We start from the raw sequence: 47008 nt of genomic DNA on the forward strand, positions 1-47008 counted from the left end.
TACAGAAGGAGCGGTATCTGTAGGAGATGCATCGAAAGGTGTATACCGTCAGATAACCGGGGTTGCCGCGGGTACGGCTGATACTGATGCAGTCAATGTGGCTCAGCTTAAGGGTGTGAATAATCAGGTTAGCATGATAAATGAATATGTTAACCAGATGAATGACAACATTCATCATGTTGAGCGTCGTGCCTATTCCGGTACGGCACTGGCCATGGCTCTGTCCGGTGCTTATCTGCCCTCCCTGAATGGTGGTGAACAGACCGTTGGTGTTGGTGTCGGTGCATATCGTGGCTATGGTGCTGTCGGCCTTAACTTTAAGGCAGCAAGTAAGAACGGCAAAGTGACATGGGGTGCAGGTGTTTCTACTACGGGCAAAGAGACAGCTGTTAATTCAGTACTTGGCTTTAAATGGTAAGAAAACCTGATTAAAAGCAGACTTCCGGGTTTTTCCTGTGAAGTCTGTAAATCTTATTTATTGATCACTAATTGTATTTTTACTAAGAATACGGATTAACATGCGTATCGGTATTTCTGTTATTACTCATGCCAATCAGAATATCTGGGAAAATGGCATGAGTCAGAATATTATATTTTTGGTTCAGAGCCTGAAGGCTATTCCGTTTGTTAAAGCAGTTGATCTGATTAATGTGGGCGGGCAGCCGGGAATGGCAGAGCAAATTGATTTAAGTCTGTTTGATTTGCATCTGATGTCGGAACAGGAAGCTGAGGATGCTTTTGATGTCATTATTGAACTGGCCGGCGCGTTAAGTCCGCACTGGCTGGCGTTGCAGCGGGCACGCGGGAAAAAAGTGGTATTTTATTGTGTTGGTCAGCCTTATGTTGGTCTGGCAGAATACAATGTCTTTGAAAAACCGACCAGTTTTCCGCCGGTAGACCGTTCTGATGAAGTATGGGTTTTGCCTAAAGATAAGGGCTATATTCCGATGCTGCGGACAATGTACCGTTGTCCGGTACATGTTACGCCCTATTTGTGGGATCCGATGTTTGTATCCAGACGTAAGCAGGAAATTTCTGAGCATGGTTTCTATTTTGGCTGGCGCGATAATCTTCAGGATGGTGTTAAAACGCCGTTGAATGTGGCTATTTTCGAGCCTAATATTTCAGTGGTGAAGACTTCATCCATTCCGATGCTGGCCTGTGATGAAGCCTATCGGGCAGAGCCGCAGTCAATAGGTATGATGCATGTGCTCAATACGCTGCATATGAAAGATCATCTGACAATGCTGTATCTGGCCAATTCACTGAATCTGGTAAAAGATCATAAAGCGTGTTTTTACGGCCGCCATGATATTGCCGGTTTTATGGCACAGCATGCCAATGCGGTGGTTTCGCATCAATGGTGCAATGACCAGAATTATTTGTATCTGGATGCACTGTATGGTGATTATCCACTGATTCATAATTCACCCTGGTTAAAAGAGTTTGGTGCCGGCTATTATTATCCGGATTTTAATGCTGCAGAGGCAGGCAGACTGCTTATTCATGCCTGGCAGCATCATGAGGAAAATCTGGGCAGTCAGCGGCAGGCTTCTCAGGCTTTGTTTAAGGCCACTTCACCTCTGACAGAAGCCAATATCGCTGCTCATGCACAATTATTAACTAATCTGTGTGCTGATCGTCCGGAATTATTAAGGAATTAACTCATGTCGTCGGTGTCTTCACTTCGTATCGGTGTTTCAATTTATGTGCGTAAAGGAGCACAGTCGCTGTGGGAAAACGGTATTTTTCAGAATTGTCTGTTTCTGGCGATGCTGTTACAAAAATCACCGGTTGTCAGTAGTACTGTGTTGGTTGCCGGTTCCGGTGACGGTGACATGCAGGACGCAATGAATTTTCTGAAGGATTCACCAGTACCAGTAATTGACATGGCCAGTGCTCTGAACGAGCTGGATGTCATGATTGAAATGAGTGCTCAGCTATCCAAAGAGTGGATGATAAGTTTCAAGGCTCAGGGTGGTAAAGTAGTCAGTATGCGGGTAGGTAATGATTATGTGATTGATATTGAACGCATGCTGTTCAATAAACCTTCTGCATTGCTGATTACAGGTGCGCCATATGATGAGGTATGGACATTACCTGAGTATGAGAAAAGCTGTATGCCCTATTTTGCCAGTACTTTTCGTACTCCGGTCAGAATTATGCCGCATTTGTGGAGTCCGGTTATTCTGAATAAGGCTTGTGAAAGACTGCCGGAAAATGAGAAGTTCGGATATCGGCCTGGCCGCAGACGCTGGCGTATTGGTATGTTTGAGCCGAATATGTGTATGGTAAAAACCAGTTATATACCTATGCTGGTCTGTGAAAATGCGCATCGTCTGAATCCGGATTTTATTGAACATATCTATGTTTGTAATACTCTGAATCTGAAAGAGCAGAGTGCTTTTAATCTATTTGCCCATAGTCTGAATATTATTCGTCATGGTCTGGCATCGTTTGAAGGCCGTTACCCGATCTGGCAGGTTGTATCACGCTACTGTGAAGCTATTGTTTGTCATCAGTGGGAAAATGCGCAGAATTATCTTTATTATGAAGCTTTATATGGCGGTTATCCGCTGATTCATAATTCGCATCTGATTGGTGATTGCGGGTATCGCTACCATGATTTTGATTGCGAAGAAGGCGGGCAGAAACTGGCAGATGCGTATAAGATGCACGATGAAAATCTTGCCGGTTATCGTGAAAAAGCAACAGCTTTTCTGGCAACTCTGGATCCGGAGGCAGAAAGTAATGTGCGCTGTTATACTAAAGCACTGAAATCTCTGTTTAAAGTATAGATTATCTTAAATTGATCGATATTTTAGTCTAATGTGTTCCTGCATAAAAGCTGCTGCTGATAAAACATATAAAACCGGTTGTTGGTAAAATATTTCCATAAAAAAATATGAATTTATCTAATACATCAAATTTGAATTCCGGCCATGTTCAGGATACCGGAGCCGCGCGCCTGCGTATAGGAATTACTATTGGTCTGAGTCACCCTGAAGAAACGCTGTGGAATAATGGTATTAAACAGAATGCTGTTTTTCTTGCTGAAGCATTGAAAAACTGTCCTAATGTAGATTCTGTGGTTCTGGCTAATACAACAGATGTGCCGGTTACTTCACGCTTACCATGGGATTTGGAGAGATGGCCGACCAAAAGTTTTATTGAGGTCAAGGATCAGATAGATGTATTGATTGAACTGGGCGGGCAGATTAGTGCTGAACAAACGGCTTATATTAAAGACCGGGGTGTACACCTGATTTCTTACTGCTGCGGTTTTGAATATATCCATATGATGGAGTCGGTTTTGTTTGCCCGCAATATGGGCGGGGCCAACCTGTTTATTAATCAGCGTTATGATGATATCTGGATGATTCCGCAGGTAGCCAATTGCAGTCGGGCTTATTTTGAAATATTCCGCCGCCACGAAGCACGTGTCGTGCCATTTGTGTGGAGTCCGGTCTTCCTGAATCAGAAGACCGCAGCTATGCCTTTTCAGGGTTTATGGCAGGTTCCGGTATCCGGTAAAGGCTGGCGTTTGTCGGTTATGGAGCCGAATATCGATGTGGTTAAATTCTGCCTGTATCCGATTCTGATTGCTGAAATAGTCTATCGTGATAAACCGGAATCTATTGATATTCTGCAGGTTTGTAATGCTTTGCCGATGGCGCAGAAATCCATGGAATTCATTGCGCTGATGAATCAGCTGGATATTGTGAAAAAGCACAAATCAGTATTTCTGGGGCGTTATGATACACCGACATTTCTGGCAACCAATACAGATGCGGTAATATCTCATCAATGGGAAAATCCGCTTAATTACTTCTATCTGGAAGTGTGCTGGCAGGGATATCCTTTGATTCATAATGCTGAACTGATTTCTGATCTTGGCTATTATTATCAGGGTAATGATGTGCAAGCGGGTGCTAAACAGTTGCTATCCGCGATGAATGAGCATGCCGATAACTCAGCTCATTATATAGATGAGCAGCGGCGGCAGATTGCCCGCTTTCTGCCGGATAATACTGATTTAGTGGCCAGCTATTCTGCCTTGCTGACAGAACTGAAAGCCAGACCACTACGCTAATTGCTATTTATTTTCCTGCATAAAGGTATTGATATTATCCTCCAGCATGCTACAGATACGCTGTATGGCTTCTTCGCTGCCCCATGCTATATGCGGGGTAATAATCAGGTTAGGCAGGTGAGCACGTAGTAACGGATTGCCATGTACCGGTGGTTCTTCGCTAAGTACATCTACGCCTGCTCCGCCTAACTGACCATATTTCAAAGCCGCAACCAGTGGCTGTTCTGCAACCAGACCACCTCGTCCGACATTAATCAGTACGGCTTGCGGCTTCATCATTTTTAATTCCGCTTCATCAATCATATTGCGGGTTTGTTCATTCAGCGGGCAATGCAGGGAAACCACATCAGCTTGTTGTAATAGCCGGGTAAATGGGGTATAGCCATCCCGGCAACTGCTGGCGTTTTTGTGTTCTCCCCAGAGAACATGCATTCCGAATGCCTGCGCCCGTGCAGCTAAAGCTTGTCCGATACCGCCCTTCCCGAAAATTCCCAGTGTTTTGCCGTTCAAATCATGGATAGGTGCACCGAAATGGCAGAAAAAAGGGCTGTTTTCCCATAAGCCGGCAGCGACATCGCGCTGATAAGCTGGTAACTGGCGCATCAGTGCCAGAATCAGCATCATGGCATGTTCAGCAACCGTATCGTTTCCATAACCGCGAACATTACGAATACCGACATTGTGTTGTTGTGCTGTCTGCCGGTCAATGTGATCCAGACCGGTAGCCGGCACCGCAATTAATTGTAATTGCGGACTATTGCGAATAGCTTCAGCATTAATTCGTACTTTATTGGATATAACAATATTTGCCTGAGCAATCCGGCCGGCTACTTCATCCGGGCTGGTATGGCTATAGCTGGTAATGTGATGAGGAAATTTGAAGTTAAACGGATATTCAGGCAGAGTTGCACGGTCCAGAAAAACGATTTCGCTGGTAGTCATATTATCTCCTGTTAATTGAAAAGTCTGCTATGGACAATAACATGCATGGGTTGAATGTCTGTGTTACAGTGTACGCTAATTTATTAATCAAGGATGAATGAATATGGATCTGGTGATTGAAGATTTGCAGCAGGGTACGGGTACGGAAGCTCAAAAGGGTAAGGAAATTACGGTACATTACACTGGTATGCTGGAAGACGGTACGGTGTTTGATTCCAGTGTTACCCGTCAGCAGCCGTTAACATTTACTCTGGGTGCAGGTATGGTTATTGCCGGCTGGGATGAAGGATTTAATGGTATGAAGGTGGGCGGTAAACGCAAGCTGACTATTCCGCCGCATATGGCTTATGGCAGCCGGGGTGCGGGTGGTGTGATTCCGCCTGATGCCACACTGATTTTTGATGTGGAATTGTTGCAGGTTGATGATTAAGCTGTTGCACGCTGATTTTGCTCAGGCAGCTGTTTCAGGCTGCCTGAACTGTTTTAATAAGCAGGGATTCTGATGATGGAAACTAATCCGACTATTGCTGCTATTGCGACTGCTCCGGGACGTGGTGGTGTAGGCGTAGTACGTTTATCCGGTAAAAATCTGTTGTCTCTGGCACAAAAATTAAGTGGTGGAAAAACACCGGTGCCGCGCAAAGTGATGTATACCGATTTTGTTGATGAGCAGGATGCGGTTATTGATAATGGTTTGTTGTTGTATTTTGCAGAGCCGGCCAGCTTTACTGGTGAAGATGTAATTGAGTTGCAGGGGCATGGCGGACCAGTGGTGTTGCAGATGCTATTGCAGCGCTGTCTGCAACTGGGTGCACGGCTGGCAGAACCGGGTGAATTTACTAAACGTGCCTTTTTAAATAATAAGCTGGATCTGGCACAGGCTGAAAGTGTGGCTGATCTGATTGATGCTTCCAGTCAGTCGGCCGCACGGATGGCGGTACGCAGTTTGAAGGGTGCTTTTTCTGAAGAAATTCATCGGCTGGTTGATGATCTGATTACTTTGCGTATGCTGGTGGAGGCAACTCTGGATTTTCCGGAGGAGGACATCGATTTTCTTCAGGCCGCAGATGCAAGCGGCAAGCTTAAGCAGTTACGTGACCGTCTGGATAAGGTATTACAGCATGCACAGCAGGGCGCGCTGCTGCGTGAAGGAATGAATGTGGTGCTGGTAGGCGCGCCTAATGTGGGTAAATCAAGTTTGCTTAATGCACTGGCTGGCGACGATATAGCCATTGTTACTGATATTGCCGGTACAACAAGAGATACAGTAAGGGAACAGATTACTCTGGACGGGGTACCTGTCCATATTATTGATACAGCAGGTCTGCGTGAAACAGAAGATGTGGTTGAACGTATTGGTATTGAGCGCAGTCAGCAGGCTGTACAGCAGGCAGATGTAGCGCTGATACTGATTGACCAGCGTGAAGGACTCAATGCCACTACTGCGGCAATTCTGGCGCAGTTACCGGCCAGTTTGCACAAAATCGAAGTACACAACAAGATTGATTTAACAGGAGAAGCAGCCAGCTGTGTTTCACGTGAAACGGGAAAATTGCGGGCATTCACGGATGCCGGTCAGGTCATTGCTTTGTCGGCCAGAACAGGTGAAGGGCTGGATTTATTGCGTCAGGCTTTATTGCAGCAGGTAGGCTGGCAGGGTGAAAGTGAAGGGCTTTTTCTGGCACGAACACGCCACATTCAGGCGCTTGAACAGGCCAAAGAGGAGCTGTTAAATGCCAGTATGTGTCAGGAAAATCAGATTGAATTGTTTGCAGAGCATTTGCGTCTGGCGCAGAATGCATTAAATGAGATTACTGGTGAATTCAGTGCCGATGATTTGCTGGGCGTTATATTCAGCCGTTTTTGTATTGGTAAATAAATTTTACACAGTTATTATTACTAAATGAAAGCACTAACTATCAATTTTAACGGATAGTTAGTGCTTTTTTGTTTTAGTGGTTAAAGAGGCTGTATTAAAGCAAATCTCGGCAGTAGTTGTCCGTTAACACTTATGGTTTCATTAAACATACTTTTGGGACGCACCCAGGTTGAATAATCACCGTACAGGCACTGGTAAATAACCAGTTCTTCTTCGGTTTCACTGTGGCGTGCTGTACCGGTAACCTGATAAAGCCTGCCTTTATAGTGCTGATAAATGCCTCGTTGCATAGGTATTTCCTGCATAGTCAGATACAGCCGGAGAGCGCCGGCTGTCAGAGGTGTTATAACTAAAATCTCTTTAATTACAACTCGGTATTCTTTTGGCTGAAAGCCGATTAATTATACAATGGTTTGAATGAATTATAACAAGATGCCATATTAAGGAATACTGTAAATGAATAATGACCCGCGAGCCAGAATGCCAGATGCACCATTGGCCGATAATGAACGGCTGAAAGGTGAAAGTAATTATTTATACGGGCATATTGCTGCCGATTTACATGACGGGATTACCGGCGGGTTTAATGGTGATGATTTTCAGCTGATTCGTTTTCATGGTATGTATGAGCAGGATGACCGTGATGTCCGTGCTCAGCGACAGGCAGCCAGACTGGAACCGTTGAAAAATGTAATGATGCGTTGCCGTCTGCCCGGCGGAATTATTACCCCGAAACAATGGCTGGGAATCGATGAATTTGCTACTGCACATACACTTTATGGCAGTATTCGTCTGACTACACGCCAGACCTTTCAGTTTCATGGCGTGCTGAAACCGGATATTAAACCGATGCATCAGTGGCTGCATCAGCTCGGTCTGGATTCAATCGCTACCGCCGGTGATATTAATCGTAATGTGCTGTGCACCAGTAACCCGATTGAAAGCAGTTTGCATCGTGAAGCCTATGAGTGGGCGTGTAAGATTTCTGAGCATTTACTGCCGCGAACACATGCTTATGCTGATATCTGGCTGGATGGTGAAAAGGTGCTTAGTTCAGAACCGGCTGCACCATTGTCAGATGGTGTGAGTAATGATGTGGTCGAACCGATCAACGGTAAGACTTATTTGCCACGTAAATTTAAAACTGCACTGGTTATTCCCCCACTGAATGATGTGGATTTACATGCTAATGATTTGAATTTTGTCGCTATTGGTGAGGGCGGTCATCTTGTTGGTTTTAATGTACTGGTAGGCGGCGGGCTGTCTATTGATCATGGTAATCAGCGTACGTTCCCGAATACTGCTAAGGATTTTGGTTTTATTCCGGTAGAGCAGGCAGTGCGGTGTGCTGAGGCTGTGGTTACTACCCAGCGCGACTGGGGTAATCGCAGTGATCGCAAAAATGCACGTACACGTTACACTTTGCAGCGTGTAGGCGCAGAAGTATTTAAAGAGGAGGTTGAGCGCCGGCAGGGTTTTAAATTTGCTGCCAGCCGCCCTTATGAACTCACTGAACGCGGTGATCGCATTGGCTGGGTACAAGGGGAAGACGAACGCTGGCATCTGACCTTATTTATTGAAAACGGCCGTTTACTTGACTATCCTGACCGGCCGCTGAAAACCGGTATGCGTGAATTAGCCAGAATTCATAAAGGTGATTTCCGCCTGACAGCCAATCAGAATGTGATTATTGCCGGTGTGCATGCTGAAGATAAGGATGAAATTGAACGGATTGCCCGTAAATATAAACTCATTGACGATGAAATCACGGAACAGCGTAAAAACAGTATGGCCTGTGTGGCTTTTCCAACCTGTCCGCTGGCGATGGCTGAATCTGAACGGTTTTTATCCGGTTTCATTGATCAGGTCGATGCGCTTATGGCGCAATATGGTTTGTCTAAGGAGCATATTATTCTGCGGGTAACCGGTTGTCCGAATAACTGCGGTCGTGCGTTACTGGCTGAAATCGGGCTGATAGGTAAAGCAGTCGGCCGTTATAATCTGTACGTTGGCGGTAACCGGGCTGGCACGCGTATTCCGCGTTTGTTCAGCGAGAATATTACAGTTGATGAAGTGCTGGCTATCTTGCAGGATTGGATTGCGCGCTGGGCACAGGAGCGTAATAATGCTGAGGATTTTGGTGATTTTGCTATTCGTACCGGTATTGTTAAACCAGTGGTAGATGCCGCAGTAGATTTCTGGGATGCAGATAAAGTTTCAGTGTAAATGATTAATCAGAAAAGAGAAATTTCTGTGATTTAAGTAAATAGTCCGGATACTTGATAACAGGTCCGGACTATTTTATATCTATGGTGTCAGATTACGGCTGCTGATTGGCATAAATCTGATCAAATATACCGCCATCGCTGAAAAAGCGTTGTTGAGCTTCTTTCCAGCCACCAAATTCTTTATCAATGGTCACCAGTTGCAGGCTGGGAAACTGGTGCCGGTATTCTGCCATGATTTTTTGATTTACCGGTCTGAAATAACTTTGTGCTATCAGACGCTGGGCACTGTCGCTATACAAATATTGCAGATAGGCAGTGGCCAGCCGGCGTTTATCCGGGGTAAGAACATTACCGTCAACAACGGCTACCGGTGGTTCACATAAAATTGAAAGTGACGGTGTGACGATTTCAAATTCGTCAGGAGACTGTTTAAGTGCCAGTCTGGCTTCATTTTCCCATGCCAGTAATACATCGCCGAGCTGTCGGTGGGTAAAGGAGATGGTAGCGGCACGTGCTCCGGTATCCATCATGGGTACATGCCGGAGTAACGCTTGCAGATATGCCTGAGCACTGGCATCACTACCGTTTGGCTGATGCTTCGCCCAAGCCCATGCAGCGAGAAAATTCCAGCGTGCACCACCGGATGTTTTAGGATTAGGTGTGATAATCTGAACATTGTTATGAATCAGATCTCCCCAGTCACGGATATGTTTGGGATTGCCCTTACGCACCAGAAAAACAATGGTAGAGGTATAGGGGGTACTGTTATGGGGTAAACGCTGCTGCCAGTCCGGTTGCAGTAATGTTTTTTTGCCACGGTTCAGAGCATTGATGTCTCCGGCCAGCGCCAGTGTCACCACATCGGCTTTAAGACCATTTTGCACGGCAATGGCTTGTTTGCCAGAACCTCCGTTGGACTGGCGGATGTGCACTTTCTGACCGGTTTGCTGATACCAGTAGTTTTCAAAATCAGTATTGTAGTGCTGATACAATTCACGTGTAGCATCGTAAGAAGCGTTCAGCAGAGTTGCTCTGCTGCCGGAGTTGTTATCGCAAGATGTCAGACCTGCAATTATTGCTGCCAGCAGACCGTAGCGCCAGAATATATTCATGCCGGAAAATAGGTTTTAGACGATGTTTTAATGTAGCAATGCTGGTGCGGGTACGGAAATACTGTTTTTTTGTTTCTTTATAACCAAAAGCAAGATAGCAGTCTGATAATCAGATGGAATGGAAGTAGTAAGGGCTGTGAATTTGAAAAAGTTGGCTTAGGCTGTTATAAACCGCTTTTAATTTTTTTATCTGTTTAATTGAGAAAGTTACATGAAGAGCCGGAATGCAGATGTTGCAGCTGAACAAAAGCTGTTAACACGGGAAGATGTGCGTACGCTGATGCTGTCATCCTTTGGCGGGGCACTGGAATTTTATGATTTTGTTATCTATGTTTTTTATGCCAAAGTGCTGTCTGAACTGTTTTTTCCGGCAGGTTTAAATCCATTCTGGGCGCTGCTGAATACTTACGGAATTTTTGCTGCCGGTTATCTGTTTCGTCCGCTGGGCGGTATTGTGATGGCGCATTTTGGTGATTTATTCGGACGCAAACGTTTGTTTGCGTTGTCTATTATGATGATGGCTTTACCTACGTTGTGTCTGGGGCTGATGCCTACTTTTGCTAATATCGGCTATGCAGCTCCTATACTGCTATTAGTATTACGCATGATACAGGGTGTGGCTATTGGCGGAGAAATTCCAGCAGCCTGGACTTTTGTGTCTGAACATGTACCTGAAAAACGTATTGGTATGGCAAATGGTTTTCTCACAGGCGGGTTGTCGCTGGGAATATTACTGGGCTCTCTGATTGCGCTGGGTATGGCAAAACTTTTCAGTAGTGAAGCTATTCTGAACGGAGCATGGCGCATACCTTTTATTATTGGCGGGCTGTTTGGGCTGCTGACTCTGTATTTACGCAGCTATCTGCATGAAACGCCGGTTTTCAAAGCAATGCAGCAACGCAAAGAGCTGGTAACGGAAATGCCGGTTAAAGTTCTGGTTTCTAAACATAAAACTGCTGTATCTGTCGGCATGCTGCTTACCTGGTTTCTGACTGGCTGTATTGTGGTGATTTTGCTGGCTATGCCGCAGTTATTAACCGGCAGTTTCGGATTTTCCAGTACGCAGGCATTTGAAATGCAGAGTATGGCTATTGTGATGCAAATGCTTGGCTGTGTGATTTATGGTTTGCTAGCTGATCGGCTGGGTACCGGACGGGTACTAATAGGCGGAATTGTGTTTACAGGTGTAATGACAGCGTTATTTTATCCGGCATTGGGCAAATACAGTGATAGCCTGATTTTTGTTCTGTATTTATTGCTGGGGCTGGCGGCTGGTGTGGCCGGTATTGTTTCAGCTGCCATGATACGAATGTTTCCGCCGGCTATACGGTTTACAGGGATTTCTTTTTCCTACAATGTGGCTTACGCTATTGTCGGCGGTTTAACCTTACCTCTGGTGCAGTGGTTAAGTCGTTTTAGTCCGATTGGTGCAATGTATTATATTCTGCCTTTATGTGTAGTAGGTATACTGGCTGCCGGAGTATTTCAAAGTCGTTACCGGTGATGCTGTAGCTGCATCGTAACAGATATAAAAAAGCTGCTTTATCCGCAAGTATATATTGCATCGGGATAAAGCAGCTTTTTGTCTATAATTCTATATCAGGCATTGCCGGCGTTAGCCTGTTCAGCCTGATACATAGCTTCGAAATTGATCGGAGCCAGCATTACCGGTGGGAAGCCGGAACGTGTAATGGTATTAGATACAGTTTCACGTGCATAAGGGAACAGAATATTCGGAGCAGCTACAGCCAGCAGCAGTTCTACATCCTCATCCGGGATGTTGGCAATGCGGAAGATACCGCTTTGTGCCACTTCATTCAGAAACAATACACGTTCTTCAGTCATTTTTGCAGTAACAGTAACAGTTACTGTTACATTATAAAATTCATCTTCCAGTTTTTCAGAAGCAGAAGTAACACGCATTTCAATTTGAGGTTCTCCGCTTTCCAGAAAGATCTGTGGCGCATGCGGTACTTCCAGTGATAAATCTTTCAGATAAATTTTTTCAATACTGAATACCGGTTGTTGTGAGGTTTGTTCTGGTGTTTTTTCTTTTTTGCTCATGCTTTTCTTTCAACAAGGGAATAAAATTAATATTGCGGATTTCATCTGGTTGTACCGGATGAAAAGTGAAAAAAGATAGTACGTGCTTAACCTGCGAGCAGAGCGTCTAGTTTACCTGCTTGATTCAAAGCATTCAAATCATCAAAGCCGCCGACATGTACCTCACCGATATAAATCTGCGGAACAGTCCGGCGGCCGGTACGCTGCATCATCTGCTCTCGGATTTGCGCATCCGTATCAATCCGGATCTCATTGATATCGGTTACACCTTTTTGTTTGAGTAATGCTTTGGCCATCTGGCAATAAGGGCATACCCCGGTGGTATACATGGTAATCGGTTGCATTGCAGTTTCCTTATTTACGGACAGGTATAAGCATACCGCGAACTTGCGATACTGGATAGGTGCAGGCTTTCTTTGAGCGTATGCTGCGGTATAATCGAACAATACTTATATAACAAACGGACATATAAAGATGATTCGTTTTGAACAGGTTTCGAAAACGTATCCGGGCGGTTTTACTGCGCTGAAAAACTTAAGTTTTTCTATCAACAAAGGTGAAATGATTTTTATTGCAGGCCATTCCGGTGCAGGTAAGTCAACAATTCTTAAACTGATAAGCGGTATTGTTAAACCTACTAAGGGCAAGGTCTGGCTGAATAATCAGGATTTGGGGCGGCTAAATGATAACCAGCTCGGTTATTTGCGTCAGCATATCGGTATCGTTTTTCAGGATCATAAATTATTATTTGACCGCAATGTGTTGCAAAATGTGATGTTACCTCTGCGTATCACCGGTTATGAACGTAAACAGGCTGAACGGAGGGCGCGGATAGCGATTGAAAAAGTTGGTCTGAGCGGGCGCGAACTGGCCGATCCGATTACTTTGTCCGGCGGAGAGCAGCAGCGGTTGTGTATTGCGCGGGCTGTGGTACATCAGCCGGGACTGCTGATTGCAGATGAACCGTCTGCCAATCTGGACAGAGCCTATGCACTGGATATTATGGAGCTGTTTAAAACATTTCATGAGGCCGGTACGACAGTTATGGTAGCAGCACATGATGAAACACTAATGGCAGACTACGGGCATCGTATTATCCGTTTGCAGGAAGGCAGGTTATACGCATGAACCAGTTTATTTCACTGCATAAAGAAGCGGCAGGTAAGGCCTTACGCCAGCTATTGCGTCAGCCAGTGGCTACCCTGCTGATTTTATGCATGCTGGCCATTGCCATGACTTTACCGCTGGCTCTGTATCTAGGAGTACAGAGCGGTCAGCAGGTACTGGGACAGATGAATGAAGTGCCTACCATGACACTTTATATGCAGATTAATGCCACTGCCAGTGATAATCACACCGTTGAAGAAGCCTTAAAGGCCAATAAACAACTTCAAAAAGTAGTATTTGTGAGTAAACAGCAAGGGCTGGAAGAGTTGCAGCGCAGCATGGGTAATCAGGATTTGGTTTCAATGCTTGACAGTAACCCTCTGCCGGATGCATTTACGGTTACGCCACAGGCAGATTCGCCGGACGAGCTGGCTGCATTACAGACTCAGTTTGAACAATTACCCATGGTTGAAAGCGTGAAAATGGACGCTGAGTGGATGCAGACGCTGTATCAGATTAATCAGTTTGTCCATAAATTGTTGTGGTTTCTGGCTATTACACTGGGGCTGGCTTTCGCCCTGGTTGCTTACAATACTATCCGGTTACAGATTCTCAGTCATCGGGAAGAAATCGAAATTACCAAACTGCTGGGCGCTCCGGCATCATTTATCCGCCGGCCGTTCCTGTATCTGGCTATCTGGCAGAGTCTGCTGGCTGCGGCAATCAGCATTGGTTTGTGTTATTGGCTTAACTATCAGACTCAGCCTTTACTCAGTGCGATTTTACAGCCATATGGTGTGCATGTTGTCTGGCGTTTTTTCAACCTATGGGAAGTGCTGGCTATTTTGCTAATGGTCTGCGGATTGGGTATGCTGGGCGCATGGCTGGCTACACGTCAGCATTTACTTAGCTTTAAATCAGTACGGTAAAAATTATCCCCGCAAATAGCGGGGATAATTTTAAGGTATCATATATTAGTGTCGATACTGTTTACTTTTGCTGACGTGCCTGTGCAGCCTGTGCCAGTAAGGCAAGCATAGTTTCTGTTTCTTCCCAGCCAATACAGGCATCGGTAATACTCTGACCGTAATTTTCCGGGTTATCCTGTCGTCCGGCCATCAAATTACTTTCTACCATTACACCCATAATGTGCTGTTCACCTGCCTGAATCTGTGCGGCAATATCCTGTGCTACTTCCATTTGCCGGCGGTAATCCTTGCGGCTGTTGGCATGGCTGCAATCGATCATCAGATTAGGAGTAACCTGATTTTTGTTCAGTTCATTTACCGCTGCCTGTACATATTCATGGCTGTAATTAGGTTCTTTACCACCACGCAGAATGATGTGGCAGTCAGGATTACCGCTGGTGCGTACAATGGCCGAATGGCCAGCCTTGGTTACTGAAAGAAAATGATGCGGATGGCTGGAAGCACCAATGGCATCAATAGCAATTTTCAGATTGCCGTCAGTACCATTTTTGAAACCTACCGGACAGCTTAAACCTGAGGCCAGCTCGCGGTGTACCTGACTTTCGGTTGTACGGGCACCGATTGCTCCCCATGAAATCAGGTCGGCAAAATACTGCGGAGTAATCATGTCCAGAAATTCGGTGGCTGCCGGCATCCCCATATTGTTTAATTCCAGCAGCAGTTTACGTGCCAGACGCAAACCATAGTTAATATCATAGGAACCATCAATATGCGGATCGTTAATAAATCCTTTCCAGCCTACCGTAGTACGCGGTTTTTCAAAGTAAACCCGCATAACAATCAATAATTCTTGTGCATATTTTTCACGTAATACATTCAGACGCTTAGCGTATTCAATAGCAGCTGCCGGATCATGGATAGAACACGGACCGATAATCACCAGTAGACGTTTATCCTTGCCATGTACCAGATCCGCAATAGCATGGCGTGTATTGTGTACTACCTCAGAGGCCTGCTCTGTAATGGGCAATTCGTATAAATGAGCAATGGGTGGCAACAGTTCCTTAATTTCTTTAATTCTGACATCATCAATTGGGCGGGATGCTACCTGATTCATAGTAATTCCTGTCTGACTCTATTATTTTAAATTTTTCGTGATTTATCCATCAGGCTATAATGAATATGCTTAAAAAGCAAGGACAAAACTTTGGCAAAGATATATTCTTGCTTAAATTCGGATTTAAATAACATTTAATTATTTTTTATGATGATTTTTTATAAATTCTCGGAATAATATACTAATAATAACCATTATATTGTCTTTACGGAATAGAGAGGATTTTACTGATATAGTTTTGATTTCAGACAAATTTCAGGTACAATCGCCCACCCTGTGGTTCGTAAACCTCCCACATAAAAAAACTAGGAAATCAAATATATGCGTGCGCAAAATAATCTGGGCACGGTGAGCCTGCTGGGTAATCAGCATACGGAATACCGTAGTGATTATGCCCCGGAGCTGCTGGAAGCCTTCGACAATCAACACCCTGATAACGATTATTTCGTTAAATTTATCTGTCCTGAATTCACCAGTCTGTGCCCGAAAACCGGCCAGCCGGACTTTGCTACCATTTATATCAATTATTTACCGCGTTTGCGTATGGTAGAAAGCAAATCATTAAAACTGTATCTGTTCAGTTTCCGCAATCATGGTGATTTTCATGAAGATTGTGTCAATATCATCATGAAAGACCTGATTGCCCTGATGCAGCCCAAATACATTGAGGTATATGGTGAATTTACACCGCGTGGCGGTATCGCCATCCATCCGTATGCCAATTATGGTGAGCCTGATACACGTTATAGCGATATGGCTGCACAGCGATTACTTCAGTTTCAGGTGAAATAAGTCTTCTTAAAATGACACAAGTATCTCAGGCTGCCGGTTTACATCATCCGGGCAGTTTTACTGCCTGGCGCAGTTACCGATACAACTGATAGGAATAAATATGTATGAATTTTCTGATGCGCAACGCTATAAGGCATTGCGCTGGCTGACGTTCTGGCACATGCTGGTAATCGTAGCCAGTAATTATCTGGTACAGTTTCCCTTTACTTTATTTGGATTACACAATACCTGGGGTGCTTTTACCTTTCCGTTTATTTTTCTTACCACTGATTTAACGGTAAGAATTTTTGGTTCAGGTCTGGCGCGCCGAATCATTTTCTGGGTAATGCTGCCATCATTACTGTTTTCTTATGCCATTTCTGTCCTGTTTCAGGACGGGCACTGGATGGGCTGGGCGGCATTAAGCCATTTTGATTTATTTGTTGCCCGCATTGCCCTGGCCAGTTTTACAGCCTATGTGGTCGGTCAACTGATGGATATTCTGGTATTTAACCGGCTGCGGCAGTGCCGGCGCTGGTGGCCTGCTCCCAGTGCTTCTGCTGTTTTAGGCAGTGCTGTAGATACATTGCTGTTTTTTGCTGTTGCGTTTTACCATTCGCCGGATGCATTTATGGCCGAGAACTGGTTACAGATTTCCCTGACCGATTATGCGTTCAAAATCAGCGTTGCCGCTCTGTTTTTCCTGCCTACTTATGGCATCGTACTGCGCTATTTATTATACAAACTAACTGCTTTGGCACCACGTACCGTAAACGGGTAAAAAGAATTATCAATCAACATCTGATTACAATTTATTCTTTATCATCAGGCCGCTTAAAAGCGGCCTGATTGACACACCGGCTTCTGTTATAATACGCGCCTATTTTCAAATACATGGCTAAGAGAACATCATGGAAGCGGAGCAGATTAATCAATTAAATAATATTCTGGATGATATGGCATCCCGTAGTCACGATTTACGGAGGTATCTTTGACTACGCTGGCAAAAAAGACCGCCTCGAAGAAGTAATTGGTCTGTCAGAAGATCCTGAGTTGTGGAACGATCCGAAAAAAGCTCAGGAAGTCGGTAAAGAACGCAAAGTGCTGGAGGGCATCGTACTCACACTGGATCATCTGCACAGCGGTATCGAAGATAACCGGATGCTGCTGCAGATGGCTGTGGAGGAAAATGATACAGACGGTTTTGAAGCCGTTCAGGCAGATATTACCGCTTTACAGGATGAACTGGCACAGCTGGAATTTAAACGTATGTTTAATCAGCCTGCCGATGTCAATAACTGCTTCATAGATATTGTTGCCGGTGCCGGCGGTACAGAGGCGGAAGACTGGGCTGGGATGCTGTTGCGCATGTACGTGCGTTATGGTGAACGCAAAGGCTTTAAAGTAGAAATACTTGAAGAAGATGAAGGCGAAATTGCCGGTGTGAATCGTGCTACCATTAAACTGGACGGAGAGTACGCCTACGGATTGCTGCGTACTGAAACCGGTATTCACCGTCTGGTACGGTATTCACCTTTTGATTCAAATAACAAACGGCATACTTCATTTGCATCGGTATTTGTCTATCCTGAAGTCGATGACAGCTTTGAAATTGAAATCAATCCGGCTGATTTGCGTATTGATACCTATCGTGCTTCTGGAGCAGGTGGTCAGCACATTAATAAAACTGACTCAGCTGTACGTATTACCCATGAACCGACCGGTATTGTGGTGCAGTGCCAGAATGACCGTTCTCAGCACCGTAACCGCGAAGAAGCAATGAATATGCTTAAGGCAAAATTGTTTGAGCTGGAAATGCGCCGGCGTAATGAAGAAAAGCAGAATCTGGAAGCCAGTAAAGATGATGTGGGCTGGGGGCATCAGATACGCTCTTATGTATTCGATTCATCGCGCATTAAAGATTTGCGTACCGGCTATGAAGTCGGCAATATCAAGGCAGTTATGGATGGCGACCTTGATGGTTTTATTGAAGCCAGTCTGAAACAGGGTGTTTAAGTAAAAGTCACGCGGCTGTCTGATGCATTCAGACAGCCTTGGTTTTTTAAGGTGTGTAGCAGCATGAATTGTATTGATGTCATTATTCCCTGCTACAACGCAGAAAATACACTGGGACGGGCTGTAGAAAGTGTGCTGGTGCAGCCGGAGCTCGGTTGTCTGTGGCTGGTTGATGATGCTTCCACCGATAATACCGTCACCTTTATCCAACAGTGGCAACAGCGTTATCCGCAAAAAATTCGTGCAGAATATCTGGCTTCTAACCGCGGACCTGCGCTGGCGCGCAACTGGGGAGCATTACTGTCTGTCAGCAGTCACATTGCTTTTCTGGATGCCGATGACGCCTATCAGCCTTATGCCTTACAGGCAGCATGTGCTGTATTTCACTTTCGCCCGAACAGCGGTTTATTGCGCCTGCCGGTAACCGGATACAATATTCCGGAAAAATACTGTAAGCATGAACAGTTTAATCTGGCCTGGCGCACATTTGAAATGATTACCGCTACCAATACTGTTTTTAACCGTGCCTATTTTCTTGCCTGTGGTGGTTTTCCGGCTGACTCGCTGTTTCGGCAGCTGGGCGGGGAAGATGGTGCACTTGGTCTGGCGACAATAGAAAGCTGCATGGTCGCTACCCTTTTTGATAAAGCCGGCATGACCGACATCGGTGTCAATTTTTATGGTCATGACAGTATGTATGTATGTAAACTGCTGGATTCGATGCTGTTCGGACAGACTCATTCTGACTGTGATGAGTCTGCGTTGCAGCAAGCCAATGCTGTTACTCAGACTATTGTGCACCGTTTGCATGATTTGCGTCAGATACTGAATCATCCGAAACCGGGAAAGCAGGCACTACAGTTTTTTACTGATGAACCGGTTAATACCGAAACTTTGGATTAACTGAAAATTGTCTTTTGATAACTCTGGAAGTAGAAGAAACATGATAAATCCGTTATATGCGCTGTCTCCGCTGGATGGGCGCTATGCATCGTCTGTGGCTGATTTGCGCCCGATTTTTTCTGAATATGGTCTGATGCATGCTCGCGTACAGGTTGAGCTTGGCTGGCTGAAAGCACTGGCAGCCGAAGCTGGAATCAGTGAAGTTCCGCCATTCAGTCCGGCCACCATTGCAGAAATTGATCGTGTTATTGCTGAATTTTCAATAGCAGATGCCGAAGCAGTTAAAGCTATAGAAGCCACAACCAATCATGATGTGAAAGCTATTGAATACTGGCTGAAACAGCGTTTTGCCAATGTACCTGAAGTTATGGCAGTCAGTGAATTCATTCATTTTTCCTGTACCAGTGAGGATATCAATAATCTTTCACATGCTCTGATGCTGAAACAGGCTCGTGATGAAGTACTGCTGCCTAAGCTTAATGAACTAATAACTGTATTGCGCAATCTGGCGCATACTCATGCTGCTTTGCCTATGATGTGCCGTACCCATGGGCAGCCGGCTACTCCCAGTACACTGGGTAAAGAAATCGCCAATGTCGTGGCTCGTCTGCAAAGACAAATGGAATCAGTTCGGCAACAGCAGTTTCTGGGTAAAATCAATGGTGCTGTAGGTAATTACAACGCGCATCTGGTTGCCTATCCCGATATAGACTGGGAAGGACATTGCCGCCGTTTTGTCGAATATAATCTGGGGCTGACCTTTAACCCCTATACTATTCAGATTGAACCACATGATTATATGGCAGAATTTTTCCAGACGATTAGCCGTATAAACACCATTCTGATCGATTTTAACCGTGATATCTGGGGTTATATCTCTATTGGTTATTTCAGACAAAAAGTTAAAGCCGGAGAAGTTGGTTCTTCTACCATGCCACATAAAGTCAATCCGATTGATTTTGAAAATTCAGAAGGTAATCTGGGTATGGCCAATGCTGTGCTGGGATTCCTTGCTGAAAAACTGCCGGTATCCCGCTGGCAGCGCGATTTAACTGATAGTACTGTATTGCGTAATATGGGGACGGGCTTCGGTTACACTATATTGGGACTGACAGCGCATTTGCGTGGTCTGAATAAGCTGGAAATCAATTCTGCTGCATTTGCCGCAGATCTGGATGCAACATGGGAGCTGCTGGCTGAGCCGATTCAGACAGTAATGCGCCGCTATGGGATAGCCAACCCGTATGAGCAGCTTAAAGAACTTACCCGTGGTAAGCATGGAATTACCCCTGAAAGTTTGCAGACATTTATAAATCAGCTGGCTATTCCAGACACGGCAAAAGCACAGTTACTGGCGCTTACTCCTGCATTATATGTAGGCAAGGCTCAGGAGCTGGCAGAACGAATCTGAATATAATGATTAACAGGGGAAAGCAGTGAAATTCTTTCCCCTTATCTTAAAGTAATTCAATAAACTGACTTTTAAATATTATTGTAAAAATGCAAGATATATTATGGCATAGCTCAAAAAATATAATCACAGACAGCTTAGCCCGCTCAGTCAGATTAATGCAAATAACTTTTAACGAATAGAATTATAATTTCTTGGATATTATAATAATTTAAGATTGCTTTGTATTTAGAAATTGAGCTTATTCTAGGTAGAATATATTATTAAGTAGACAATCGCATTGCACGTTAGTTATTACATTTTGATTTGTTTGATTAGAGTAAATAAATTTCAAAAATTGTAGTTAGTTTAATTCAGCTTTTGCTCAAGGTATTTAACAGTTGTTATAGTGGATTGTTAGTATTTAGTAAAATTTTTAACTATAAACATATAAACTAAGTAATTGAACATATTATTGAATAATTATTAAACAGTATAAAAAAGCCTAAATCTAAAGATTTAGGCTTTTTTATACTAAGCGTACATAATTAATACCCAAGTAACAGCTTTGCCACGATAGGGTGGAAATGTATTACCTACGGCAATAGGAGCGGTTGTTGATGGTTCTTCTTGGACTTTCCAAACACCACTTTCAGGACATTTTTCACCCGTCTTACAAGTCGTTCCTAAAGGTTTTTTTTGCATATAAAATCTCCAAATATAGAAATAAACATCGAATTGATGCAATAATAATATATGAATAGATTTTACAATTGCAATACCATATATAAAATATTTTATAAAAATTTTATATGAATTAATATAATAAAATTTGGAAAATATATGTTTAGATATTATTTAAATTTATTTATTATGATTAACTTATTTATTTTAAGCAATAAATAATCATTAGGTATTTAGTTATCATGTTCGAATGTTTTTGTTAGTAATAAATTATCCGGGTAAATTTATTGATTTGAATAATTCGATAATTCAATCAGATTATTATCCGGATCACGAATATAAATCGAAGTAATTTTTCCACAAGCTCCGGTACGAGAAGTTGGCTCTAGTTCTAATGGAATATTATGCTGATGTAAAACAGCCATTACTTCATCCAGAGTCTGCTCTACAATAAAGCACAAGTCAGCAGAACCGGGAGTAGGGTGTTTCGCTTTAGGTTCAAATTCATGTCCTTGCTGATGTAAATTAATCTTCATCTGACCAAAATGCAAAGCAGTACGATTATCTGCAAATGTACTTACCTGCATGCCAAGTACATCAGCATAAAAAGCGCAGGAGGCTTGAATATCTTTAACAGTTAATACCAGATGATCCAGTCTTTTAATCTGCATTATTAACTCCTTACTATAAAATTGGAATAGCAGTGTATTCATAATTCAGTATAAGCCCAGCTTACCAGAGTGTGTCAAAAGAGAAAAATGACACTTACAAATAATTGTTTAAATTTACGTTTAGTATTGTAGTCTGAAAACATTCAGCATATAAAAATACAAAATATTTTTAGGTTTTTTATTAGAAAATTGCTTATTTTTATGATATTTGATTTAAATTATTATCGTATTATTATTAGAGTTTGTATTTTCAATCATCTGGGTTCAGCTTAAACACAGATTCCAGAAATAGATTAAAATCTGCATGAAATAGTTAGTCACACAACATAAATAAAAATGCCAATGCTATTGAAGCATTGGCACGTGTGAATAAAATCTTTATTCCATACGCAGTTCAGCAGACCTTGCGTGTGCAGTCAGGCCTTCACCATGTGCCAGAATGCTGGCAATTTGTCCTAACTGTCGGGCACCCTCAGCAGAAACCTGAATCAGACTGCTGCGTTTTTGAAAATCGTATACACCCAGCGGGGAAGCAAACCGAGCAGTACGGCTGGTTGGTAATACGTGATTAGGGCCGGCACAATAATCTCCCAGACTCTCACTGGTATATTGCCCCATAAAAATAGCACCGGCATGCCGGATTTTCGGTGCCCATTTTTGTGGTTCAGCTACAGAAAGCTCCAGATGCTCAGGGGCCAGATAATTGGCAATATCACATGCTTCATCCAGATTCTGAGCCTGAATAATGGCTCCGCGATTAGTCAGTGAAGCTTCAATGATATCCTTGCGTGGCATCTGTGCCAGTAACTCCTTCATCTGAGCTTCTACTTCCTGAGCATAATCTGCATTGGTTGTAATCAGTATAGCCTGTGCAATTTCATCATGCTCTGCCTGACTGAATAGATCCATAGCCACCCATTTGGCCGGAGTAGTACCATCAGCAATCACCAGAATCTCACTGGGGCCGGCAACCATATCAATACCAACAACACCAAATACCCGCCTTTTGGCTGCAGCAACATAAGCATTGCCGGGTCCGGTAATTTTATCAACCTGAGCAATACTTTGTGTTCCATAAGCTAAAGCTGCTATGGCCTGAGCGCCACCTATAGTAAAGACTTGAGTTACTCCGGCTACATAAGCTGCTGCCAGAACAATATCATTTCTCTCTCCATATGGCATCGGCACAACCATCACAATTTCAGCGACACCGGCTACATGTGCCGGCATAGCATTCATCATCACTGAGCTTGGATAAGCCGCTTTACCGCCAGGTACATAAATACCTACTCTGTCCAGAGCAGTAATTTGCTGCCCCAGTAAAGTACCATTTTCATCTTCATATTGCCATGATTGCTGTTTCTGGTGCTGATGATAGCTTTCAATCCGTTTAGCAGCAGTTTGTAAAGCTGTCTGCACATCTGCCGGCAGACGGGCAAATGCTGCAGCCAGATCTGTCTGACTTAATGTCAGATCAGCCATAGACTGAGCCTGTGTGTGATCAAAACGATTAGTATATTCAATTACAGCTGCATCACCGCGTTGCTGCACATCTGTACAAATAGCGGCTACAGCTACATCCACTTGCGGATCCTGTGCAGTTTCGAATGCCTGTAATGCAGTTAGCTGGGCTTTAAAATCAGCATCCAGCGTGGAAATATATTTCATGCCTATGTATATCGGGCAGCCTGAGCTGCCCGATCCTGATATCATTAATTAAAAATTGTTGCCGAAATTATCGTCATCTTCATCGATAACCGGTGTTTTTGATTTAGCGGCCAGTTCATGAGCCGGAATAGTATTACCATCTACTTCAATATCATAAGGTTTTACTACCCGTACCCGTAAGCCACGGCCGGCCTTACGGCTGTCTACCCACTCACTGCTAATTGCCGAGATAGCATTATTGGCATTGTCAAAACCATAGTCTTTAGCATTAAAGCCGCCATCGCTGGTTACCAGCTCGCGAGCAACTGAGCTCACTGTCGCCCAGCCTTCAATATCACAGGTTCTTTCAATGGCCTTTTGTACCATCGGCACCAGACGGTTCCAGTGGTGCTGGCTGGATGTTTCACCAGAAGAACGACCGGATTTGGATGAGCGGTTATTGAAACCGGATTTTGCCGGACGACCACGACCACGGCTACTTTCCGCAGGAGTTACCGTCGTTTCGAATACTGTTTTGCGAGGACGGCCACGGCCGCGTTTAGTCTGATCTTCCCGGCCCTTTTCATAACTGGTGAATTCCGGAGCTCTGGTTTCAATCTGTACCAGCACCGGTTCTTTAGCCTTGCTTTTTTCTTCCGGCTCTATGGTTACACTTACTTTTTCTGCCGGCATGGCTGTGCTGACTGCCGGAATGGTAATAACCAGGGGTGCATCATTATTCTGCTGGAAAGCTGTCGGCTCACTAACCGATGTGTAAGGTTTGCTTTCTGTTTTAGGCGCAAGGCTACTATTGCGTTTTTTCAGACGCAGCCATAAATGATTGCCGTGCATCTGAGTTTCAAAAATATCGATGGCACTGATCAGATAAGAGAGTTTGGTATAACCATAATTACGTGCATCGAAATCGGAATTTACCTTGTTGATATACTGACCGATAACACCCAGTGATGTCCAGCCATCATCATCTGCATGCTCCTTCACTGCATTGCGGAACAGATTCATCAGTGCAGTATCCTGTTTCAGCTCAGCCGGAGTTTTGCGTTTATTGCGGAAAATCGGTGTCTGGGCTTTATCTTCACCGATATCTACTGTGGTATGGCTAAGTAAATTCTCAGTATAAATAAATTTATCACATGCTTTACGGAAAGATTCGGGCGTTTTTTTCTGCCCGAAACCATAAACAGTCAGACCATTTTCACGAATACGGGAAGCCAGACGGGTAAAATCACTGTCACTGGATACAATACAGAAGCCGTCAAAAGTATTACTGTATAATAAATCCATGGCATCAATTACCATAGCCATATCAGTGGCATTTTTTCCCTTAGTATAGGCAAATTGCTGTACAGGGGTAATAGCGTGTGGTAACAGTGCATCTTTCCATTTGGACAGGCCGCTGCTCCAGTCGCCATAAATGCGTTTAACGCTGGCAATACCGTATTTGGCAATCTCTTCCAGTAAAGATTCAACAATACTGGCTGAAGCATTATCAGCATCAATAAGTACTGCCAGTTTGGCCGAATTTTCCGTAGTCATTTATAGAATTCCTGTTAATAAAAAATTTAAATTTCGTGATTTCGTGCACTAGTAAATACATTAATAATTGGTTGTATAGCTGCATATTTCAGCTTTAAGGCTGCCTTATTTACGACCAGCCGGCTGGAAATATCTACAACATGCTCTACAGCCTCCAGGTTATTTGCCTTTAACGTATTACCCGTCGAAACCAAATCAACAATTGCATCAGCCAGCCCTACCAGAGGTGCCAGCTCCATTGAACCATATAATTTAATTAAATCAATGTGTACGCCTTTGCCGGCAAAATGTTCAGCCGCAATATTAGGGTATTTACTGGCTACGCGTAAACGGCAGCCGGGTTGTGAAGCTGCTGCGTAGTCAAACCCTTTGCGTACGGCTACCATCATTCTGCAACGGGCAATATTCAAGTCCAAAGGTTGATATAATCCGTCGCCATCATGTTCAATTAAAACATCTTTTCCTGCGATTCCAAAATCAGCTGCTCCGTATTGCACATATGTAGGCACATCTGTTGCCCGAACAATGATTAAACGGATATTGTCATGATTAGTATTAATAATCAGTTTACGTGACTCTTCCGGGTCTTCAATAGCATTAATTCCTGCCGCAGCGAGTAATGGCAGGGTTTCTTCATAAATTCGACCTTTAGATAACGCTATGGTTAATTGTACAGTCATTTTTTTGTCAGTGTTGAATAATATACATAAAAGCAAACTTATTAAACAATAAATTATTTTTGCAGAAAAATAAGTTTGCAGAAATTATAAAAATAATAATTAAATAATTTTAATCCAGTAATTGTTTTATGTCATGAGCCAATTGTGCCGCTGTCTGGCTGTGTGGTTCATAAACTACGGTACGGCCTTGTTTATCAATTAAATATGTTCCTGTGCTGTGATCCATTAAATATTCACCGGAACTACTGCCTGCTACTTTATGTACAGCAATTTTATACTGATTAATAACGTTATTAAGCTCTTGCTGATGTTGTTTATTTACAGTTAAACCAATAAAGTCAGGATTAAATGCTGGAGCATAAGCTTCCATAACCTGTGGTGTATCACGCAGCGGATCAACCGTAATAAACAATACCTGTACCTGTTTTCCCTGCTCACCTAGCTGATTTATTGCATCTGCGTAAGCAAGCAGATTAGTCGGGCAAACATCCGGACAATGGGTATAACCGAACACTAATACTACTATTTTACCCTGAAAATCACGCAGATGTACTGTTTTACCGTCAGAACCAAGCAAGGAAAAATCTTTACCACCCAAGCCGGCATCGCGTACATCACTGCCTTCAAAATTATACTGATGCAGTGGTTTGGCTGAATCAGCACTTGCTGGCTGAGCATTGTTAACTGCCGACTGAGGCTGGCAGGCACCCAATAAAATCGCGGATGTTAATACAGCCAGAAAATTTTGTATGTTAAGCATAAAGTTAATAATAATACAAAAATGAACTTTAAATAAATATTTAAAATTCAGAAATTTTTTAATTTTAAAATTAATAAGTAAAATATAAAAAAATCCAAAAATAAAATCAATATTTTATTCAGAATCAGTTAAAAAAATTTTTTACCATAAAAAAATTCTTTACAGCCATGGAAAATCCGTTATAATGCGTCTTCTTCGCTAGCCCAGGTGGCGAAATTGGTAGACGCAGGGGACTCAAAATCCCCCGCCGCAAGGTGTGACGGTTCGAGTCCGTCCCTGGGCACCAGATTCTGAAAACCGCTGATAACAGCGGTTTTTTTATTTTCGCAGTTAACAGCCTGTCAGACTAATGATATGCAGAAATTTATCAAACTTGATAGCTAAATCATGAGAAAAACATAATAGCTTATTTGGCATAATCATTATAGCTAGTGAGTCGTATTATTAAATATAATACGACTCTTTTGGTTTCCGGTGGTTTTATCATTTACCGGACAATCATAGAAAACCCCATATCAGACCCAGACAGACATCTATCACTAATTATTGCAATTGAATTCTAAAAATGATTTTTAAGCAGGCTGACAGTAAAGTAAAAGACATAGAAATACTCCACCAGCTATTGCAACGGTCTGATCTAACACAGCAGACGCGTCAGCATATTGAACATCATCTGCGGTTAATCCGTTCGGGAATCAAAGGTGAAGCAGAATCTGCTTATCAGCTGCAGTTTCATTTTGGCAATCATTCCGAATGGGTAATTATTAATGATTTAAGATTAAAGTATCAGGGAAAAGTGGCACAAATCGACCATTTGCTGATTAACCGCTATCTACAAATATTTGTATGTGAAAGTAAAAGAATAACTGGCAGCCTGATTATTAATGAGCAGGGTGAGTTTTCACGTATATATGAAGGTAATGAACAGGGAATGTCTTCTCCTCTTGAACAAAACCGACGTCATATCAGCCTGCTGAATAATTTATTACTTTCAGATAAGATTCAGCTGCCCATCCGTTTTGGCAGAAAATTGCGTCCGTCATTATATAGCCTGATACTCGTCTCTAACGATGCCTGTGTCCGGCGTCCCCGAAATCCAGTTTCTGGATTGGACAGCGTAATAAAAAATGAGCAATTGCAAACAAAAGTACAGCAGTTAAGCAAACCCGCGGGTATCTTAAGTTTTATCCGTACGGCACCAATTGCCAGTATACAAAAATTTGCCCGTCAGCTGGTGCAGTTGCATCAACCAGCACGATATGACTGGCCAAGTTATTTTGGTTTGAATAAGTCATCTGATCAATTGATAACTAAATCAGCTCATATAGCTCATCCACAAAATGAAAATTTGAGTTCAGCAACTTATTATTTTTGCTCCATGTGTCATAAAAATATTTCATCAGGCGTAGTTGATTATTGCCGGAATCATAAAAATATATTTGGCGGTAAAATATATTGTTATCAGTGTCAGCAAAAAATTAAACAACAATGAATAGTGATGATTTCAGTATGTTATTGAGAAGTTAGATACACTAAATATACTGGTTTAAAAGTAATGTATACCATGAACATTATTATTTTACTGAACAATTTTTTACATAAAATACTATTGGTAAAATTTTTCAGAAGTACCATATTCAAATATATATTAATGTAAGCTAATTGATTTATATAGCCGGTATATTATATATAGTGGTTATATATATTTTATGAGTATCCTTACCTATTTAATCAATATGATTATTATTTTTGAATTAAAATAATCAATTGAATTATTTAATAATTATTGAGAAACAACAGGAATCCAGACAATGAATATTACTGATATATCCAGACAGCGTTATACGACCAAACATTATGATAAAACAAAAAAAATTCCGGCAGAGCAATTGGCGCAACTATTTGAAGTTATCAGAAACAGCCCTTCATCAGTAAATTCACAGCCTTGGCATTTTTTTGTAGTGGATAATGACGATGCTCGTGCCAAAATCATGCCGGCAATTGTAGAAATGAATCATCCGCGGGTAGCTGATTCATCACATACCTTAATATTCTGTGCTAAAACCCCCCTGGATGAGCAGCATTTACAGAATGTACTGGCTCAGGAAGAAAAGGATGGTCGTTTCGGAGAAGGTGAAATCAAGGAAATGATGGATAAAGGTCGCCATTTTTATGTTAATAAAAATAGCGCGACACCACATAGCCAGCTTGAGTGGGAAAGCAGACAGTTATATATTGTATTGGGGCAGTTATTATTTGCAGCAGCTGTTATTGGTATCGATTCAACAGCAATTGAAGGCTTTGATGATCAGAAAATGGATGAAATTCTTGGTCTGCAACAGCAGGGGTTGAAAAGCGTACTGGTAGTCAGTCTTGGCTATCGTGCCGCTAATGACAGTAATGCTACCCGGCCAAAATCACGCCTGCCTGAAGAGCAGATATTTACTCGCTTGTAATTATTAGTTCCAGACTATTACCGATTATCGGGCAAAACAATAAATATACTGATATCCGTATTTTATTGTTTTGCCTTCTAAGAAAATTGTACTTATGTGCTGAATTATATATTTGTCGGTAGCACCTTCGAATATAAGACTTAGCTAACCTTATAATTGATTTGATTTAGTTTAAAATGGGATCTATTCAGAAATAACGAGACAGCTAAATTCCTGATTACTAAATGATAACAACGAAGAGAAAACTTGCTGAATAATATTGTTTAATAACGCTGAAGCTTAAAGAAAATAATCATTTAATTTTTATCTTTTTCTTTTAAATTTCTGCGGAATAATAGTCAAAACTTTCTCTTGAATCTAAATGGTATATTTTGCATCAGCAGATAAAGTGTATTGTATTAACCAAGGTGATACTGATAGTTTACAGTTTCTAATTCTTACTCTGAATTTTGTTGATATTATTAATAATTAATACAGTTATCCTGTCTGGTTTAAGCATAATAAAATCATCTTTAAAATAAAAAATCATAGAATAAATTATCTTGAAAGATAAAATTTAATAAGACTGGTTTATATTCAGATAAATAACCGTTTATTCCAGCTAAACCGTATTTTCTATTCTTTGGAGCCAAAATTTTTTATCTTTAGATAGTTCAATTAGCATATCATCAGGAAATCATAAGCCAAGCTCTAATAAATATATCCCGCAATATCTTCATTTAAAAATATTACCTTTGCATAATATTTTATTTTACAATCTATTTAAGATTTTTGAAATTAAATTTATCGCCTTATTTATACTTTTAAAAGTATCTTAAATACTAAAACCATTTTCTGTATAAATATTCAGGCAGATAATTTATTTATACCCAGCTTAAAGTGCACAACACCTTGTTCACAGACAAAATAAGGTATTTTGATATCATGCTTTTCAGTTTGAATTTCTTGTAACCGCTGGCAGGCAAAACCAGCCCCTATTAATTTCGGTTGCCAGGATTGTAATGCTGAAAGTGTGGCATCGTAATAACCCCCGCCCTGTCCCAGACGATTACCTTTTTGATCAATTCCCAGCAACGGCACAATCAGAGTATGTAAATAGCGAGCCCGAATCCGCTGACCATGAAATTGAGGAATTAAACCGCGCTTTTGTTTTAAACCGTACTGAGCCATAAAACGAGCTGTAGCTTGCCTATGAGAGAGGATAGGGCAGGGAGTAAACCATAATTGTCGTTGTCTGGCTGCAATATAAGGCAAATAAACTGTTGCTCCGCGTTTCTGAGCAGTAATAATAAATGACCACAGTGATAATTCACTGCCTACTGCCCAGTATACGGCTATCCGTTTTTCACGTCGGATCAGAGGATAGAGTAGGCGGTTAATTCGGGTAGTAGCATGCTGACGTATATCATCCTTTAACTGCTGACGCTGCCGGCGTAAATAACTACGCTGTTGTCTTTTATCTGTATGTATCTGCATAATTTAGCCTGTTAATACCCAGGCAGGATACCGTAAAGCTGCATACTTGCCGTAACTGCTTTTTTTCTGTATCATCTGAATGTTTTACCTCGGTAAAAATAAACAACGCTCGCACTGTACGCGAAAGGGTGCTCTGTTACAGAGTTCTATGCGTGGCAGTGTCAGGCTTTAACCCTTTTAAGGATAGATTATTATGTCACAAATTACTATGCGCCAGATGCTGGAAGCAGGCGTACACTTTGGTCATCAGACACGTTACTGGAATCCGAAAATGGCTGAGTACATTTTTGGTGCGCGTAACAAAATCCATATCATCAATCTGGAAAAAACCCTGCCGATGTTTGTAGAGGCTCAGGATGTAGTACGTCGTCTGGCTGCCAATAAAGGAACTGTACTGTTCGTAGGTACTAAACGTCAGGCACGTGATATCGTTAAGGAAGAAGCTACCCGCGCCGGTGCTCCTTATGTTGATCATCGCTGGTTGGGCGGTATGCTGACTAACTACAAAACCGTAAAACAGTCTATTAAACGTCTGGAAGAAAAAACTGTTGCGCTGGAAAATGCTACTGAAGCCGGTTACGGTAAAAAAGAAGTATTGGAAATGCAGCGTGAAGTTGCTAAGCTGGAACGTTCTCTGGGTGGTATCAAAGATATGAAAGGCCTGCCTGATGCAATTTTCGTTATCGATACCGGTTATCAGAAAGGTACTTTGGTAGAGGCAGCTAAACTGGGTATTCCGGTTATCGCTGTGGTTGATACCAATAACAGCCCTGATGATGTTAAATATGTAATTCCGGGTAATGACGACTCAGCTAAGGCAATTCGTTTGTACTGCCGTGGTATTGCTGATGCCATTCTGGAAGGTAAAGCTCAGTCTTTACAGGAAGTGGTTCAGGCTGCTCAGGCCGCAGAAGAAAAACAGGCTGCAACTGCTGCTGAATAATTAGTTATCTCATATCTTTGTAAAAGAAGGGGACGTTAGTGCCCCTTTTTTTAAAACAATTTTTCAGCCTGATATCTGTTTGGCTGAGCATAATTAAGTTTAAGGAGTAAAACATGGCTGCAATTACTGCAAAAATGGTAGGTGATTTGCGTGCTGCTACCGGTTTGGGCATGATGGAATGCAAAAAAGCTTTGGTAGAAGCCGAAGGTAATATGGAAAAAGCCGAAGAAATTCTGCGCATTAAATCCGGTGCCAAAGCTGGTAAGCTGGCTGGCCGTACTGCAGCAGAAGGTGTAGTTGCTGAATACGTGGATGGCAAAGTAGGTGCAGTTGCTGAAATTAACTGTGAAACAGATTTCGTTGCCAAAGATGCCAGCTTTATGGCATTTGCTCAGGCTGTGGCTAAAGCTGTTGCCGTGCACAACCCTGCTACACTGGAAGCATTGGCTGAAGCCAAAACAGATGATGGCGTTACTGTTGAAGAAGCTCGTAAAGCTGTTATTGCTAAGCTGGGTGAAAATATCACTGTACGACGGTTTGAACGAATTGAAACTGATAACAGTTTAGTAACCTATATGCACGGTACTAAAATCGGTGTACTGGTAGAACACAAAGGTGGCGATGCACAAGCTATCCGTCAGGTAGCCATGCACATTGCTGCATCCAAACCACAATGCGTTTCTGCTGCTGAAGTGAACCCGGAAATTGTGGCAAAAGAACGCCACATTTATGAAGAGCAGGCTGCAGCTTCCGGCAAACCGGCAAATATCATTGAAAAAATGGTTGAAGGCCGGGTACAGAAATTCCTGGCTGAAGTAACTCTGCTGGGTCAGCAGTTCGTTATTAATCCTGACCAGACTGTGGAAAAATTCCTGAAAGAACAAAATGCTGAAGTAAGCCGTTTTGTTGCATTCCATGTTGGTGAAGGTATTGAGAAAAAAGAAGTGGATTATGCTGCTGAAGTAGCCGCTGCTTCTAAAGTATAAGGCTGTTTATGCCACGGGCACTCTGGATTCAGGCTCCTGAATCAGGGTGCTTTTTTTTGAGTTATCTGTTTACTCAGGTTGAGATAGCTGAAATAAAAGTTCCCATTTTTTTAAATTTATCGATCGCTGTTAAACATCTAATGGCAAACTGACAGAAAGAATGATCATGACCAAACCAGCAAAATACAAACGTGTATTATTGAAATTATCCGGAGAGTCCCTGATGGGGCCGGATGCTTTTGGTATCAATCGCGATACCATTATGCAAATCACTGCACAGGTTAAAGAAGTGGTCGATATGGGTGTAGAAGTGGCTATTGTTATTGGCGGCGGTAACATTTTTCGCGGAATGGCGCAATCAGCCAAAGGCATGGAACGTGCTACCGCCGATTACATGGGCATGATGGCTACGGTGATGAATGCACTGGCTCTGAAAGAAGCATTTGAAAGTCAGCAGGTTAAAGCCAGAGTGCAGTCAGCACTGAGTATGCAGCAGGTAGCAGAAACTTATGCACGCCCGAAAGCGATCCAGTATCTGGAAGAGGGTAAAGTGGTGATTTTTGCAGCAGGAACCGGCAATCCGTTTTTTACTACAGATACCGCAGCAAGTTTACGTGGAGTAGAAATGAATTGTGATATTATGTTAAAGGCAACCAATGTTGATGGGGTTTATACTGCTGATCCTAAAACCAACCCTGAGGCCAAACGTTATCAGCAAATTACTTTTGATGAGGCAATTAGCCAGAATCTGAAAGTAATGGATGCCACGGCATTTGCTTTATGCCGTGAACAGAAACTGAATATTGTGGTATTCGGCATCTTCAAACCGGGAGCACTTAAACGGGTTATCTGGGGTGAAGATGAAGGTACATTAGTCCATGTATAAACATCAGACTGCTTAACTAAACTTGTGGTGACGCGTATAACTGCGTTAGTATGCGCGTTTGCCATTTTCTGACAGCAAAAATTTGAGAAAATTGAAATAAATGCTGTCAGGCCAGACAGGAATATTCATGATTAACGAAATTCAACGCACTGCTGAAACCAAAATGCAGAAATCACTGGATGTATTGCGCGATAATCTGTCTAAAGTTCGTACAGGGCGCGCTCATACCGGTTTACTAGATCAGGTTGAGGTAGAATATTACGGAAGCATGGTATCTGTTAGTCAGGTTGCCAGTGTAACCTTGCTGGATGCCCGTACCATCGGGGTGAAACCCTATGAAAGTAAAATGGCTGCTGTTATCGAAAAGGCTATTCGTAACTCAAATCTTGGCCTGAATCCGGCTGCAATGGGTGATCTGATTCGTGTACCCATGCCAATGCTTACCGAAGAGCGACGCAAAGATCTGATTAAAGTAGTCCGTGGTGAAGCTGAAGATGGTCGGGTAGTCGTGCGTAATATACGACGTGATGCCAATAATGACCTCAAACGTCTGCATAAAGACAAAGAAATCAGTGAAGACGAAGTTCGTCGCGGTGAAGAAGGTATTCAGAAGCTTACTGATAAATACATTGCTGAAATTGATAAGATGCTGGCAACTAAAGAAGCCGATCTGATGGCAATCTGAACTATATAATTGCAGTAAAGGATGTATTTTGATTACTAGTAGTACTCAGAGTGTGCCCGAACATACCGAAATCCCGAGGCATATTGCCGTTATTATGGACGGTAACGGACGTTGGGCTAAAAAACGTCTGATGCCACGGATTATGGGGCATAAAAAAGGGCTGGAAATGCTGGAAGAAATGACAGCAAACTGCGCACGTATGGGTGTGGAGTATCTGACAGTCTTTGCTTTTTCTACTGAAAACTGGCGTCGTCCTATGGACGAAGTTAATTTTCTGATGGGGCTGTTTTTGCAGTCATTGCAAAAACGGGTACAAAAATTGCATAAAAATAATCTGCGTCTGCGTGTCATTGGTGATCGCAGCCGTTTTGCAGCAGAAATCGTACACGGGATTGAAGAAGCAGAAGCATTGACAGCAGCCAATACCGGGCTAACTCTGACTATAGCTGCTGATTATGGTGGTCGCTGGGATATTTTGCAGGCGGTTAATCAGGCTATTCAGGCCGGAGATACCAAACTGACTGAAACCAGCATCCTGCCATATCTGTCACTTGGTTATGCTTCCGAACCGGATTTATTTATCCGTACAGGCGGCGAAACCCGTATCAGTAATTTTCTTCTATGGCAACTGGCTTATACCGAGTTATATTTTACGCCAGTTCTGTGGCCGGATTTTGATGAATCTCAGCTGGCTAATGCTGTACGTTCCTATCAGGAACGGGAGAGACGGTTTGGCAGAACCTCGGAGCAGTTGCCACTTACCCAACAGCGACTCTAAATTTATTTATGCTCAAACAACGTATTCTTACTGCTCTGGTTTTACTGCCCTTAATGATAGGTATGTTGTTCGGGGCTAACAACAGTTTATGGGCTGCATTTAGCGGTCTGATTGCCTTACTGGCTTTATGGGAATATGCCCGTATTGCCCATTTCACTAACATACAGAATGCCCTCTATCTGCTGGTCAGCGCAGTAGGCGGTGGATGTCTTTATTTTTATTATCAGCAGACGGCATTACCACTCTGGGCACAGATAATGGTTTTGCTGTTCTGGCTGATTATCGTACCAGTCTGGTTAAAATTTAAATGGAAGATCAGAGCCAACTTGTCTGGTGTCATGATTGGCTGGCTATTAATGGTGCCCTTCTGGCAGGCATTAATTTCTTTGCGGCCGGATACTAAAGCTGCCGGTGCTCTTTTATCGATCATGGCATTAGTGTGGATTGCCGATATTGCTGCCTATTTTGTCGGAAGGGCTGTGGGTAAACGTAAACTGGCTCCAACTATCAGTCCGAATAAAAGCTGGGAAGGTGCTATTGGTGCGGTTATTTGCGTTGCTATCTATACAATTATCCTGCAACAGCAAGGCTGGTTACCCTTTATTCTGCCTTGGTGGCAAACCTTGTGTCTGGCTTTTGTTCTGACTGCAGTCAGTATCTGCGGTGATTTGCTGGAAAGCTGGTTAAAGCGTGCCGGTGGTGTAAAAGACAGCAGCCAGCTTTTACCCGGACATGGTGGTGTATTTGATCGGATAGATTCCCTGATTGCTGTACTAAGTGTTTATGCCGCCTTGATAGCCTGTTTTAGTGTAAAGTGATTTTTTGATGAGTGGTTATAATCCTACTTCTATAACTATTCTGGGAGCGACTGGCAGCATTGGTCAGAGTACTCTTGATGTTATTGGGCGCCATCCTGAACGGTTTTCTGTTTTTGCGTTAACCGCACACCAGAAAATTGATCGTCTGGCAGAACTGTGTATTCGTTATCATCCAGTTTACGCTGTGGTTGCTACCGCTGCGCAGGCGGATGTTCTGCGAGTACAATTACAGACTGCTGCTGTTACTACAGAGGTTTTATTTGGAGAACAGGCTCTGTGCGATGTTGCACAGGATAGTGAAACTGATGCTGTCATGGCTGCTATTGTCGGTGCCGCCGGCTTAAGACCTACGTTAGCAGCAGCGAAAGCCGGTAAGACTATTTATCTGGCAAATAAAGAAACCCTGGTAGTCGCCGGTGCCTTATTTATGCAGACTGTTCAGCAGTACGGTGCACGGCTGTTACCTGTAGATAGTGAGCATAATGCTATTTTTCAGGCATTACCTGATAATTATCAGGGAAATTTGGAGCATGCTGGCGTAGCATCGCTGGTTTTAACGGCATCAGGTGGTCCTTTTCTGCATACTGCACTGGCAGATTTTGCGGCTATTACCCCTGAGGCTGCAATACGCCATCCAAACTGGCAGATGGGTCGCAAAATTTCTGTTGATTCAGCTAGTATGATGAATAAGGGCCTTGAGTTAATTGAGGCTCACTGGTTATTTAATGCTGCTGCTGAACAGCTGGAAGTGATTATTCATCCGCAAAGCGTGATACACAGCATGGTTCGTTACCGAGATGGTTCTGTACTGGCTCAAATGGGTAAACCGGATATGCGTATTCCGATTGCACATTGTCTGGGCTTACCAGACAGAATTGATTCAGGGGTTGAACAGCTGGATTTTACCAGTTTAAGTGGTTTACACTTTTTGGCACCGGATTTCGTACGTTTTCCATGCCTGAAACTGGCTTATGATGTATTACACAGCAATAATCCGGCCAGTTCATGTGTGCTGAATGCAGCTAATGAAGTTGCCGTAGCTGCCTTTCTGGACAGAAACGTTCAGTTTGTTGATATAGCGTCAGTAGTTGATAACTGTCTGCAATATTTTAGCGGGCAAACTGCGTCTTCTATAGAAGAACTCTTGCAACTTGATACACGGGTGCGTAGTGTAGCAAGTGCATGGATAGCTGGCCGGTCTGCCGGATGAGAACAGGATAAACCATGTTATTAACCATATTTGCTTTTATTGTAGCAATTTTACTGCTGGTAAGCTTGCACGAATTAGGCCATCTGGTTGTGGCTCGCTGGTGTGGTGTTAAAGTACTGCGTTTTAGTATTGGTTTTGGTAAACCATTTTTTTGTTTAAAACGCGGCAATATCGAATGGTGTCTGGCACCCATCCCTCTCGGGGGGTATGTCAAAATGGTTGATACCCGTGAAGGAGATGTCAGTGAAGCAGATTTACCTTATGCTTTTGATAAGCAGCATCCTCTTAAACGTATTGCAATCGTTGTTGCCGGTCCGTTGACGAACCTGATATTAGCTGTACTGCTGTATGCAGCAAGTTTCAGCATAGGCGGTATTACTCAAATTCGCCCCTGGGTGGGTATGGTTGAGCCAGCTACAGTAGCTGCTGATGCAGGTTTTCAGCAAGGCGACCGTATCAATAGTGTTAACGGACAGGCTGTCACAGACTGGACGGATGCTCAGGCTAAAATTATGCTTAATCTGGATAGCGGCAAAGTTCAGGTTGATGTTATCAATGCAGCCGGACAACCGCAGCAGCGGCAACTGAATATTGCCGGTACCGATGCTGCTGCTAATGTTGCCAAAACCGGTTATCTGGGTATTGCACCTTTCAAAGTCGTTAATCAGATAGGTATGGTTATACCGGATAGTGTCGCAGCTAAAGCTGGTCTGCGTACAGGTGATATTTTATTGACCATTAACGGACGCAAACTTACTGGCTGGCAGGATTGGGTAGACAGTATCCGGGCCAGTGCCGGTGCAAAACTTGACATTAGTTATCAGCGAAACGGACAGATTCTGCAAACTAGCCTGCGACCGGAATCAGTGCTTGAAAAAGGAGCAATAATTGGTCAGGTTGGTGTAGGTGCCATGCGTGATAAAACATGGGATGCCCAGATTCGCCAGCATTATCAGCCCGGTTTTTTTGAATCCGCACGATTGGCTATGCAACGTACGTGGGATTACATTACACTTACTCTTTCCATGTTTGCTAAATTACTTACTGGTCAGGCATCGCTGCATTATCTTTCCGGTCCATTGACTATTGCAGATGTGGCTGGCAAAACTGCTGCTATGGGCTGGCAAAGTTATACAGAATTTCTAGCTCTGGTTAGCGTAAGTCTTGGCGTACTCAATTTATTACCCGTTCCCGTATTAGACGGGGGGCATTTACTGTATTATGCCATCGAGTGGATTCGTGGCAGACCCCTGAGTTTGCGTATACAGGAAATGGGGTTGCGTTTTGGTATTGCTGCCATGTTAATGTTAATGCTGGTGGCTTTCTTCAATGATATTACCCGTTTGTTTGGATGAATGATGAAATTAAAACAGATTACTGTCAGTTTAATGGCTCTGGGCCTGTCTTCACTGGCTTTAGCAGTCGAACCGTTTACCATAAAAGACATTCGGGTAGAGGGTTTACAGCGTACAGCTCCCACAACTGTTTTCAGTTACCTTCCGGTTAAAATCGGTGATACTTTTACCGATACGGAGGGTGAAGAGATTATCAAAAAACTGTATGCAACAGGTTTTTTTGATGATGTACGGGTTGAAACCATGGGTAATCAGGTCCTGTTAACTGTAGTGGAACGGCCAATTATCAGCAGCTTTGATGTTACCGGCGGTAAATCCATCAATAATAATGATATTAAGAAAAACCTGAGTGGTTTTGGTCTGGGGCAATCACGCGTATTTAATCCGGCTATATTAGAGCAGGCAATAGTAGGCTTGCAGGACGCCTATCGCCAGCGTGGTAAAAATGCGGTAAAAATTACTCCCAAGGTTACTAGGCTGGAACGTAATCGTGTTGCACTTGAGCTGAAAATAGATGAAGGTGCAACGACAACCATCAAATCAATTAATTTTAGTGGTAATAAACACTATTCTGCCCATACTTTGCGTAAACAGATGTCATTAAGCCAGAAAAGCTGGACAAGCTGGTTAACCAGGGATGATCGTTATTCAGATACCCAGTTACAGCAGGATCTGGATAAAATCAATAATTATTATCAGGATCATGGGTATCTGAATTTCCGTATTGCTGATGTTAAAGTAAACAGCAGTGAAGATAAAACTGCTCAGATGATTAACATCACAGTAAATGAAGGCGAACGCTATCGCTGGGGTAATGTAACTGTTGGCGGTGATACCCGTGAAGTACCCGCAGAATCATTACAGCAACTGGTTAAAATCAAACCGGGAAGATGGTACAACCGCTCACAGATGATTAATATCATCAGAGCAATTCAGGACAAAATGGGTAGCTCAGGTTATGCTTTCTGTCAGGTAGATGTTCGCCCTGTACCCAATGAAAATACACATGTTGTCGATTTTGTACTAAACGTCGTTCCTGATCGTAAAGTCTATGTTAATCAGATCAATATTACAGGTAACAACAAAACCCGTGATGAGGTACTACGGCGTGAATTGCGGCAAATGGAACGCGCTCCCTATGATGTATCGAAAATTAACCGTTCCAAAGAGCGTGTTCAGCAATTAGGCTATTTTGATAATGCTCAAGTAGATGTTAAGCCTGTAGCAGGTACACCAGATCAGGTTGATCTGGATATGAGTGTCAAAGAGAGATCAACCGGTTCTATTAATGTTGGTGCCGGTTGGGCGCAGGATGACGGTTTGCTGCTGTCAGCAGGTGTTGCACAGGATAATTTGTTTGGTACTGGTAAATCGGCTAGTCTGCAACTATCCCGCTCCAAGGTTAATCAGGTTGCGGCTCTTTCCTTTACAGATCCGTATTTCACTCCTGATGGTGTCAGTCTGGGGTATAACCTGTACTATCGTGGTTATAACCCCAGCAAATCAGACAGTAACTCAATGGACTATAAAACCACGACCATTGGTGCAGCAATGACCATGGGCGTACCGATTACCGAGTATGACCGAGTTAATTTCAGTCTTGGTGCAGAGCATCTGGCCGTTAATTTGTATGGCGAATATGCGCCGCAGCGTTATGCTGAATTTGTTCAGAAATATGGTAAGGATAACTGGATATTAAAAGGTACTGTCGGCTGGGGTCGTAATACCACAGACAGTTCATTATGGCCTACTCGCGGCTACATAATGAATGCTAATATTAACAGTGGTTTACCCGGCGGCGATTTACAATATTACAGCATTAGTCATGACCAGCGCTGGTATTTCCCGATAAATAAAAACTTTACCCTTATGCTATATGGACAGCTTGGTTATGCGGATGGCTATGGAAAAACCAAGGATTTGCCATTTATGTATGCTTTTAATGGCGGTGGTTTAGGTTCAGTACGTGGTTATGAGTCTGGTACACTTGGTCCGAAATACTTTAACCGATACAGTGACGGTTCATATAGTAGTGATTCCAGCAGTTATGGTGGTAATTATATTGCTACTGCAACTGCAGAACTGCTGTTTCCGTTTCCGGGCATTAAAGATCAGCATACTGTCCGCCTCAGCATGTTTGCAGATGCCGGTAGTGTGTGGGATAACAAAACTTATAACTATTATGATGAAAAAAATCCTTATGGCGGCTCCAAAACACATAAATCAAGTATTGGTAACGAAGTACGCTATTCTGCTGGTTTAGCCGTTACCTGGTTGTCACCTATGGGACCACTGAAATTCAGTTATGCTTATCCAATTCATAAAAAATCGGAAGATCAAATACAACGCTTCCAGTTCCAGTTGGGAACTACGTTCTAATCGCAGCTAGATAAGGACAAATTTATGTTTAAAAAAATTGTTTTAACATTTGCTGCTGTACTTTCCTGCTCTTTTGCATGGGCAGAAAGTATACAAAAGCTCGGCTTTATTGATACCAGCCGTGTTTATCAGCAATCTGTTCAGGCTCAGTCTATTCAGAAAGATCTTGATAAAGAATTTGCGCCGTTACAGAAAAAACTGCAAGCCATGCAAGCTGAAGGGCTGAAACTAAAAGAAGCAATTGAATCAGGGAAAGTTCCGGCGGCCGAGCGTGAAGCAAAAATAAAACAAATGCTGCAAATGGATGAACAATATAAAGAAGCAGCTGCAAAACTGGCAGAAGATTACAACCTGCGTCGTAATGAAGAATTTGCCTCACTTCAGCAAAATGCCAATAAAGTTATTATCGAAATGGCACGAAAAGAAGGATATGATTTGATCATACAAGATGCCATATTTGTTAACAGTAAATTTGATATCACTGATGCTGTTATTAAAGCATTAAATGCACAAAAACAGTAAGGCAGAAATATGGCTGTAAACCAGATAACCGCTACCGCTTTAGTTGAACAGCTGGGCGGACAATTGCGTGGCAGTGATGTCATTGTTACCAGAATTACTTCATTACAACAGGCGCAAGCAAACGATATCAGCTTTCTCAGTAATCCGCGTTTGCGTGCAGAAGCATTGGCCAGTAAGGCCGGGGTACTGATTGTTACCGAAAAATCTGCCGAAGTTTTAACTGATCGTACACTGATTGTTACTGATGATCCTTATCTCTACTTTGCCCAAGTTGCCCGTTTGTTTCATCCTCGCATTCAGGCTAAAGCATCTATCCATCCCAGTGCAGTAGTTGCACCATCTGCAAAAATTGCAGCCAGTTGCGAAATTGGTGCTCATGTTGTTATTGGCGAGCGCTGTATCATTGGTGAAAACACACGCATTCTGGCTGGCGCTGTTATTGAAGATGATTGTACGGTGGGTAATGACTGTGTTATTCATGCTAATGTAACCATTTATCATGGTTGTATACTGGGTAACCGGGTAGAACTGCATTCGGGATGTGTTATTGGTGCTGATGGGTTCGGTTTTGCATGGGACAAACAGAAAAATGAATGGTTTAAAATTGTTCAGACCGGTTGCGTGATTCTTGGCGATGATGTCGAAATTGGAGCCAACACCACAATTGACCGCGGAGCAATTGAAAACACCATCATAGAAAATGATGCCAAAATTGATAATCAGGTGATGATTGGCCATAACGGCAAAATCGGTGCTCATGTAGCTATTGTAGCCTGTACAGGCATTGCCGGTAGTACAGAAGTTGGCGCTTATTCCGTTATCGGCGGTGCAGCAATGATTGGTGGTCATTTACACATTCCGCCAAAAACAACGATTGGTGCCGCTACAGCTGTCAGCCACAGTATTAAGGAAAGCGGATACTATGCTTCTATTTTTCCGTTACAAAAACATAGTGACTGGGTAAAAAATGCTGCCCATATTCGTCACTTACATGAAATGAATCAAAAAATAAAAGCCTTGGAACATCAATTAGCCGAATTAAACGGCAATTCATCAAACCAACAGGATTAAAGCAATGGATTGGTCTTTACCTTTAGATATTCGTACCCTGCAGAAATTATTACCTCATCGTTATCCGTTTTTACTGATTGATCGTGTTATCGCTTACGACAGTGAAGCCATGACTTTGAGTGCAATTAAAAATGTCACAGCTAATGAACCCTTTTTTCTTGGTCATTTTCCTGATTTTCCGGTTATGCCTGGTGTGTTGATTATTGAAGCTATGGCACAGGCATGTGGAACACTGGCTATTTTAAGTCATGGTGGTCGTGACGATGATGAAATTTATTTTTTTGTAGGCATCGATAATGCCCGTTTCAAGCGTCAGGTTGTTCCCGGCGATCAGCTGAAATTCGAAGTTAAATTATTGGCAAACAAACGTGATATCGGTAAATTCAAGGCTGTTGCTTTAGTAGATAATCAGGTTGCGGCAGAAGCTGAAATCATGTGTGCCAAACGCAAGGTAGAAAAATAAAAAATACATCACTAAAAATATTAATCATCTATGATTAAACTAGTCGTTAACCACGACAGCAGGAAATATACATGACGCAGATTCATCCCACAGCCATTATTGATCCCAAAGCAGAACTCGATAGTAGCGTATCTGTGGGAGCCTATACCATAATCGGTGCAAACGTGCAGATTGGAGCTAATACCGATATCGGACCGCATGTTGTTATTGACGGGCACACTACTATTGGTGAAGGCAATCGAATTTTTCAGTTTGCTTCACTGGGAGCAATCCCACAAGATAAAAAATACCATGGGGAACCAACAAGACTTATTATTGGTAACCATAACACCATCCGTGAATTTACCACCTTCAATACGGGTACCGTTACCGGCATTGGTGAAACTCGTATAGGTGATGATAACTGGATAATGGCTTATGTTCATTTGGCTCATGACTGTGTTGTCGGCAATCATACAGTTTTTGCCAACAATGCATCGCTTGCAGGACACGTTGTTATCGGTGACTACGTAATACTGGGCGGCTTCTCACTTGTACATCAATTTTGTCAAATTGGCGATTATGCTATGACAGCTTTTGCTGCCGGTGTGCATAAAGATGTACCTCCGTATGTTATGGCTGCCGGTTATCGTGCCGAGCCAGCCGGACTTAACACTGAAGGTTTACGCCGGCACCAATTTACATCAGAACAAATTGCCAACATCAAACGTCTGTATAAAATTCTTTACCGCCAGGGATTGGCTTATGCTGATGCTAAAGCCAGAATTATTGCTGAAGCAGATTCAGCACCTGAGTTACATGTGTTTAAAGAATTTTTTGCACAATCAACACGTGGCATTATTCGTTAGATCAGGCGAAATACAACAGGTAGATAATCAACAATTAATCTACCTGTTTTACATTTAAAGATAGAAATCCAGATACAGATATTTAATAGATGGATTATTTAATAATCTAGAAAATTTTTACATGAAATTTACTACATAACAATATCTAAATTTTACAAGTTATTTTAATAAGTACCTCAGAAAAATCTGCTGAATAATAAACTCTGTTATTCCATAACTCTGGAAAGCAATATTGATATATTGCTTTTATTAATACTTATATCGTGAAAATTTCATTATAAATATAAAAGGGAGAATCAATCGTTTGAATGGTTATAAATATATTTTTTGAAATATTGGACATCATCAGTTCTGCACTTTTCTAAAAACAAATAAAAAAGAAAAGAGCGGTGATAAAAGACTAAGGAAAAAATGACATCATGTATATTTTATTAGTGCCTATTATCGATTATATGAATAGTCTCCACTCAGTAATATGATATTCCTTCCCACTAGAAATAATATACGCAACTATATTGATATCAGTAATTATGAATAATTATTTAATATGCGCAAACGGATACAAAAATAGTTTAAGTATATAATTATGATGTCAAATTTTATTGTAGTATTATTTAATTCATTATATTGCAATAACAATAATCTATTAAAAAATGGACTTTCCTCGACAAAAAGTCCATTTAATAGAATTATATTGAGATATTTAATTTACGATTTATCTTCCGTAACAAAGCCAACTTTTACCAAACCTGCATCCCGAGCAGCGGCTAATACCTGAGCAACATGATCATAAGCAACGTGTTTATCAGCAGCTATCGCCAGTACTAGTTCTGGATCTGCCTGAGCCTTTAGATGTAAATCATTTTTTAGTTGAGTTAGGGAAAGTGTTTGTTCGCCTAATTTATATTGCCCGTCAGCACCAATCGATAAGCGTAATGGAGATTTTGGTTCTGTTTGCTCCGTAGGATTAGCAGTGGTAGGTAAAGTTAACGGGATAGAATGAGTTAATACTGGCATCGTAATCATAAAGACAATCAAGAGTACCAGCATTACATCAACCAGCGGCGTTACATTAATATCAGCTGATTCATGTACCTCATCATCACTGAAATGACCGAATGCCATCACTATTCCTCATTATTTAATAATTGTGCATGTAAATCATGAGCAAAACCATCAAGATCACGACTTAAATTTTTCTTGCTGCGTACCAGACCATTGTAAAACAGTAAAGCCGGAATCGCTGCAAATAAACCTATGGCGGTAGAAATTAATGCCTCACCTATAGGACCAGCTACAGCAGCAATACTCATCTGTCCGCTATGGCCAATATTAATTAAAGCATGATAAATACCCCATACAGTACCAAATAATCCGATAAATGGAGCACTTGAACTTATTGATGCCAATATAGTCAGCCCACTCTCATAGTGGCGCATAATCTGTTCCATACTATTACGAATCTGACTGGTAAGGTAGCGGTTAAAGGGCATAGCCGCAGCCAAAGAGTGATTAGCTTTATCATGATAAAGCTTACTTGCGTGTAATGCATCACGAGTCAGTAAAGCCACCGGTGAATGGTTTTCAGCCAGCTCATGTTGCAATTGAACCAGATTCTCAGCTGTCTCAAAGCAATTTAAAGCTATGCGATTATCCCGCCTTGCGCACCATAAACTCCAGCATCGAACCAAAGCAATAATCCAGGTTATAATGCTCATCAAGACAAGAATAGCCAGAACAGTTAGCAAAATCCAACCGCTTTGAGCATAAATTGAAGCAATATTACCATCCATAAGAATAATTACCTTCAAAGTTAATAATCATTTAACTAAATCATTTAAAATACAAAAATTACATTACTTATCGTTATTTTTTATCAATCTGATATTTTGAATTTTACATTAAACTGATAGTTATAAGAGATTGGAATACCACCGCGCGTAGCTGGTTTAAAACGATATCTCAGTATTGCCTGCTTAGCAGCCCGGTCAAGACGGCTATAGCCACTACTTTTACTTATAGTGACATTAAGTGCTTTTCCGTCTGCACCTACATAAACCTTTATACCCACCACACCTTCTTCCCCATTACTCCGAGAGTCATACGGATAATCCGGGTTTAATGCAGCCAGATAACCTCCCTGATATTCTTTTGGCACAACTAAGCTACCAGCAGACTGATCACTGCTGTTTTTACCATTTGCAGATTTGGAATCTGATTTTCCGCCAGTATTTGCAGAAGTAGCATCTGGAACATTGTTGCTAGGTGCAGGCGCTATTGGCGATGATTTTGCTACTGCAGGTATCAGCTTCGGTTCATCCTCTTTGGGTGGAGTAACTTTAAATTGACTTTGTACTTTGCTAGTTGCTACAGGTTTTATCACAGTTTTTTCAGGTAGCACTTTTCTAGGCGGTGTTTTTACCGTCTGTTTATGCACAACATGATGTTGAGATTCGGGTTGTTGAGGAACATCGTCAGCAATCTTGCCAGCCATATCCGAGCTTATGCCTAAATCAACAAAATTCAGTGCTTGTATATTATTATTATCAACTTTAATCTGCTGTTCATTAAATGCTATTGTCCAAAATAAAATAGCATGCACGCCCAGCACTAGAATAACAATAAAAAAATTGACTTTGCGTTGGTTTTCCATATCGTTGCATGATAATAGAAACCATTATTATTTGCAATATAACTTAACACTAAAACATAAGACTGCGTTAATCAGTCAGATTGAGCAATTTATAAGCTTGTTAAAGCATAAACAGATCGTATTTAAAGCTTTAATACACCTATATACAATTATCAAAACAATATAATTATGACTTGATTCTATACTTAATATTTAAAAACAAAATATAAGATTAATTAAAATAGAAAATTATCTGATTATCGGAATTATATTAGAACTATTAATTTAAGGTAACAGAAAAACCGCTTTATCTTTATATATATCTGTATCTCTAAATTTAGCTAATACAATTCGACAAAATCAAAATATAAAAAATTGCAGCAGACTAAAGTTAGAAAAATAGCTATAGGACACATCTATAGAGTATAGAGTTCATAAAGTACAAGATAAAAGTTAAGTTAATTATTTAATTGATATATTTTAACAACAAAAAACTTTACTGGAACTCTATATAGAAACGATAGCCTTAAATATAACTAAATTAAATTTGGTTTAATCAATAAAGCCAGAGTCGAAGTAGTCCACAATAATTTAAAGTGAGCATATACATATAAAAGTGCCAAATACAAATATAAGAAGAGTCATCTAGTCACAAGTAAAAGGAAACAGAGGCTATAAACAAGTCATCATCCCTATCGGCAGATAGTGGAGTCAAATAAAACCGCAAAACTGAGTCAAAGGCACCAAAAATAAACACAGGAAAAACAGTTGAATGAGAAGAAAGTCAAAAATAAATGCAGGCAGGAGTTGACAGGGGATTAGTGGAGGCGTATAGTTCGCCTTCTTCGCTGATGACGCGACACGAAACAAACGCACAGTTTAAAGTAGAACGCAGTCGAAAGCAACGCTCTTTAACAGAACAGATTACCGATAAGTGTGAGTGCCAAGCG

At 42.1% G+C, this 47008-nt stretch carries 46 protein-coding genes, 1 tRNA gene and 1 riboswitch; of the genes, 31 read left to right on the top strand and 16 right to left on the bottom strand.

What is annotated here, in order from left to right:
- The 4 genes from GYX91_RS00050 to GYX91_RS00065 form a co-directional block, all read left to right on the top strand.
- On the top strand, positions 1–418 hold a 418-nt coding region (locus tag GYX91_RS00050; RefSeq protein WP_174829646.1), incomplete at its 5' end, for a YadA-like family protein.
- Positions 419–518: 100 nt separating this feature from the next.
- Positions 519–1664, top strand: a complete 1146-nt coding sequence (locus tag GYX91_RS00055) for a DUF2827 domain-containing protein (RefSeq protein ID WP_100125704.1) — start codon at positions 519–521, stop codon at positions 1662–1664.
- Between the two features lie 3 nt (positions 1665–1667).
- Entirely contained in the window at positions 1668–2798 is a 1131-nt protein-coding gene (locus tag GYX91_RS00060; protein WP_174829647.1) for a DUF2827 domain-containing protein, read from the top strand.
- 107 nt (positions 2799–2905) lie between these two features.
- On the top strand, positions 2906–4093 hold the full coding sequence (locus GYX91_RS00065) for a DUF2827 domain-containing protein (RefSeq protein ID WP_174829648.1): 1188 nt from the start codon (positions 2906–2908) through the stop codon (positions 4091–4093).
- A gap of 3 nt (positions 4094–4096) precedes the next feature.
- Here GYX91_RS00065 and GYX91_RS00070 read toward each other — a convergent pair whose 3' ends face one another.
- Positions 4097–5035 (bottom strand): D-2-hydroxyacid dehydrogenase, encoded by a 939-nt coding sequence (locus GYX91_RS00070; RefSeq protein ID WP_174829649.1) that lies wholly within the window; start codon positions 5033–5035, stop codon positions 4097–4099.
- A 103-nt stretch (positions 5036–5138) separates the two neighbouring features.
- On the opposite strand from GYX91_RS00070, the gene GYX91_RS00075 reads away from it, so the two are divergent.
- Both GYX91_RS00075 and mnmE read left to right on the top strand, forming a co-directional pair.
- On the top strand, positions 5139–5465 hold the full coding sequence (locus GYX91_RS00075; RefSeq protein ID WP_084550608.1) for an FKBP-type peptidyl-prolyl cis-trans isomerase: 327 nt from the start codon (positions 5139–5141) through the stop codon (positions 5463–5465).
- A gap of 72 nt (positions 5466–5537) precedes the next feature.
- Positions 5538–6914 carry a tRNA uridine-5-carboxymethylaminomethyl(34) synthesis GTPase MnmE gene (gene mnmE, locus GYX91_RS00080; RefSeq protein WP_174829650.1) on the top strand — a complete coding sequence of 459 codons (1377 nt, stop codon included), beginning with the start codon at positions 5538–5540 and terminating at the stop codon, positions 6912–6914.
- A gap of 80 nt (positions 6915–6994) precedes the next feature.
- Here mnmE and GYX91_RS00085 read toward each other — a convergent pair whose 3' ends face one another.
- Positions 6995–7204, bottom strand: a complete 210-nt coding sequence (locus GYX91_RS00085) for a DUF1653 domain-containing protein (protein ID WP_198190489.1) — start codon at positions 7202–7204, stop codon at positions 6995–6997.
- Between the two features lie 166 nt (positions 7205–7370).
- Here GYX91_RS00085 and cysI point away from each other — a divergent pair, with 166 nt between their 5' ends.
- Positions 7371–9140 (top strand): assimilatory sulfite reductase (NADPH) hemoprotein subunit, encoded by a 1770-nt coding sequence (gene cysI, locus GYX91_RS00090; protein WP_174829651.1) that lies wholly within the window; start codon positions 7371–7373, stop codon positions 9138–9140.
- 94 nt (positions 9141–9234) lie between these two features.
- On the opposite strand, the gene GYX91_RS00095 is transcribed toward cysI, so the two are convergent.
- Positions 9235–10254 carry a sulfate ABC transporter substrate-binding protein gene (locus GYX91_RS00095; protein WP_174829652.1) on the bottom strand — a complete coding sequence of 340 codons (1020 nt, stop codon included), beginning with the start codon at positions 10252–10254 and terminating at the stop codon, positions 9235–9237.
- A gap of 211 nt (positions 10255–10465) precedes the next feature.
- Between GYX91_RS00095 and GYX91_RS00100 the strand changes: the two genes are divergently transcribed.
- Positions 10466–11758 carry an MFS transporter gene (locus GYX91_RS00100; protein WP_174829653.1) on the top strand — a complete coding sequence of 431 codons (1293 nt, stop codon included), beginning with the start codon at positions 10466–10468 and terminating at the stop codon, positions 11756–11758.
- A 95-nt stretch (positions 11759–11853) separates the two neighbouring features.
- Here the strand turns inward: GYX91_RS00100 and secB are convergent, their stop codons facing one another.
- Positions 11854–12318 carry a protein-export chaperone SecB gene (secB, locus tag GYX91_RS00105; RefSeq protein WP_025329677.1) on the bottom strand — a complete coding sequence of 155 codons (465 nt, stop codon included), beginning with the start codon at positions 12316–12318 and terminating at the stop codon, positions 11854–11856.
- 86 nt (positions 12319–12404) lie between these two features.
- On the bottom strand, positions 12405–12662 hold the full coding sequence (gene grxC, locus GYX91_RS00110) for a glutaredoxin 3 (protein WP_025329678.1): 258 nt from the start codon (positions 12660–12662) through the stop codon (positions 12405–12407).
- Positions 12663–12792: 130 nt separating this feature from the next.
- On the opposite strand from grxC, the gene ftsE reads away from it, so the two are divergent.
- Positions 12793–13446 carry a cell division ATP-binding protein FtsE gene (ftsE, locus tag GYX91_RS00115; RefSeq protein WP_084585172.1) on the top strand — a complete coding sequence of 218 codons (654 nt, stop codon included), beginning with the start codon at positions 12793–12795 and terminating at the stop codon, positions 13444–13446.
- Entirely contained in the window at positions 13437–14354 is a 918-nt protein-coding gene (ftsX, locus tag GYX91_RS00120) for a permease-like cell division protein FtsX (RefSeq protein WP_174829662.1), read from the top strand. Before ftsE ends, ftsX begins: the two co-directional genes overlap by 10 nt.
- A 61-nt stretch (positions 14355–14415) precedes the next feature.
- Here the strand turns inward: ftsX and aroG are convergent, their stop codons facing one another.
- Positions 14416–15471, bottom strand: a complete 1056-nt coding sequence (gene aroG, locus GYX91_RS00125; RefSeq protein ID WP_174829654.1) for a 3-deoxy-7-phosphoheptulonate synthase AroG — start codon at positions 15469–15471, stop codon at positions 14416–14418.
- A gap of 270 nt (positions 15472–15741) precedes the next feature.
- Positions 15742–15786: riboswitch (PreQ1 riboswitch) on the top strand.
- Between the two features lie 6 nt (positions 15787–15792).
- On the opposite strand from aroG, the gene queF reads away from it, so the two are divergent.
- From queF to purB, 5 genes are all read left to right on the top strand, one after another.
- Positions 15793–16263 carry a preQ(1) synthase gene (gene queF, locus GYX91_RS00130; RefSeq protein WP_025329682.1) on the top strand — a complete coding sequence of 157 codons (471 nt, stop codon included), beginning with the start codon at positions 15793–15795 and terminating at the stop codon, positions 16261–16263.
- 100 nt (positions 16264–16363) lie between these two features.
- Positions 16364–17023, top strand: a complete 660-nt coding sequence (locus GYX91_RS00135; protein ID WP_025329683.1) for a 7-cyano-7-deazaguanine/7-aminomethyl-7-deazaguanine transporter — start codon at positions 16364–16366, stop codon at positions 17021–17023.
- Between the two features lie 130 nt (positions 17024–17153).
- Positions 17154–18258, top strand: a protein-coding gene (prfB, locus tag GYX91_RS00140; protein ID WP_096766013.1) for a peptide chain release factor 2 whose coding sequence is annotated in 2 segments (ribosomal slippage) — positions 17154–17234 and positions 17236–18258 — 1104 coding nt in all. Because the reading frame shifts where the segments join, the coding sequence is not laid out codon by codon here.
- A 63-nt stretch (positions 18259–18321) separates the two neighbouring features.
- Positions 18322–19161: a glycosyltransferase family 2 protein gene (locus GYX91_RS00145; RefSeq protein WP_174829655.1), complete on the top strand. Its 840-nt coding sequence runs from the start codon at positions 18322–18324 to the stop codon at positions 19159–19161.
- Positions 19162–19201: 40 nt separating this feature from the next.
- Entirely contained in the window at positions 19202–20572 is a 1371-nt protein-coding gene (gene purB, locus GYX91_RS00150) for an adenylosuccinate lyase (protein ID WP_174829656.1), read from the top strand.
- 513 nt (positions 20573–21085) lie between these two features.
- Here the strand turns inward: purB and GYX91_RS00155 are convergent.
- The 6 genes from GYX91_RS00155 to GYX91_RS00180 all read right to left on the bottom strand — a co-directional run bounded on the left by GYX91_RS00155 (position 21086) and on the right by GYX91_RS00180 (position 26550).
- Positions 21086–21256 carry a hypothetical protein gene (locus GYX91_RS00155; RefSeq protein WP_172397057.1) on the bottom strand — a complete coding sequence of 57 codons (171 nt, stop codon included), beginning with the start codon at positions 21254–21256 and terminating at the stop codon, positions 21086–21088.
- Positions 21257–21519: 263 nt separating this feature from the next.
- Positions 21520–21906, bottom strand: a complete 387-nt coding sequence (locus GYX91_RS00160; protein ID WP_096766017.1) for a VOC family protein — start codon at positions 21904–21906, stop codon at positions 21520–21522.
- Positions 21907–22284: 378 nt separating this feature from the next.
- On the bottom strand, positions 22285–23574 hold the full coding sequence (gene hisD / locus GYX91_RS00165; protein ID WP_174829657.1) for a histidinol dehydrogenase: 1290 nt from the start codon (positions 23572–23574) through the stop codon (positions 22285–22287).
- Positions 23575–23622: 48 nt separating this feature from the next.
- The gene (locus GYX91_RS00170) at positions 23623–25110 is read right to left on the bottom strand and encodes an NYN domain-containing protein (RefSeq protein ID WP_078474552.1); all 1488 of its coding nucleotides are present in this window, start codon (positions 25108–25110) and stop codon (positions 23623–23625) included.
- A gap of 26 nt (positions 25111–25136) precedes the next feature.
- Positions 25137–25790 carry an ATP phosphoribosyltransferase gene (gene hisG / locus GYX91_RS00175; RefSeq protein WP_025329689.1) on the bottom strand — a complete coding sequence of 218 codons (654 nt, stop codon included), beginning with the start codon at positions 25788–25790 and terminating at the stop codon, positions 25137–25139.
- A 109-nt stretch (positions 25791–25899) separates the two neighbouring features.
- On the bottom strand, positions 25900–26550 hold the full coding sequence (locus GYX91_RS00180) for an SCO family protein (RefSeq protein ID WP_078474550.1): 651 nt from the start codon (positions 26548–26550) through the stop codon (positions 25900–25902).
- 201 nt (positions 26551–26751) lie between these two features.
- On the opposite strand from GYX91_RS00180, the gene GYX91_RS00185 reads away from it, so the two are divergent.
- The 3 genes from GYX91_RS00185 to nfsB all read left to right on the top strand — a co-directional run bounded on the left by GYX91_RS00185 (position 26752) and on the right by nfsB (position 29006).
- Positions 26752–26836: transfer RNA gene (locus GYX91_RS00185), tRNA-Leu, on the top strand.
- 279 nt (positions 26837–27115) lie between these two features.
- On the top strand, positions 27116–28042 hold the full coding sequence (locus tag GYX91_RS00190) for a nuclease-related domain-containing protein (protein ID WP_084584896.1): 927 nt from the start codon (positions 27116–27118) through the stop codon (positions 28040–28042).
- Between the two features lie 319 nt (positions 28043–28361).
- Complete coding sequence (gene nfsB, locus GYX91_RS00195) at positions 28362–29006, top strand: oxygen-insensitive NAD(P)H nitroreductase (RefSeq protein WP_174829658.1); 645 nt, start codon at positions 28362–28364, stop codon at positions 29004–29006.
- A gap of 846 nt (positions 29007–29852) precedes the next feature.
- On the opposite strand, the gene GYX91_RS00200 is transcribed toward nfsB, so the two are convergent.
- Positions 29853–30482, bottom strand: coding sequence for a 5-formyltetrahydrofolate cyclo-ligase (locus GYX91_RS00200; RefSeq protein ID WP_078474548.1), 630 nt, complete (start codon positions 30480–30482; stop codon positions 29853–29855).
- Between the two features lie 193 nt (positions 30483–30675).
- Between GYX91_RS00200 and rpsB the strand changes: the two genes are divergently transcribed.
- From rpsB to lpxA, 13 genes are all read left to right on the top strand, one after another.
- Entirely contained in the window at positions 30676–31425 is a 750-nt protein-coding gene (gene rpsB, locus GYX91_RS00205; protein ID WP_025329694.1) for a 30S ribosomal protein S2, read from the top strand.
- A gap of 113 nt (positions 31426–31538) precedes the next feature.
- Positions 31539–32411 carry a translation elongation factor Ts gene (gene tsf, locus GYX91_RS00210; protein WP_078474547.1) on the top strand — a complete coding sequence of 291 codons (873 nt, stop codon included), beginning with the start codon at positions 31539–31541 and terminating at the stop codon, positions 32409–32411.
- Between the two features lie 166 nt (positions 32412–32577).
- Positions 32578–33297, top strand: a complete 720-nt coding sequence (pyrH, locus tag GYX91_RS00215; protein WP_025329696.1) for a UMP kinase — start codon at positions 32578–32580, stop codon at positions 33295–33297.
- Between the two features lie 127 nt (positions 33298–33424).
- Positions 33425–33982 carry a ribosome recycling factor gene (gene frr / locus GYX91_RS00220; protein WP_025329697.1) on the top strand — a complete coding sequence of 186 codons (558 nt, stop codon included), beginning with the start codon at positions 33425–33427 and terminating at the stop codon, positions 33980–33982.
- Positions 33983–34013: 31 nt separating this feature from the next.
- On the top strand, positions 34014–34760 hold the full coding sequence (locus GYX91_RS00225) for an isoprenyl transferase (protein WP_078474567.1): 747 nt from the start codon (positions 34014–34016) through the stop codon (positions 34758–34760).
- Positions 34761–34768: 8 nt separating this feature from the next.
- A complete protein-coding gene (locus GYX91_RS00230; RefSeq protein ID WP_078474546.1) occupies positions 34769–35578 on the top strand; it encodes a phosphatidate cytidylyltransferase in 810 nt (269 codons plus the stop codon).
- A gap of 7 nt (positions 35579–35585) precedes the next feature.
- The gene (ispC, locus tag GYX91_RS00235) at positions 35586–36788 is read left to right on the top strand and encodes a 1-deoxy-D-xylulose-5-phosphate reductoisomerase (RefSeq protein WP_078474545.1); all 1203 of its coding nucleotides are present in this window, start codon (positions 35586–35588) and stop codon (positions 36786–36788) included.
- 14 nt (positions 36789–36802) lie between these two features.
- Positions 36803–38143, top strand: coding sequence for an RIP metalloprotease RseP (rseP, locus tag GYX91_RS00240; RefSeq protein WP_078474544.1), 1341 nt, complete (start codon positions 36803–36805; stop codon positions 38141–38143).
- A 3-nt stretch (positions 38144–38146) separates the two neighbouring features.
- Positions 38147–40522, top strand: a complete 2376-nt coding sequence (gene bamA, locus GYX91_RS00245) for an outer membrane protein assembly factor BamA (protein ID WP_174829663.1) — start codon at positions 38147–38149, stop codon at positions 40520–40522.
- A 24-nt stretch (positions 40523–40546) separates the two neighbouring features.
- On the top strand, positions 40547–41044 hold the full coding sequence (locus GYX91_RS00250; RefSeq protein WP_084550540.1) for an OmpH family outer membrane protein: 498 nt from the start codon (positions 40547–40549) through the stop codon (positions 41042–41044).
- A 9-nt stretch (positions 41045–41053) separates the two neighbouring features.
- On the top strand, positions 41054–42115 hold the full coding sequence (gene lpxD, locus GYX91_RS00255; protein WP_174829659.1) for a UDP-3-O-(3-hydroxymyristoyl)glucosamine N-acyltransferase: 1062 nt from the start codon (positions 41054–41056) through the stop codon (positions 42113–42115).
- Positions 42116–42119: 4 nt separating this feature from the next.
- Positions 42120–42578, top strand: a complete 459-nt coding sequence (fabZ, locus tag GYX91_RS00260) for a 3-hydroxyacyl-ACP dehydratase FabZ (protein ID WP_025329705.1) — start codon at positions 42120–42122, stop codon at positions 42576–42578.
- Between the two features lie 71 nt (positions 42579–42649).
- A complete protein-coding gene (gene lpxA / locus GYX91_RS00265; protein ID WP_037392385.1) occupies positions 42650–43426 on the top strand; it encodes an acyl-ACP--UDP-N-acetylglucosamine O-acyltransferase in 777 nt (258 codons plus the stop codon).
- A gap of 708 nt (positions 43427–44134) precedes the next feature.
- Here lpxA and GYX91_RS00270 read toward each other — a convergent pair.
- From GYX91_RS00270 to GYX91_RS00280, 3 genes are all read right to left on the bottom strand, one after another.
- Complete coding sequence (locus tag GYX91_RS00270; protein ID WP_025329707.1) at positions 44135–44551, bottom strand: biopolymer transporter ExbD; 417 nt, start codon at positions 44549–44551, stop codon at positions 44135–44137.
- Between the two features lie 2 nt (positions 44552–44553).
- Positions 44554–45219, bottom strand: a complete 666-nt coding sequence (locus GYX91_RS00275) for a MotA/TolQ/ExbB proton channel family protein (protein ID WP_174829660.1) — start codon at positions 45217–45219, stop codon at positions 44554–44556.
- 83 nt (positions 45220–45302) lie between these two features.
- Positions 45303–46079 (bottom strand): energy transducer TonB, encoded by a 777-nt coding sequence (locus GYX91_RS00280; protein ID WP_174829661.1) that lies wholly within the window; start codon positions 46077–46079, stop codon positions 45303–45305.
- Between the last annotated feature and the right edge of the window lie 929 nt (positions 46080–47008).

Origin of the sequence: Snodgrassella sp. ESL0304 (assembly GCF_013344995.1) — a bacterium.
GTDB classification, from domain to species: domain Bacteria; phylum Pseudomonadota; class Gammaproteobacteria; order Burkholderiales; family Neisseriaceae; genus Snodgrassella; species Snodgrassella alvi.

Bases quoted from the DNA above. Each gene is read 5' to 3' on its own strand.
- GYX91_RS00085 (WP_198190489.1), bottom strand. From the start codon at position 7,204: ATGCAACGAGGCATTTATCAGCACTATAAAGGCAGGCTTTATCAGGTT.
- grxC (WP_025329678.1), bottom strand. From the start codon at position 12,662: ATGCAACCGATTACCATGTATACCACCGGGGTATGCCCTTATTGCCAG.
- aroG (WP_174829654.1), bottom strand. From the start codon at position 15,471: ATGAATCAGGTAGCATCCCGCCCAATTGATGATGTCAGAATTAAAGAA.
- secB (WP_025329677.1), bottom strand. From the start codon at position 12,318: ATGAGCAAAAAAGAAAAAACACCAGAACAAACCTCACAACAACCGGTA.
- GYX91_RS00075 (WP_084550608.1), top strand. From the start codon at position 5,139: ATGGATCTGGTGATTGAAGATTTGCAGCAGGGTACGGGTACGGAAGCT.
- cysI (WP_174829651.1), top strand. From the start codon at position 7,371: ATGAATAATGACCCGCGAGCCAGAATGCCAGATGCACCATTGGCCGAT.
- GYX91_RS00145 (WP_174829655.1), top strand. From the start codon at position 18,322: ATGAATTGTATTGATGTCATTATTCCCTGCTACAACGCAGAAAATACA.
- tsf (WP_078474547.1), top strand. From the start codon at position 31,539: ATGGCTGCAATTACTGCAAAAATGGTAGGTGATTTGCGTGCTGCTACC.
- nfsB (WP_174829658.1), top strand. From the start codon at position 28,362: ATGAATATTACTGATATATCCAGACAGCGTTATACGACCAAACATTAT.
- fabZ (WP_025329705.1), top strand. From the start codon at position 42,120: ATGGATTGGTCTTTACCTTTAGATATTCGTACCCTGCAGAAATTATTA.
- GYX91_RS00060 (WP_174829647.1), top strand. From the start codon at position 1,668: ATGTCGTCGGTGTCTTCACTTCGTATCGGTGTTTCAATTTATGTGCGT.
- purB (WP_174829656.1), top strand. From the start codon at position 19,202: ATGATAAATCCGTTATATGCGCTGTCTCCGCTGGATGGGCGCTATGCA.
- lpxD (WP_174829659.1), top strand. From the start codon at position 41,054: ATGGCTGTAAACCAGATAACCGCTACCGCTTTAGTTGAACAGCTGGGC.
- GYX91_RS00065 (WP_174829648.1), top strand. From the start codon at position 2,906: ATGAATTTATCTAATACATCAAATTTGAATTCCGGCCATGTTCAGGAT.
- ispC (WP_078474545.1), top strand. From the start codon at position 35,586: ATGAGTGGTTATAATCCTACTTCTATAACTATTCTGGGAGCGACTGGC.
- GYX91_RS00280 (WP_174829661.1), bottom strand. From the start codon at position 46,079: ATGGAAAACCAACGCAAAGTCAATTTTTTTATTGTTATTCTAGTGCTG.
- hisD (WP_174829657.1), bottom strand. From the start codon at position 23,574: ATGAAATATATTTCCACGCTGGATGCTGATTTTAAAGCCCAGCTAACT.
- GYX91_RS00190 (WP_084584896.1), top strand. From the start codon at position 27,116: ATGATTTTTAAGCAGGCTGACAGTAAAGTAAAAGACATAGAAATACTC.
- GYX91_RS00170 (WP_078474552.1), bottom strand. From the start codon at position 25,110: ATGACTACGGAAAATTCGGCCAAACTGGCAGTACTTATTGATGCTGAT.
- GYX91_RS00180 (WP_078474550.1), bottom strand. From the start codon at position 26,550: ATGCTTAACATACAAAATTTTCTGGCTGTATTAACATCCGCGATTTTA.
- lpxA (WP_037392385.1), top strand. From the start codon at position 42,650: ATGACGCAGATTCATCCCACAGCCATTATTGATCCCAAAGCAGAACTC.
- GYX91_RS00230 (WP_078474546.1), top strand. From the start codon at position 34,769: ATGCTCAAACAACGTATTCTTACTGCTCTGGTTTTACTGCCCTTAATG.
- GYX91_RS00155 (WP_172397057.1), bottom strand. From the start codon at position 21,256: ATGCAAAAAAAACCTTTAGGAACGACTTGTAAGACGGGTGAAAAATGT.
- rseP (WP_078474544.1), top strand. From the start codon at position 36,803: ATGTTATTAACCATATTTGCTTTTATTGTAGCAATTTTACTGCTGGTA.
- rpsB (WP_025329694.1), top strand. From the start codon at position 30,676: ATGTCACAAATTACTATGCGCCAGATGCTGGAAGCAGGCGTACACTTT.
- GYX91_RS00070 (WP_174829649.1), bottom strand. From the start codon at position 5,035: ATGACTACCAGCGAAATCGTTTTTCTGGACCGTGCAACTCTGCCTGAA.
- GYX91_RS00250 (WP_084550540.1), top strand. From the start codon at position 40,547: ATGTTTAAAAAAATTGTTTTAACATTTGCTGCTGTACTTTCCTGCTCT.
- GYX91_RS00100 (WP_174829653.1), top strand. From the start codon at position 10,466: ATGAAGAGCCGGAATGCAGATGTTGCAGCTGAACAAAAGCTGTTAACA.
- GYX91_RS00200 (WP_078474548.1), bottom strand. From the start codon at position 30,482: ATGCAGATACATACAGATAAAAGACAACAGCGTAGTTATTTACGCCGG.
- queF (WP_025329682.1), top strand. From the start codon at position 15,793: ATGCGTGCGCAAAATAATCTGGGCACGGTGAGCCTGCTGGGTAATCAG.
- bamA (WP_174829663.1), top strand. From the start codon at position 38,147: ATGAAATTAAAACAGATTACTGTCAGTTTAATGGCTCTGGGCCTGTCT.
- GYX91_RS00095 (WP_174829652.1), bottom strand. From the start codon at position 10,254: ATGAATATATTCTGGCGCTACGGTCTGCTGGCAGCAATAATTGCAGGT.
- GYX91_RS00275 (WP_174829660.1), bottom strand. From the start codon at position 45,219: ATGGATGGTAATATTGCTTCAATTTATGCTCAAAGCGGTTGGATTTTG.
- GYX91_RS00270 (WP_025329707.1), bottom strand. From the start codon at position 44,551: ATGGCATTCGGTCATTTCAGTGATGATGAGGTACATGAATCAGCTGAT.
- hisG (WP_025329689.1), bottom strand. From the start codon at position 25,790: ATGACTGTACAATTAACCATAGCGTTATCTAAAGGTCGAATTTATGAA.
- GYX91_RS00055 (WP_100125704.1), top strand. From the start codon at position 519: ATGCGTATCGGTATTTCTGTTATTACTCATGCCAATCAGAATATCTGG.
- ftsE (WP_084585172.1), top strand. From the start codon at position 12,793: ATGATTCGTTTTGAACAGGTTTCGAAAACGTATCCGGGCGGTTTTACT.
- pyrH (WP_025329696.1), top strand. From the start codon at position 32,578: ATGACCAAACCAGCAAAATACAAACGTGTATTATTGAAATTATCCGGA.
- GYX91_RS00135 (WP_025329683.1), top strand. From the start codon at position 16,364: ATGTATGAATTTTCTGATGCGCAACGCTATAAGGCATTGCGCTGGCTG.
- frr (WP_025329697.1), top strand. From the start codon at position 33,425: ATGATTAACGAAATTCAACGCACTGCTGAAACCAAAATGCAGAAATCA.
- mnmE (WP_174829650.1), top strand. From the start codon at position 5,538: ATGATGGAAACTAATCCGACTATTGCTGCTATTGCGACTGCTCCGGGA.
- GYX91_RS00160 (WP_096766017.1), bottom strand. From the start codon at position 21,906: ATGCAGATTAAAAGACTGGATCATCTGGTATTAACTGTTAAAGATATT.